The sequence below is a fragment of the Streptomyces typhae genome, assembly GCF_009755605.1.
Classification (GTDB): domain Bacteria; phylum Actinomycetota; class Actinomycetes; order Streptomycetales; family Streptomycetaceae; genus Streptomyces; species Streptomyces typhae.
This window is the reverse complement of record NZ_WPNZ01000025.1, coordinates 1-56,788: the sequence shown is the minus strand read 5'-3', so window position 1 is coordinate 56,788 and position 56,788 is coordinate 1. Positions and strand designations below refer to the sequence as shown.

Sequence of the window (56,788 nt, the reverse complement as noted above, 5' to 3'; positions counted from 1 at the left end):
CCGAGATCCACGGCTTCCTGGACTACTGGGTGGTCCTCGGCCAGCGCGGCCCGACCGCAGTGATGGTCGCGGCCTGGCTGGGCTGGCGCTCCTGGCGGCAGCACACGCTGCGGCCGCTGCTCATGTTCGGCGCGGCCCTGCTCCTGCTCAACGCCACGGTGGGCGCCGCCAAGATCGGCATGGGCCGCCTCGGCCCGCACTACGCCACCGTCATCGGCTCGAACGAGATGGGCCAGGGCGGCGATATATTCCCTTCGGGCCACACCGCCAACGCCGTCGTGACCTGGGGAATCCTGGCCTATCTGGCCTCCACCCCGCGCACCCGCCGCTATCTGTCGGCGCTCTCCGCCGTCGTCTCCCTGAGCGTCGGCCTCACCACCGTCTACCTCGGTACGCACTGGCTGAGCGACGTCCTCCTCGGCTGGGCCGCGGGCCTGCTCGTCCTGCTCGCGCTGCCCTGGGTGGAGCCGCTCATCACCGTCGTCGAGACCTGGATCCTCGGCGCCCGCGACGCCTGGCGCCGCCGCGGCGGCGCGCCCGTCCCGGTGTCCACCGCCCCCGCCACCCTGCTGCCGCAGCGCTCCGCGGCCGGGCCCCGCGACGAGCAGCCGCCCGCACGCGAGCCGGTCGCCGCCGCCCGCTCGCGCACCCCCGCCTACCTCGCCCCGGGCCCGCACACGGCCCGCTGCGAGCGGACACCGGTCACCCCGCAGGGCACCCGCCGCCCGCCGCACCCGGAGAGGGTGCGCGGCACCTCGGCCCGGCCGCTCGCCGGCGGCTGAGCCCCCCTCCAGACCGCGGGAACGGTACGCACAGCCGGCTCCGCACGACGAAGGCCCCGGAACCGTCGAGGTGTCCGGGGCCTTCGGCTGTCGCGGTACCGCGCTCAGCCCTTCCAGCAGCGCTTCACGATGCCGTCCGCGACCTCGAAGTTCAGCCGTCCCGCGAGGAACTCCATCGTGATGAACGTACCCGGCGGCAACGACCTGACGGGGGACCAGCCGCGTTCGCGGGCCCGGCGCTCGGCGGCGTCGGCGGCGAGGCCGACGTAGGAGTCCGGATCGTCCTGCGGTTCCGCGGGGGGTGTCGGTAGGGGTGCCATACCCGCCACGTTAGGCGGCGGGTACGTTCCGGGGAAGCCCGAAGCCGTGCACCATGCGTCACCAGGGCCCCTCCGGTCACGCTTCTGTCACAGGATCATGTTGTGCGTTTCACCCCGGTCTGGTCACACGTACGAGCGGTTCAAGTCCGGTAAGGGGGTAATTCAGAAGGAACTCGGGACGTTCGGAACCCTCGCGAAGCAGAACCGGAAATCCACGGCGGAGTACGCCGGACGGGACGCTCGACCGCCCCCCGAATGCCCCCGCACACTCTTTGCGGGTCCCGCGCATTTCCGATTGCCCGGCGCCCCGGGGGATGTGACAGAGCATAGGGAATTCATGATTCCGCCGGGGTGCGCGCCGCCGGTCCCGTCCTCGCGCACACCCCCTGCCCGCCGCGGTCCGCGCCACGCGCCGCACGCCCCCTGTCGGACCCGGGCCCACCGCGAGCATCATGGCGGGTGCTTCGGGCAAGCCCAGGACGCAGACGGCGAAGGGGCACGCAATGGCGACGCAGACGGAGCAGGCGGCGACGCGGCCGGTACGGCGGCGGACGGGGGGCCGCGTCCTCGTCGACTGGCTGACCACCACCGACCACAAGAAGATCGGCCACCTCTACCTGATCACGTCGTTCGTGTTCTTCCTGATCGCCGGTCTGATGGCCCTGATGATGCGGGCCGAGCTGGCCCGGCCGGGGCTGCAGCTCATGTCCAACGAAGAGTTCAACCAGATGTTCACCATGCACGGCACGATCATGCTGCTGCTCTTCGCGACCCCGACGTTCGCGGGCTTCGCCAACGAGATCATGCCGCTGCAGATCGGCTCGCCCGACGTGGCCTTCCCGCGCCTGAACATGCTCTCCTACTGGCTGTTCCTCTTCGGCGGCCTGATGGTACTCGGCTCCCTGCTCGTGCCGAGCGGGCCCGCGGCCTTCGGCTGGTTCGCGTACGCGCCCCTGAACAGCCTGGAGCGCTCCCCCGGCATCGGCGCCGACCTGTGGATCATGGGCCTCGCGCTCTCCGGGTTCGGCACGATCCTCGGCTCGGTGAACTTCCTGACCACGATCATCGGCATGCGCGCACCCGGGATGACGATGTTCCGGATGCCCATCTTCACCTGGAACGTCCTTTTCACTTCGATCCTGGTGCTGCTCGCGTTCCCGGTGCTCGCGGCGGCGCTGCTCGTCCTGGAGGCCGACCGGCGGTTCCACTCGGTGGTCTTCGACGCCCAGTTCGGAGGTGCGCTGCTGTGGCAGCACCTCTTCTGGTTCTTCGGGCATCCGGAGGTCTACATCATCGCGCTGCCGTTCTTCGGCATCGTCACGGAGATCATCCCGGTGTTCAGCAGGAAGCCGGTGTTCGGCTACATCCCGCTGGTCGGCGCGACGATGGCCATCACCGGTCTGTCGGTCGTCGTGTGGGCGCACCACATGTTCGCGACGGGCGCGGTGCTCCTTCCGTTCTTCTCCTTCATGTCGTTCCTGATCGCGGTGCCGACGGGGGTGAAGTTCTTCAACTGGACCGGGACGATGCTCAAGGGGTCCCTGTCGTTCGAGACGCCGATGCTGTGGTCCATCGGCTTCCTGGTGTCGTTCCTGTTCGGCGGCCTGACGGGCGTCATCCTCGCCTCACCGCCGCTGGACTTCCACGTCACCGACTCCTACTTCGTCGTCGCGCACTTCCACTACGTCGTCTTCGGCACCGTCGTGTTCGCCACCTTCGGCGGGTTCTACTTCTGGTGGCCCAAACTCACCGGCAAGCTGCTCGACGAACGCCTCGGAAAGATCCACTTCTGGACGCTGTTCGTGGGCTTCCACACCACGTTCCTCGTCCAGCACTGGCTGGGCGCGGAGGGCATGCCCCGGCGGTACGCGGACTATCTGGCGGCGGACGGCTTCACGGTCCTCAACACGGTGTCGTCCATCGGCGCCTTCCTGCTCGGCCTGTCGACGCTGCCGTTCCTCTACAACCTCTGGAAGACGGCCAAGTACGGCGAGAAGGTCGAGGTAGACGACCCCTGGGGGTTCGGCCGCTCCCTGGAGTGGGCGACCTCGTGCCCGCCACCGCGGCACAACTTCCTCACGCTGCCCCGTATCCGCTCGGAGTCCCCGGCGTTCGACCTGCACCATCCCGAGTACGCGGCGCTGCGGGCTCCGGACGACCAGACCGATCACCCCGGTCCAGGGCCCGGCTCAGGCGGTCCCTGACCGAGCGCATCTGCTCGCTGAGCTCCACCGGGTCGAGCACCTCGAAGTCGAAGCCCAGGAACATCAGGTGGAAGACCATGAACTCGGCGCTGCCCGCGCCCGTGCGCAGCAGGCAGGTGTCCTCGGTCTCGGCCTCCAGGGTGCCGTCCGAGGGCGTCACCCGCTGCGCCGCCTCGGCCAGCGGGACATGCAGGCGCACGGTGGCCTGCTGGGCCCAGGCGCGCGTGGACACCCCGCGGGAGACGAACGCGGCCAGGTCATCGGCGGGCGGGGTGCGGGGGACGACGCGCGGGCCGTGCGGGGGCCTGGGCGTGACGCGGTCCACGCGGAACGTACGCCAGTCGGCGCGGTCCAGGTCCCAGGCGACGAGGTACCAGCGGCGTTCGGTGCACACCAGGCGGTGCGGCTCCACGACGCGGCGGCTCTCGCTGCCGCCGTGGTCCCGGTAGTCGAAGCGCAGCCGCTCCGAGTCCCGGCAGACGGCGGCCAGTTCGGTGAGCACGGACGGGTCGACGGTGGTGCCACCGCGCGCGGTGTGCAGCATCGGCACGGTGAAGGCGTTGAGCGCGCCGACACGGTGGCGCAGCCGGCCGGGCAGCACCTGTTCGAGCTTGCTCAGGGCCCGTACGGAGCTCTCCCCGATGCCCTCCACACCCTGCCCCGCGGCGGTGCGCAGCCCCACCGCGACGGCGACCGCCTCGTCGTCGTCCAGGAGCAGCGGGGGCAGCTGGGCCCCCGCCCCCAGCTGGTAGCCGCCGCCCGTACCCGGGCTCGCGTTGACCGGGTACCCGAGTTCACGGAGCCGTTCGACGTCACGCCGCACGGTGCGCGGGGTGACGCCGAGCCGCTCGGCGAGAGCGGGACCCGACCACTCCCGGTGTGCCTGGAGCAGGGAAAGCAGCCGAAGCAGCCGTGCGGAGGTCTCCAACATGTCGGCGATTCTTCCCTCACTTGCGGTCAGCTTTGTTCCGCGAGTCTCCCACCCACCCGCCCTTACGGGCGGTCTCAGCCCCAGCACAGGCACATCCCCTACGCGCGCAGCCTCCAGCCCGCGCCCTGCGGCCGGGCGGGCCGGTTTCAGCCCGTCCGGCGTTTGAGGACGAGGCCCGGAGGGCCGATGGGGGAAAGGGGCGCAGCCCCAGGAGAGGCGCGACGTCGCAGGCCGTCGGCGGCTAGGCGGTCACCCGGACCGACAGGTCGTTGTCGACGGTGTAGTAGGGCCCGACCTCGGCGGTACCACCACCCCGCGCGGGCACCCGCTTCACCGGATAAGTGAAGATCGGCTTCTTGTCGGCGACGTCGTCGAGAAGCCGGGCGAGCCGAATGCGGGGCCCCTCCTCCCCGGCGGGCCGCAGCCACAGGTTCCAGAGCCCCGCACCCTCGGCGAGCACCCCGTACCCGAGGTCGAAGCGGAACTCCGAGGAGCCCGCGGTCCCCGCGGTCACGGGGGCGCGCACCACCCGCCCCGCCTCCCCGCGCAGACCGGCCTCCACATACGCGGCACCGGTCAGCGCGGTGCCGTACACCCGCCCGTGCCCGGTGAGCCCCGCCGCCTCGATGGCCAGCTCGCCGACCTCCGCGTGCGGGGCGCGCAGCCAGGCCCGCACCGACAGGTTGCCCTGCTTGGTGGCGTAGGGGATGCGGACGGCGACATGGCCGCGACTGCCGCTGGGCGCGCGGTCGACAAGCGAGCGCAGGTCGTTCACGCCGGGCATCAGACGGCGCGGCTCCCCTCCCGCCACCTCGGCGTACGCGTTCCAGCGGCCCTCGGGCAGCTCGACGCTGCTGGGAAGGGCGGCCCGCAGCCTGCCGTCACCGGCCGGGGTGAGCGGCAGCCGTACCTCGACGGGCGGGTCGGACTCACGCAGCCGGAGCAGCAGATGCGCGGCGCCGCCCTCGCCGGGGTCGGTGACGTCGAAGGTGAGCCCGCCCGCGGAGTCCGCGATGCAGTCGGCGCGCGGCGGCAGCGGCTGCGCCCCGGCGTCCGCGGCCTCCTGCGAGCCGTCCAGCGTGCCCCGTGTGAACACGGCCGTCATGCCAAGCGCCCCTTCGTCGGTACGGATCTTCCGGCGTCCCGCACGGCGTACGCGCCGCCGAGCAGTGCTCCCCGCGCGCGGTGCATCGAGCCGCGCACCCGGCCGCCGAGGGAGCCGCCCCGCGCGAGCCTGCTGTCGAACATGTCCTCGTAGCGTTCGGCGATGCGGGCCGGGTCGAAGCGCTCGGAGTCCTGGAGCGCGGCACCCGCCATGCGCTGCCGCAGCGCGTCGTCGTTGATGAGTTCGAGGAGGCCGCCCGCGATGGCGTCGGCGTTGCCGACCTCGACGAGCCGCCCGTCGACACCGTTGTCGATGATCTCGCCGGGTCCGTGCGGACAGTCGGTGGCCACCACGGGAAGGCCGCAGCGCATGGCCTCCACGATGGTCATGCCGAACGATTCGAGGCTGGAGGTGACGGCCGCGATGGAGCCCTTGGCCCACTCCGGCTCGATGGGGTGCGCGGGGCCCATCAGGAACACGTGGTTGTACAGGCCGAGGTCGTCGATCAGCTTGCGCAGCTTGTCCTTCTGCTTGCCACCGCCGTAGATGCGAAGGCGCCAGTCGGGACGCTCGCGGCGCACCTTGTCGAAGGCCCGTATCAGCAGGTCGTACCGCTTGACGGGGGCGAGCCGCCCGGCCGCGACCACCCACTTGTGGGAGCCGTCGGCGGGCTCGATGCCGGGCGCGGGCACCGGGTTGGGCACCGCCTGGACGTGCACGCCGGGCAGCCGCATCTTCTTGCGATAGGCCGCCGCGTCGGCCTCGGTCGTCGTGGTCAGGACGTCGAGGCGCGGGTAGACGCTGCGCAGTTGCAGCCGCAGGGCCTTGGAGTGGCTGTCGAGCGTGAGGTGCTCCTGGCCGACGCGGAGCACACCGCGCCGGGCCTGGCGGGCGATGTGCACGTTGAGGCCGGGCCGGGTGCCGATGACGACATCGGACCGCAGGGAGGTCAGGTGCGCCGCGATGCGCTCGTCGGTCAGGGCGCTGTACTGGCCGTAGCGGCCCTCCGCGCTCGGGAACACCTTGGCCGGGGTCCGATAGGCCTCGGTGTCGCCCTCGTATCCGGGGCTGTCCTTCCTGATGTCGACGAGATGGCTCAGCCTGATCCGCGCGTCGGGCGTGAAGACCGGCTCGTCCCGGTGCCGCAGCACCGACACGATGTCGACGTCATGGTGCTCGGCGAGTGTGTTCGCCAGGTTGTACGTCGTCCGGATCGTCCCTCCGATCCCGTACGCGTTGTGAATCAGGAAAGAGATATGCATACGTCCCCGTATTCCGCGCTTCCCTGCGGACAGTCCGTCTCGTCCGCCTACCGAGGGGTTAGACGGAAATCTTGGGCCAATGGTTGGGTCGCCTTTCCGTCTTGTTCTGCAACGGATGCGTGATCGATAGCCGGAACCGGGAACTCCGTGACTGGTACACCCATCAGGGCTGGTAGGAGAGCTGCGGTACGTCGAAGCAGGTACGACCCATGTCGCCCTGTGTGACCCAGCCCTCACTGTCCTTCCAGCGGGCCACGGACAGACAGGTCCTCCTGGTCGGCGGCGGCTTCGCCCGCCGCTCGTAGGTGACAGGGAGCAGCAGCCCGTCGGCGTCGTAGGGGGCGCCCCGCGCCAGGTACCGGTCGACGCACGTCCGCGTGACCTCGCCCCCGGACTGCGCGCAGGACCTCGCCGCGTCCGTGAACCACATCGCCGCCGCCCAGCCCTCCAGCTGCCACTGGGAGTGGGCCTTCGCGTCCTTCGTGGCGTCGCGGAAGGCGCGTACCGCGGGGTGGTCGGTGTCCTCGTGATTACGGCTCGATCCGGTCGCCCACAAGGCATTGCGGCAGCGGGGTGCGTCCTTGTAGTCGTCGGCCACCGCGGACGACCAGTTCTGGACGTTGGTGACCTTCGCGGTGACGTCGGCGCCGACGTCGTCCATGGCCTCGCAGAGCCGCGCGTTGCCGTGGGTGTCCAGGGCGTCGAGGACGAGGTCGGCGTCCCGGTCCTTCAGGTCGGCGGCGACCGCGCGGAAGTTGGGCAGCGCGAAGTCCACCTGCTCGGTGACGACGTCGTAGCCCTCGGCCCTGAGGCCGCGCTCCACCAGGCGGGCGTACGCGGCCGACGCGGCCTGGTTGTAGGAGACGACGGCGGCGGTACGGGCGCCGTGCTCGCGCTTGAAGTAGCGGTAGACCTCGGTGCCGCCGTACAGCTTCCCGTCCCAGCCGGGCTCGCCGGCGCGCGGGGCCAGGCTGCCGTAGATGCCGTACAGGTGCGGGTAGGTGTCGTAGGCCGGGCCGACGGGCTGGCCGCCGATGTCGGGGACGCCCGCGTCGGACACGCGCGCGGCGCCCGCGTAGTCGAGGACGGCGGTGGCGACGAGCGCGACGACCTTCTTCTCGTCGAGCAGCTTGTGCACGCACTCGTTGTTGCCGACGCCGCTGCCGCCGTCGTCGCAGGTGTGCACCTCGACGGGGCGGCCCCCGACGCCGCCGCGGTCGTTGAGGCGCGCGAAGTAGGCCTTGGCGCCGTCGCGCGGCCCGGTGAAGGCGGAGCCGCCGACAGGGCTGGTGGCGCTGGCGATGACGCCGACCCGCAGCGGCGGCCCCTGCGGGGTGCCCGGGGCACCGCGGGACGTGGGCGCCCGCGCCTCGAAGTCGCTCTCCGGCAGTCTGCTGCCGCAGGCCGTGCCCGCGAGCAGCGCGGCGACCGCGACGACCGTGCGGGGCCCGTTCCGGTGGAGCGGCACCTCAGCAGCCGGGTCCCGGAGAGGCGTCGCCGCTCATCTTCACCAGCGCGCACAGTGTCTTGACGGACACCTTCCAGGTGTCGTCCTGGTGGACGGCCGTCCCTCCGGCGGTGGGCAGCGCGGTCGCGCCCTTGAGCGTCAGCGCGTACGTCACGTCGGCCTCGGTCACCGAGGTGAACTCGACTTTGCCGACCTTCGCGCGGACCTGCTTGCCGCGCTCGTCCCCGCTGAAGCCCGCCAGGACCGCGCGCATCTCCGCGCCGTTCTCCAGGACCGCTTCCTTGTCCCGCATCGGCGTGGCCGGGTCGAAGAACTTCTCGAAGTTGCTCCGCACCTGCTTCTCCGCCGCGGCCGGGTCGGCGGGCGCGTCCGCGGGCGGCTTCGACGACGTCTCCACGGCCGGTTCCGGCGGCTTCGCCTCGTCGCCTCCGCTGTCGTCACCGCAGGCCACGGCCGCCGATACGAGCAGCAGGGCGACGGCGGCCGCCCGCACCCCGCTCCGCACCCCCGCCCGCCGAAGAACGCCCCCCCGCCTGGGGCTTGTCCAGAGAACCATCTGGCACCACCGGGTGTCGGTCCGGACGCGGGGCGCCCGGTGTTTTCAGGGTCAGCTTCCAGAAGGCATAGTGCAAGCACTTGGCCGGCATGAACAGACCCGGTCGGCCGGGGCGGACTCACGTCGTCTCCCAGGGGGCCTCGATGCGGGCGGCACGGACGGATCAGACCTCTCCTCCCGCGGCTCCCGCGGCCTCCCGGACTCCCGCGGCCTTCCGTGCGGCCCGGCTGCGGGCGGTGCATCCGCTGCTGTGGGCGGCGTACGCGGCCCTCGCCACCGGGGCCGTGCTCTGCGTGATCGGCTGGTACGGCATCTCCGGCGAGCGCTTCGCCGAACGGCAGCTGCCCTATCTCGCCTCGTGCACCGTGCCGGGCGCCGCGCTGATCGTCGCGGGCGCCGTGCTCCTCGCACACGGCCGCGGGGCGCTCGCCGCGGCGCGCGTCGAGGAGCTGTACGGGCTGCTCGTGGCCGTCGACGGCCAGGACCCCGCGACCGCCGAGCGGGCCGCGACCCCGCTCGCCACCGATGACGCCCTCCTGACCGTGCCCGGCGGCGGGCTCGTGCACCGCGCGGACTGCCCCCTGGTGTCCGGCAAGGCGGACGCGGTGCCGCCCGACGCGGACGTCCTGCGCACCGGTGCCGCGGCCCCCTGCCCGATCTGCGCTCCCCCGGACGCCGTGGATCCGACGGGGCCGAAGGACTGACCCGGTGGCCTCCCTGAGCTACGACCTGACGCTGGCCGGGCTCGCCGTCGGCAGCGCCGCCGCCCTGACCGGGACCGGCCTGATCGTCACCTACCGCGCGACGGGCGTGCTCAACTTCGCGCACGGCGCCGTCGCGATGGTGTGCGTCTGTCTGCTGCGCCAGTTCGCCGTCGACTGGGGCTGGCCGCTCTGGCTCGCCGCCGCGGTCACCCTGTTCGTCGTGGCGCCCGCGATCGGCCTCGTCCTGGAACGGGCCGTCTTCCGGCCGCTCGCCGTCCTCGGCGGCGACCCGGCCCAGACCCTGGTCGCGTCGATCGGCGTGTTCGTGCTCCTCGTCGGCGGGGCCGCGCTGCTCTGGGGGCAGGGCGCGCGGGCCGACGTGCCGACGCTGGTCGAGGCGGACCCCTGGGCGCAGCTGGCGACGGCGGTGGCGCTCGCCCTCGCGGTGTGGGCGGTCACCCGGTTCACCCGCTTCGGCGGCGAACTGCGCGCGGTGGTCGACGACCGGCGTCTCGCCGTCCTCACCGGGATCGACGCCGACCGTGTCGCGGCCGCCGGGTGGGCGTTCGGCTCGTTCACCGCGGGCCTCACCGGCGTGCTGCTCGCCCCCTACGTACGCCTCGATCCGTACGGTCTCCCGCTGCTCGTGATGGAGGTCGTGGCCGTCGCCGCGGCCGCCCGGATGCGCCGTCTGACGGTGGCCGTGGTCGTGGCGCTCGGCATCGGCGTGGCGCAGAGCCAGCTGACCCGGCTGCACCCCTCCGGCTGGGGCGAGCCGCTGCTCCAGGCCGTCGGCGCGAACCTGTTCGTGGTGGCGCTGCTCGTCGCCGCGCTCGTGCTGCCGGGCATCGGCACGGGGGACGCGCTGCCGCGCACAGCCACGGCCCGGGTGCGCACACCGGCCGGCGCCTGGATCGTGGCCCTCGTCCTGTTCCTCCTCCCCCTCGGCTTCGCGGGCTCCGACCTCACCACGTCCGTCCAGGTGCCCGCGCTCGGCGTCATCCTGCTCTCCCTGGTGGTGGTCACCGGGCGCGGCGGGCAGATCTCCCTCGGCCAGGCCGCGTACGCGGGGCTCGGCGCGCTGTTCACCGCGCTCCTGGTGAACGGGCGCTTCCCCGGTCTGCCCGACCTGGCCGCGCCGCACGCCCTCGCGGTCGCCATCCTGCTCGTCGCCCCGCTCGGCCTGCTCACCGGCCGGCCCGCGATCAGCCGCCACGGCCTCGCGCTCGCCCTCGCCACCTTCGCCGTCGGCGTCGGCGTCAGCCGCTTCGTGTTCGCCCAGCCGTACGCCGCCTCCGGCCTCACCCTCGGGCGGCCCGCGGGCTTCGGCGGCGACCGCGCGTACTACCTCCTCGAACTGGCCCTGCTCGCCGGGGCGCTGCTGCTCGTCGGGGCGCTGCGGCGGGGGCGCACCGGGCGGGCGCTCGCCGCGATGCGGGACCACGAGGCGGGCGCCGCGGCAGCCGGGGTGCCCGTGCCCGCCCTGAAGCTCACCGCGTTCGTCGTCGGGGCGGGGCTCGCCGCGCTCGGCGGCGGCATGCTCGGCATGGGGGTCGGGGCGTTCGACCCGGGTGCGTACGACCCCGTGCGGGGGTTGCTGTGGTTCGCGGCGGTCGTCGTGCTCGGGGCCGACAGCCTGCTGGGGGCGCTGCTCGCCGCCGCGTTGCTCGTCGGGCTCGACGCGGGCACGCGCGGGGGCGTGGCCGCGGCGGTGATCGGGGTGCTCGCGGTTCTCGTCGGCCGCTTTCCCGGGGGGCCCTACGAGGCTTTGCGGGCCGCTACGCGGGAGGTGCGGAGGCGTCCTGCGTTGACGCCTCTGGGGGTGCGGGCGCGGGGGGTCCTCTACGGCGCGTCGGCTTCCCGGTGTCCCGCTTCGACTGACGTGACGTCAGGAGGCGCCCGGGGTCGGGGGCCGTGCCCACCCGTGCCGCCTTGCGGCACGATTGCCCACAAGGGTCACAGCGGTGACAGCGGTGACAGCGGTGACAGCGGTGACAGCGGTGACAGCGGTGACAGCGGTGACAGCACGGTGCCGTCTGCCGACCGCCCGCGTACCCGTTCCCGCTCCCGCTCCCGCTCCCGACCCGAATCACCGCTCGCCGCGCACCGGCTGCACCTGTCCTACGGGAAGTTCGTCGTCCTGCGGGACGTGTCGCTCGTCGTGCCCCCGGGGCGGGTCACCGCCGTCGTCGGGCCCAACGGGGCCGGGAAGAGCAGTCTGTTCCACTGTCTGGCCGGGACCGCGCGGCCGGGCGGCGGGCGGGTGGGGTTCGGGGGACGGGACATCACGCGGCTCCCGGCGCACGCGCGCACCCGGGCGGGAGTGGCGCGTACGTTCCAGCAGCTCGCGGTGTTTCCGACGCTCACCGTCGCGGAGAACGTCCGGGTGGGCGCCGAGCAGGGGCGGGTGCGCGACCCCGGGGCGGCGGACCGGGCGCTGCGCCTCCTCGACCTCGACGCCGTGCGCGACCGCCCGGCGGCGGACCTGCCCACCGGCACCCTGCGCCGGGTCGAACTGGGCCGGGCCCTGGCGGGCGACCCGCACGTCCTCCTCCTCGACGAGCCCGCGGCGGGCCTGGACACGGCCGAAGTTGCCGCGCTCGCCCGGATCCTGCGCGCCCTCGCCGCGGACGGCACGGCCCTGCTCGTGGTGGAGCACGACCTGGACCTGGTCGCGGGTCTCGCCGACACGGTGTACGTGCTCGCGGCGGGCCGGGTCGTCGCCGAGGGCCCCGCGGACCGGGTCCTCGACGGCGCGCACGAGGGCGGCGGAACGCCATGAGCACCCTGGAACTGCGGGCGGCCCGGGTGCGCTACGGCCCGCTGGAGGCGCTGCACGGGGTGCGGCTCGCCGCGCCCGCGCCCGGCCTGACGGTCCTCCTCGGCCGCAACGGCTCCGGGCGCACCACCGTCCTGCGCGCCCTGGCCGGGACCGTGCCGCTGTCCGCGGGCGCCGTCGTGTGGGACGGCACGGACGTCACCCGGGTGTCCGCGCACGAACGCGCCCGCCGCGGCCTGTGCTTCGTACCGGACCGGCAGGCCGTGTTCGGGTCGCTCACCGTGCGCGAGAACCTCGCGCTCGCCCGGCCCGACGGCGCCTTCGCCCCGGCCCTGGACGCCTACCCCGAACTGGGCCCGCTCCTCGGGCGCGGGGCGGGCACCCTGTCGGGCGGTGAGCAGCGCATGCTGGCGCTCTCCCGTGCGCTGCTCGCGCGGGCGGGCGTGGTGCTCGTGGACGAGCCGACGCAGGGCATGTCCCCGCCGGTCGCCGCCCGTACGTACGGCCTCCTGCGGGGGCTCGACGCGTGTGTGGTCGTCGCCGAGCAACGGCTGCCGCCCGGCCTGCGCGCGCCGGGCGGCCCGGCGGCGACCGTGGTGTACGCGCTGCGCCGCGGCGAGGTGGTGTTCGCGGGCGAGCCCGGGGAACTGCCGGAGGAAGGTCCCGCCGTGACGCCGCCCGTCACGGGATGACCAGCGCCACGGCACGACCAGCGCCACGGCACGACCAGCGCCACGGGACGACCAGCGCCACGGCGCTACGAGCGTCACGGGACGACGAGCACCAAGCCGATGCCGATGCGGTCGGGGCGCGGCCCGACGGTGGTGCGGTTGGCCTGGTAGAGGGCCTGCCAGCCGCCCTCGACCCGGTGCTTGCGCGCGATGGAGCTGAGCGTCTCCCCGCGCTCGACCACATGGGTGATCCGCACGGGCGTGAGCGCGTCCCCGTCGAGACCGGCGGCCAGGACCTTCTTGGAGCACACGGGCCAGGCCTTCCAGCCCTGGGTGACGAGCACCTTCTGGGCGATCTTGATCTGCTGCTCGCGGGTGGCGAGGTCCGCGCGCGGCGCGTACGCGAGCCCGCCGTGCTCCACCCAGGTCGCCGGATGGAACTGCAGGCCGCCGTAGAAGTTGTTCCCGGTGTTGCTGTCCCAGCGGCCGCTGCTCTCGCACTCGGCGAGGCAGGCCCACGGCCCCTCGGCGCGCGAGCACTCGTCCCCGTACCGGGTCGGGGACGCCTCGTACCCGGGAAGCCTCGGGGACGCCCCGGCCGGTGGCGCGAGGAGTGCGAGGGCCGCGGCGGCGAGCAGAGTGACGGACCGAAGACGTGTGTTCGACATCGGGTGCATCGGGTCACGCTAAGCACACCTCCGAGGCGTCCCGGGTCCACCGCGCCGCCGCGGTGCCGCGGCCCCACCCGGTCGGCCGACACGGCCGGGGCGGGGCCGCGGCGGACGTCAGACCGTGAGCCGCTGTCCCGGCACGATCACGTCCGGGTCGCCGCCGATGACCCCTTGGTTGGCCGCGAAGATCCGCTGCCAGCTGGTGCCGTGCGCGGCCGCGATGCGGCTGAGCGTGTCACCGGACCGGACGGTGTAGTTGCCCGCACCGGCGTCCGCGCGGGCCGTGCCGCGCTGGCTGCGGGCCGGGGCGCGGTACTGCGGAGCGGGCTGCTCCGGGGCCGCCTTCGGCGCGGCGGGCGCGGGTGCGGCCTGCTCCGGGGCCGCCTGCCGCGGTGCCGCGGGAGCGGCGGCCGCGCCCGGCGCGTCACCCCGGGCCCCGGCCCGCGCCGAGCAGGACGGCCACGCGCCCCAGCCCTGGGCGCGCTGCACCTTCGCCGCGACGGCGATCTGCTGTGACTTGGACGCCTTGTCGGCGGTCGGCGCGTAGGCCGTGCCGCCGTACGCCCGCCAGGTCCCGGCGGAGAACTGGAGCCCTCCGTGGTAGCCGTTGCCTGTGTTGGTCTGCCAGTTCCCGCCGCTCTCGCAACGGGCGATCCGGTCCCACACTCCGCTGTCCGCGGCGGCCTGGCCGCTCACGGCGAGCAGTGCGAGGGGCGCGAGGACCGCGGCTCCGCCGAGCACTGCCGTTCTGCGAATGCGCTGGGGACGAACGGACATGGATTTCCCTCTCCAAGGACCCGGGCTCCCCCGGGCTCCACGGGCCCCGCGCGCGTCCGGCGCCGGGTGCCCGCCGAGCCCCGCCCGCCCGTGCTGCCGGCGAGGATCGGCCGGCGCGTTCGGCGGGCGTACCCGAGCGGTGCTCGCTGCACACGGCCGTGGAATCTAGAAGCACACTCGCACCGCCATCAACCAGCGCCCTGTCCGGCCAGGCCAGTTGACCGTTACCGGCGGTATCGGCGAATTCAGGACACCCACTTAGTTCTCCGATATCAGCATTTACCATCCCGCCGCGGAATCGATCTGTGACTCACTTCACCGCGTCAACTTCCTTGTACGCAGCCACTGTTGGCGCGGAGTGACGGACCGGTGCCGGTAACTCACGCTCCGCTTCGGATAGTTCAATTCCGTTCCCCCCTGTGCGTGACTTGCACCACTGATCGCCCGTTGTCTCCGTTATGAGCCGGGCACCACCCGGACACCCCACGCATCGATTCCGAGGAGCCACCGTGCCGCGCATGCTCGACCTCAGCGACGAGGTACGCGCCGAGATCGGCGATGAAGAAGCCGACCGCCTGCTCGCCGGAGAGAACGCCCCGGGCGCCTACGACTGCACCTCCTGTCGCACCCCGGGCGACTCGGAGCACGAACGCACCAGCACGGTCCTGTTCGTCGGCGACGAGACCGCCGTGCTCGCCTTCGCCCACGCCACCTGCCTGCCGTCCCAGATCGTCGAGGTCGCCGAGGAGCAGCTCCAGGGCGCCGTCCGTTCGATCACCGGCGACACCGGTGAGGCGGGCGGCGCGGCCCGGACCGTCCCCGACCTCGCCCCCGAGCAGGCCGTGCTCGGCGTCACCAGCGGGCTCGTCCTGATCGAGAACGAGCTCCAGCCGGCCCTGGTCGTGGAGCCGACCGGCCCGATCGCCCGCCCCGGCGCCGCGCCGGGCGGCGGCGACGACTTCCTGCCGCTCCTGATCGAGCAGGGCTTCACGCCGGTGCCGAACCTGAACGGCGTGCCGCCGACCGTGCACGGCTGGTCGGTGCTGCTCGCCATGGGCCAGCTGCACGCCATCCTCCAGCCGGGCACCGGCGGCGGCCCCCAGGTCGCCTGGTGGCAGGCGCACCAGCCGCTCCAGGTCACCGAAGGCTGGCGGTCCGCCGCCAACAAGCTCCAGTCGGTGCTCCTGTTCGCGGCGCCCGCCGGAGCCATCGGCCGCCAGCCCCGCGAGGACCTGCTGCGCGACGCCCTGGACCGGTCGGCGGCGCGCGGCCAACTGGTCGCCTGCGCCATGCCGCTGGCCGGCACGTGAGCGCGGTCCGCGCGCCGGGCGCCCCAGTCGCGTCCGGCGCCCGGACGGCTCCGCTCCCGCTGCCTCCTACCAGGCGAAAGAGGGCGTTCGCCCCGCATCCGTCGGGCGTCGGTGTCGTTGGCCCAGACGTGCACGCATACGACCCCTCAGCCCACCGGCCGTACCAGAGCCCCATCCCGTCCATGCGCACCGCGCAGGACGCCGTGGCAACACCGTCGGCCACACCGATCTACGACGCGTTGTACGCGGAGTACCTGCGGGCGTTCCGCGCCCTGCCCGGTGACAGGACCGGCGAGGAGGACCTGCGGTTCACCGCCTTCGGCCCCGGGCCGTACGCGCAGCACGGCGCGGGCCGTCACGACGCCCGGCACCTCCCCCGGCACGACGGGCGCTACGACGCCCGGCTCGACCCGCGGCACCAGCCGTTCCACGTCGCCCGCTACGGCCATCCGGCCCCGGCCGACCACCACACCGGCTACGGCCAGCTCTTCCCGGCCGCCCTCCCGCCGGGGCCGCGCCGCGGACTCTGACCGCGGGGCACTTCCCGTGGCACGCCGATGCCCGGCCTTCCGCCGTACGGAAGGCCGGGCATCGGCGTGTGCTACTTCTTCTTCTGGTTCTTCTGGTTCTTCTGGCCGCGCTTCTCGCGCACCCGCACCGAGATGTGGATCGGCGTGCCCTCGAATCCGAACTCCTCACGGAGCCTGCGCTCCACGAAGCGGCGGTAGCCGTGCTCGATGAAGCCGGACGCGAACAGCACGAACCGCGGCGGCTTCGTGCCCGCCTGCGTACCGAACAGGATGCGGGGCTGCTTGCCGCCGCGGACCGGATGCGGATGGGCGGCGACCAGCTCGCCGAGGAAGGCGTTCAGACGGCCCGTCGGCACCCGGGTCTCCCAGCCCTCGATGGCCGTCTCGATCGCCGGGACCAGCTTCTCCATGTGACGGCCGGTGCGCGCCGAGACGTTCACCCGGGGGGCCCACGCCACCTGGGCCAGCTCGGTCTCGATCTCCCGCTCCAGGTAGTAGCGGCGCTCCTCGTCGAGGGTGTCCCACTTGTTGTACGCGAGGACGACCGCGCGGCCCGCCTCCACGGCCATGGTGACGATGCGCTGGTCCTGCACGCTGATCGACTCGCTGGCGTCGATCAGGATGACCGCGACCTCGGCCTTCTCGACGGCCGCGGCGGTGCGCAGCGAGGCGTAGTAGTCGGCGCCCTGCTGGAGGTGGACGCGCTTGCGGATGCCCGCGGTGTCCACGAACTTCCAGGTGATGCCGCCGAGCTCGATCAGCTCGTCGACGGGGTCGCGGGTGGTGCCCGCGAGTTCGTTGACGACGACGCGCTCCTCGTTCGCCACCTTGTTGAGGAGGGAGGACTTGCCGACGTTCGGGCGGCCGATGAGCGCGATGCGGCGCGGGCCGCCGACGGCCGTGCCGAAGGTCTGCGCGGGCGCCTCCGGCAGCGCCTCGAGGACGGCGTCCAGCATGTCGCCGGTACCGCGGCCGTGCAGCGCGGACACCGGGTGCGGCTCGCCGAGGCCGAGCGACCACAGCATCGCCGCGTCCGCCTCCGCGGAGGGGCCGTCGACCTTGTTGGCGCACAGCACGACGGGCTTGCCCGCCTTGCGCAGCAGGCGCACGACGGCCTCGTCGGTGTCCGTCGCGCCGACGGTGGCGTCCACCACGAACACGACGGCGTCGGCGGCCTCGATCGCGTACTCCGCCTGCGCGGCGACGGAGGCGTCGATGCCGAGGACGTCCTGCTCCCAGCCGCCGGTGTCGACGACCTTGAAGCGGCGGCCCGCCCACTCGGCCTCGTACGTCACCCGGTCGCGGGTGACGCCCGGCTTGTCCTCGACGACGGCCTCGCGGCGGCCGATGATGCGGTTCACCAGGGTCGACTTGCCGACATTGGGGCGGCCGACGACGGCGAGCACCGGCAGCGGGCCGTGGCCCGCCGCCTCGATGGCGCCCTCGACGTCCTCGATGTCGAAGCCCTCTTCGGCGGCGAGCTCCATGAACTCCGCATACTCGGCGTCGCCAAGCGCCCCGTGCTCGTGCTCGTCCGAGCTCGGCCCGGAGGGGTTCTGGTCGTTCATGAAGTCCGTACCTCGTTCATCGTGGTCATCGGTGGCCCGGCCGGGACGGTCGGGTCCACTACTGAAAGTCTCGCTCAGCGCCCGGTCAGGCGCCTGGCGTTTTCCAGGTGGTCGGTCAGCCGCCCCTGGATCCGCACGGTGGCCTCGTCGAGGGCCTTGCGCGTACGCCGCCCGCTGCCGTCGCCCGCTTCGAACGGGTCGCCGAAGACGACGTCGACGCGGCTGCGCAGCGGCGGCAGCTTCTTTATCAGCCGCCCGCGCCGCTCCGTGCTGCCGAGCACGGCGACCGGCACGACCGGGGCTCCGGTGCGCACCGCGAAGTAGGCGAGCCCGGCCCGCAGCGAGGCGAAGTCGCCCTCACCCCGGGTGCCCTCCGGGAAGATCCCGAGGACGCCGCCCTGGCCGAGCACCGCGAGCGCGTCCGTGACGGCCGTGCGGTCGGCCGTCGTGCGGTCAACCTGGAGCTGGCCGATGCCCCGCAGGAAGGGGCCGAGCGGCCCGACGAACGCTTCCTTCTTGATCAGGAAGTGCGCGGGCCGGGGCGCCACGCCCATCACCATGGGGCCGTCGACGTTGTGCGAGTGGTTCACGGCGAGGATCGCCGGGCCGGTCGCGGGAACCCGCCACGCGCCCAGGACGCGGGGCTTGAACAGCCCGTACATGAGGCCGACACCGATGCGGCGGCCGACGTCGGCGCCGCGCTCGGAGGGCGCCGCACGCCCGGCGGGTACCTCGGTCACTTGCCGGCCCGCTTCTCCTCGACGAGCGTGACGACGCACTCGATGACCTGCTGGAGCGTGAGCTCGGTGGTGTCCACCTCGACGGCGTCGTCCGCCTTGGCGAGCGGCGACGTCTTCCGGCTCGAGTCGGCCGCGTCCCGCTTGACCAGGGCCTCCCGGGTGCTGGCGACGTCGGCGCCCTTCAGCTCGCCGGAGCGGCGGGCGGCGCGGGCCTCCGGGGACGCCGTCAGGAAGATCTTGAGGTCGGCGTCCGGCAGGACCGTGGTGCCGATGTCGCGGCCCTCGACGACGATGCCGTCCTCGGCGCCGCCCGCGATGGAGCGCTGAAGCTCCGTGATGCGGGTGCGCACCTCGGGCACGGCACTGACCGCGCTCACCTTGGAGGTGACGTCGGCCGTGCGGATCGGGCCCGCGACGTCCGTGCCGTCGACGGTGATCGTCGGGGCGGACGGGTCCGTGCCCGAGACGATCTCCGGCTTGCCGGCCACGGCGGCGACGGCGGTGGGGTCCGTGAGGTCGATGCCGTGGTGCACCATCCACCACGTGATCGCCCGGTACTGGGCGCCGGTGTCCAGGTAGCTCAGGCCGAGCTGGGCCGCGACGGCCTTGGAGGTGCTGGACTTCCCCGTGCCGGAGGGACCGTCGATGGCGACGATCACGGGAGCCGGGCCTGCGGCGGCGGTCTTTTCCACGGATTCCACGGGGAGCGGACACCTTTCTCGGTGCGGGGGACGGGGTGGGCCGCCTGCTCGGCGCCCCGCACAAGGTTACTGGCTCCGGGCCGCGGCCCCTCCCGGGTCCCGCGGCAGGAGCTCCCGTGCGCCCCCGCCGGGCCCCGGCCCGGCCTCCCCGCGGACGGCACCGCCGCCCCCGGCGTCACTGCTGCCGCAAGGACCACCCGCGTTCGCGGAGCGCCACCGCGAGCTGCGCCGCCGCCCGCGGTTCGACCATGAGCTGGACGAGGCCCGCCTGCCGTCCGGTGGCGTGCTCGATGCGGACGTCCTCGACGTTGACGCCCGCCCGCTCGGCGTCGGCGAAGATGTGGGCGAGCTGACCGGGCTGGTCGTCGATGAGCACGGCCACGACCTCGTACACCGTCGGCGCGGTGCCGTGCTTGCCCGGCACCCGGGCCTGTCCGGCGTTGCCCCGCCGCAGCATGCTCTCGACGCCCGTCGCGCCGTCGCGCCGCTTGCTCTCGTCGGCCGACTGGAGCTCCCGCAGCGCCGTGACCGCCGACTCCAGGTCGGTGGCGACGTCCGCGAGCAGGTCCGCCACCGGTCCCGGGTTCGCGGAGAGGATGTCGATCCACATCCGCGGGTCGGACGCCGCGATGCGGGTGACGTCCCGTATGCCCTGGCCGCAGAGGCGTACCGCCGTCTCCTCGGCGTTCTCCAGGCGGGCCGCGACCATGCTGGAGACCAGGTGCGGCATGTGCGAGACGAGGGCGACCGCGCGGTCGTGGGCGTCCGCGTCCATGACGACGGGCACGGCCCGGCACTGGGCGACCAGTTCCAGGGCGAGGTTCAGGACGTGGGTGTCGGTGTCCCGCGTCGGCGTCAGGACCCACGGCCTGCCCTCGAAGAGGTCCGCCGAGGCCGCCAGCGGGCCGCTGCGCTCGCGCCCGGACATCGGGTGCGTGCCGATGTACGCGGTCAGGTCGAGGTCGCCCATGGCTTCGAGCTCGCGGTGGGGCCCGCCCTTCACGCTCGCCACGTCCAGGTAGCCGCGCGCGGCGCCGCGGCGCATCGCGTCGGCGAGCGTGGCGGCGACGTAGGTGGGCGGTACGGCGACCACGCACAGGTCGACGGACCCCTCCGGCGGCTCCCCCGTGCCCGCCCCGAGCGCGGCCGCGGTGCGGACCTGCTCCGTGTCGTGGTCGGCCAGGTGCACGGTGACGCCGCGGCGCGCGAGGGCCAGGGCGGCCGACGTGCCGATGAGGCCTGTGCCGATGACTAGGGCCGTCTTCACGTGGTCACGTCCTCACGCGGTGCGCCCGGCGCCGCGACGCGTGCCCCGTTCCGCCCTGTCCGCTCCGCGCGGGCCCACGGCCCGTGCCGCCCCCGTCCGACGGCCCCCCGTACCCCTCGTACCGTCACCGTGCTGCTCCTCGCTCGTGTGCGCCTGCCGTGCCAAGCCGTGCTCCATGACGCTGCCGCGCCCTCCTGACAAAGGGTAGTCAGCCCGGCGCGCGGCCACGTCAAAGGTTGCCCCGCCGAGGTTCTCCCGACGTATCGGCGTCCACCCCCGTTGTATCGCGCGGGCGCGGGGGGCGAGGCCCCATCCGCACCACCCGACGACAGCCTCCGCGCGCCCCTGGACGGCCGGGGACGGGTCGGCTTGCATGGGAAGGGCAGGGCCGTCATGCCGCGCCTCGGGGGGCACACATGAAGCGCTCAGGACCCTTGTACACGCTGCTCGCGGGGCTCGTGCTCGCCCTGTTCATGCTGTCGGTCAACGCGACGTCGGGGACGGGCAGCTCCTCGTACGGGGAATCCGCACCCGGCACGGCGCCCCCGCCCGCCACGAGCGCCCCCGCGAAGAGCCCGGCCCCCGCCCGCACCGCCACGCCCCCGGAGAAGCCCGAGCGGTCCCCGCTGCCGGCCGAGGCGCGGTACACGGGCCGCACGGACGACGACACGGCGTCGGTCGCCGTCACGGTGCGCGGCGGCAAGGCCGTCGCCTATTTCTGCGACGGCCGCTCCACGGAGTCCTGGCTGAAGGGGAACGCCGACGACGACGGCTCGCTGCGCCTGACCGGCAAGCGCGGCGCGAAGCTCGACGGGCGGCTCTCCCGGGACAACGGCGAGGTCCGCGGCACCGTCGTGATCCGCGGCAAGGCGTGGGACTTCACCGCGCCCAGGGCCGGGAAGCCCGCCGGCGTGTACCGCGCGACCGCCGAGGTGCGCGGCGAGGAGACCGACGGCGGCTGGATCGTGCAGCCCGACGGCAGCCAGGTCGGCATTCTCACCCGCGGCGGTGCGACCGCCGCGGCCCCCCGCCTCGACCCGGACACCGGGGCCGTCGTCCTGGACGACGGCGGCACCCTCACCGCACGCCCCGTCGTGCCCTGAGCCCCGCCCCGCGGGCCGCACCCGCACGCGGCCCGCCGTACCGCGTCCACCAGGGAGCCCTCATGAGCGTCGACCCGAACGCACCCACCCAGGGCGGATTCCCCGTGCCGCCGCACGTGAGCGGGGAGCGCCGCCCGCATCCCGCCCGCTATCTGGTGCCCGCCCTGGTGGCGGCCGCCGTGGCGGTGGCCCTCGGCGCGTACGGCAAGGTCCACGACCCGGAGGGCACCGCCTTCAACCTCGTGGGCTTCAGCAGCACCAGCGCCGTCAAGTCCTGGCTCGGCACGACGGCGCTCGGCTTCGCGCTGCTCCAGGTGGTGTCGGCGGCCATGGTGTACGGGAAGCTGCCGGGGCCCTCCTGGTCGGGGGCGCTGCACCGGTGGTCGGGCCGGATCGCGTTCCTGGTGGCGGTGCCCGTCGCGGTGCACTGCCTCTACGCGCTCGGCTACCAGACGTACTCGACGCGTGTCATGTGGCACTCCTTCCTCGGCTGCTTCTTCTTCGGGGCGTTCAGCGCCAAGATGCTGCTGCTGCGCTCCGAGCGGCTGCCGGGCCGGCTGCTCCCGGTGGTGGGCGGGCTCGTCTTCGCGGTGCTCACCGTGGTGTGGCTGACGTCGGCGCTGTGGTTCTTCCGTACGGTCGGAGTGACGACGTGAGCGGCGGGCCGCGGCCGGTGCCGTCCTGGCCGGGGGCAGGGCGGCCCACACGGCGTACGGCGCTGGTGGCGGGCGCGCTGGCCGCCGCGGCCGGGTGCTCGAAGTACGGCGACGAGAGCGCCGACGCGGAACCCCCGCCGAGCCCCACGAAGCCCCCGGCGGCCCCGGGCTCCCCCGGCGCGAGCGCGCCACGGACCCCCGCCGGACCCGAGCTGGCCAAGACCTCCGACATCCCCGTCGGCGGCGGCAAGGTCCTCGGCGACGAGAAGGTCGTCGTCACCCAGCCCGCCGAGGGCGACTTCAAGGCCTTCTCGTCGGTCTGCACCCATCAGGGCTGCACGGTCCGCGACGTCGACGGCGGCACGATCAACTGCCCGTGCCACGGCAGCAGGTTCCGGGTCGCGGACGGGGCGGTCGCGGGCGGACCGGCACCACGCCCGCTGCCGCAGCGCGCCATCGACGTCAGCGGAAATTCGATCCGCCTGGCGTGACGGAACCCGTACGCTGCGCGTCATGCCCACGACCGAGCCGCCCCCGCCGGACACCCACGGGCCGCACGAGCCCCTCAGGCCGCACGACCTCGTCCGCGACCACACCGTGTACGCCTGCGTCATGGGCTCGCGCGCCTTCGGCCTGGCCACCGACGGCAGCGACACCGACCGCCGGGGCGTGTACGTCGCGCCGACGCCGCTGTTCTGGCGCTTCGAGAAGCCGCCGACCCATGTGGAGGGACCGGCCGAGGAACAGTTCGGCCATGAGCTGGAGCGCTTCTGCGAGCTGGCCCTGCGCGCCAACCCGAACATCCTGGAGTGCCTGCACTCGCCGCTCGTCGAGCACGTCGACGACACCGGCAGGGAGCTGCTCGCGCTGCGCGGGGCGTTCCTGTCCCGCCGCGCCCACGAGACGTTCACCGGCTACGCCGTCAGTCAGCGCAAGAAGCTCGACGCGGACGTCCGCCTGCACGGTGCCCCGCGCTGGAAGCACGCCATGCACCTGCTGCGGCTGCTCACGTCCTGCCGCGATCTGCTGCGCACCGGCACCCTCACGGTCGACGTCGGCGCTGAGCGCGAGCCGCTGCTCGCGGTCAAGCGCGGCGAGGTGTCCTGGTCCGAGGTGGAGTCCCGGATGACGCGGCTCGCGGCGGAGGCCGACGCGGCGGCGGACCGCACTCCGCTGCCGCCGGAGCCGGACCACCGCCGCGTGGCGGACTTCCTCTTTCGGGTGCGGCGGGACTCGGCGCTCGGACACTGAGCCCCCGCCCCCGCACCCGCACCCGTGCGTGCTGCCGGGCCGGTGCCCGTGACCGCTACAGGTCGACTTCCTTCATCAGCATGCCGACCTCGGTGTTGGACAGGCGGCGCAGCCAGCCCGACTTCTGGTCGCCGAGCGTGATCGGGCCGAAGGCGACCCGCACCAGCTTGTCGACGGGGAACCCGGCCTCGGCGAGCATGCGGCGCACGATGTGCTTGCGGCCCTCGTGCAGGGTCACCTCGACCAGGTAGTTCTTGCCGGTCTGCTCGACGACGCGGAAGTGGTCCGCGCGGGCGTACCCGTCCTCCAGCTGAATGCCGTCCTTGAGCTGCTTGCCCAGGTCGCGCGGGATCGGACCGACGATGTGCGCGAGGTAGACCTTCTTCACGCCGTACTTGGGGTGCGTCAGGCGGTGCGCCAGCTCACCGTGGTTGGTGAGCAGGATGACGCCCTCGGTCTCGGTGTCGAGCCGCCCCACGTGGAACAGCCGCGTCTCGCGGTTGTTCGTGTAGTCGCCGAGGCACTGGCGCCCTTCGTTGTCCTCCATGGTGGAGACGACACCGGCGGGCTTGTTCAGCGCGAAGAACTGGTACGACTGGGTGGCCACGGTCAGGCCGTCGACCTTGATCTCGTCCTTGTCCGGCTCGACCCTGAGGCCCTGCTCCAGGACGATCTCGCCGTTGACCTCGACGCGGGCCTGCTCGATCAGCTCCTCGCAGGCGCGCCGGGAGCCGTATCCCGCGCGGGCGAGGACCTTCTGCAACCGCTCGCCCTCCTGCTCTGCGCCGGGGAAGGTCTTGGGCGTGCTGACCTTCGGGCGGCCCGCGTAGCGCTCGCGGTTGCGCTCCTCGGCCCGCGTCTCGTACTCGCGCGAGCGCCCGGGGGCGGGGCGGCCGCCGCGCTGGTCCTGGCTGCGCTTGGGGCCGCCCTTGGCGCCGCCGCGCGCGGAGGCGCCGCGGCCCGACTTCGGGCCGTCCTTCGTGGCGCCGGGGCCCACGTCGTAGCGACGCTCCTCGGGGCGGGGCTTGCTGGGGCGGCCCTGCTTGTCGTCACGGTCGTTGCCGGCACCGCGGTGGTTGCCGCGGCCACCGCCGCCGGCCGCACCGCCCCGGTTGCCCGCGCCGCCCCGGGCGCCGCCGGCCCGGCCACCGCTGTTGCCGCGGCCGCCGCTGTTGCCACCACGGCTCCCGCCGTTGTTTCCGCTGCTGTTCCTGCCGCTGCTGCTTCGCATCAAAGTTCCGTCTGGTCGTCTGCGTCTCGTGCGTCCGGCGCATCGGGTGCGTCCGGATCGAACGACGGTAGACCCTCCTGCGTCTCCGCCTCGATCGCGTCCGCCTCGGGGAGGAAGGGCGCGAGCTCGGGGAGCTCGTCCAGGCCGCGCAGGCCCATCCGCTCCAGGAAGTAGTTCGTCGTCCTGTACAGGATCGCACCTGTTTCGGGTTCCGCGCCCGCCTCCTCCACGAGCCCCCGCTGCAACAGGGTCCGCATGACCCCGTCGCAGTTCACCCCGCGCACCGCGGACACCCGGGAGCGGCTGACCGGCTGGCGGTAGGCGACGACGGCGAGCGTCTCGAGGGCCGCCTGGGTGAGCCGGGCGTGCTGCCCGTCGAGGACGAAGCCCTCGACGGCGGGCGCGTACGCCGGGCGGGTGTAGTAGCGCCAGCCGCCCGCCACGAGCCGCAGCTCGAAGCCGCGGCCCTGCGCGGTGTACTCGTCGGCCAGCTCCCGCAGCGCGACGGCGACGGCCCGCCGGGGCCGTTGCAGGATCTTCGCCAGGTGCTCCTCGGTCGCGGGCTCGTCCACGACCATGAGGACGGCCTCCAGGGCGGGCCTGAGGTCGAGCCCGGCGACGGCGGACCGCAGGTCTCCGGCGGGGGCCTGGGCTCCGGCAGGGCCGAGGTCCTCGGCGGGTCCGTCTTGCGCAGGCAGGGCGCTCACTGCTTCCTCTTCTCGTCCGGCTCGGGTGCGCGGTCGAACTCGTCGGTCACGGTCGGTGCCTCGCCCGCGTCGCCGGTCCAGCGCACCAGGAGCTCGCCGAGCGCGGTCTCCTGCTCCAGGGCGACGGCCTTCTCCCGGTACAGCTCCAGAAGCGCGAGGAAGCGGGCGACGACGGTGAGGGTGTCGTCGGGGCCGAGCTCCTCGATCAGCGCCCGGAAGCTGGCCTCGCCGTTCTCCTTGAGCCGCGCCACGACGACCGCGGCCTGTTCCCGCACGCTCACCAGCGGCGCGTGGATGTGGTCGACGTACACCTGCGGCTTCGCCCTCGGCTGCATCGCCTTCACGGCCAGCTTGGCGAACCCCTCGGCGCCGATGCTGATGACGACCTCGGGCAGCAGCTCGGCGTGGTGCGGCTCCAGGCCGACGGTGCGCGGGTAGCGGCGGGCCTCCTCCTCCAGCCTGCCGCTGAAGATGTCGGCGATCTGCTTGTACGCGCGGTACTGGAGCAGACGCGCGAACAGCAGGTCACGCGCTTCGAGCAGCGCGAGGTCGGCCTCGTCCTCGACCTCGGCCGCGGGCAGCAGCCTGGCCGCCTTCAGGTCGAGCAGGGTGGCCGCGACGACGAGGAACTCGGTCGTCTGGTCCAGGTCCCAGTCCGGCCCCATGGCCCGGATGTACGCCATGAACTCGTCGGTCACCTTGGACAGCGCGACCTCGGTGACGTCCAGCTTGTGCCGGGCGATCAGCTGGAGCAGCAGATCGAAGGGCCCTTCGAAGTTGGCGAGCCGAACGGTGAACCGCCCGTCGTCGGGCTCCGGCTCCTTCTCCCGGCTCGGCTCGGGCTGCTCCCGCTCCTGCTCCGCGGGCGCGTCCGGGAGCTCCGCGGGCGGGCCCTGAGGCGCCTCCACCCCCGGCCCCCGCCCCAACGACCGCCGGGAACGGCGTGGCTCGGCGGGGGCGGAGTCGATGTGCATCACGGTCCAAGGAAAAGCGGCGGCGTACTGGCCGGAAGGCTACCGCTAGCGCCCGCGCAGCCGTCGTACGAGGATGCTCGCGTCCCCGCGCGATTCGAGGTCGGCGAGCACCACGGCCACCGCCTCCCGCACGATGCGCCCGCGGTCCACCGCGAGCCCGTGCTCGCCGCGCAGCACGAGGCGCGCGTGCTCGAGGTCCATGAGCTCCTCGGCGGAGACGTACACGGTGATCTTCTCGTCGTGCCGCTCGCGCCCGCTGGGCCGCCGGTTGGCGGCTCGCGCGCGGCGCCGTGCCTGCGCGGGCGTGGTGCCGGAGGCGTTCGCGGACTTGCCCCCGCCGGCGGCCGCGGCAGAACCTTCCTGCGCGGCCCGGCGCGTGGAGCCCTTCTCGTCGGTGCCCGCCCCGCCCCTGGTGCGCGAACCGGCGCCGGACTCCACGTCCGCCGCGGCGTGCTCGCTGCCGCCGGGATGCTCGGCGGTCTCGCCGTCCTCCTGCGGGGCGGCGTGGGACTCCTCGGCTGCCGCCTCGTCGCTCTCGCCCGCCGGTGCGGGCACCCTCGCCTCGCCATTCGCCTGGCGTCGCGGGCTCGACGCCTGCAGCGCCATGCCCCCGGTCGTACGGAACAGTTCGTCGGCCCCCGGCAGACTCACTCGGCGTGACACCGGGCGAGCACCTCCCTGGCGAGCTGGCGATAGGCTGCCGCGCCCACCGAGTTGGAGGCGTACGTGGTGATCGGCTCACCGGCGACCGTGGTCTCCGGGAAGCGCACGGTCCGCCCGATCACCGTGTGGTAGACGTGGTCGTCGAACGCCTCGACCACGCGGGCGAGGACCTCGCGGCTGTGCACCGTGCGCGAGTCGTACATCGTGGCGAGGATGCCGTCGAGCTCCAGGTCGGGGTTGAGCCGCTCTTGGACCTTCTCGATGGTCTCCGTGAGCAGGGCGACGCCGCGCAGCGCGAAGAACTCGCACTCCAGCGGCACGATCACCTTGTGCGCCGCGGTGAGCGCGTTGACCGTGAGCAGGCCGAGCGAGGGCTGGCAGTCGATCACGATGTAGTCGTAGTCGGCCATGAGCGGCTTCAGGGCGCGCTGGAGCGTGGACTCGCGCGCGACCTCGCTGACGAGCTGCACCTCGGCGGCCGACAGGTCGATGTTGCTGGGCAGCAGGTCCATGTTGGGGACCGCGGTCTTCAGCAGGACCTCGTCGGCGGACATGCCCCGCTCCATGAGCAGGTTGTAGACCGTGAGGTCGAGCTCCATCGGGTTCACACCGAGGCCCACCGAGAGCGCGCCCTGGGGGTCGAAGTCGACGAGCAGCACCCGGCGTCCGTACTCCGCGAGCGCCGCGCCCAGGTTGATGGTCGACGTGGTCTTGCCGACGCCGCCCTTCTGGTTGCACATCGCGATGATCTTCGCGGGTCCGTGGTCGGTCAGCGGCCCCGGGATCGGGAAGTACGGCAGCGGGCGTCCCGTGGGGCCGATGCGCTCGCGGCGCTGACGGGCAGCGTCCGGGGCGAGCGTGGCCGCGTATTCGGGATCGGGCTCGTACTCCGCGTCGGGGTCGTAGAAGTGACCCTGGGGCAGTTCCTCGTAGTCGGCGAGGGGGGTGGGGGTGGTGTTCTCGCCACTCCGGTCGCCGGCCATGGCGTTCACGTGATGGCCATCCATGCTCTGGGGTGCTGACTGTGTCGGCTGCGGACTCTGGCGGGCTTCGAAGGTGCGGACAGCGACGGAGCCGACAGCCTGGAGCCCGACGGGGCCCTGGCCTCGTCCAGCCATTCCTGGTTGACCACCCCCGGGAGCAAATGTCGACTCATTCACAAGTCGTCTTACCTCCTTGGTGACCAGGAAATTTCTAGATAGGTCAGCGTGGCACCATGCCGACGATTGGCGACTCTATGGCGTGTCACCGCTCCGCAGCAACACAATCCGCCGGACCCGGCCCGATGTGTCGGCAATGGAACATCCCGATGTCAAGGGCACACCGCAGGTAGTCGCTGCGTTTGCGTGGTGGACGAACCGCCCATTTGTTTACGTTCAAGGCGAGTTGAGCGAGTGTACGCCCAACCGCCCGCGGCCGGACCCCTCACGAGGTCCGGCCGCGGGCGTGAGATTGACGACTTCGCCCGACCGACTCAGCCGAGCAGCGACTCGATCTCGACGTGCTCGAGACCGTGGGCCTCGGCGACCTCCTTGTAAGCGACCTTGCCGTCATGGGTGTTGAGACCCAGGGCGAGCGCCGGGTCGCGGCGCAGGGCCTCGACCCAGCCGCGGTTCGCCAGCTCGACGATGTACGGCATCGTCGCGTTGGTCAGCGCGTACGTGGAGGTGTTGGGCACCGCGCCGGGCATGTTGGCGACGCAGTAGAAGACCGAGTTGTGGACCGGGAAGGTCGGCTCGGCGTGCGTGGTGGCGTGCGAGTCCTCGAAGCAGCCGCCCTGGTCGATCGCGATGTCGACAAGGACACTTCCCGGCTTCATGCGGGAGACGAGCTCGTTGGTGACCAGCTTCGGGGCCTTGGCGCCCGGGATGAGGACGGCACCGATGACGAGGTCGGCCTCCAGGCAGGCCTTCTCCAGCTCGAAGGCGTTGGAGACGACCGTCTGGATCTTCGTGCCGAAGATCTTGTCGGCTTCCTTGAGCTTGTTGATGTCCTTGTCGAGCAGGGTCACGTGGAAGCCCATGCCGATGGCGATCTGCGCGGCGTTCCAGCCCGAGACGCCGCCGCCGATGACGACGGCCTTGCCGGCGGCCACGCCCGGGACGCCGCCCGGCAGCACGCCGCGGCCGCCGTTGGCGGCCATCAGGTGGTAGGCGCCGACCTGCGGGGCCAGGCGGCCCGCGACCTCGGACATCGGGGCGAGCAGCGGCAGTGCGCGGTTGGCCGTCTCCACCGTCTCGTACGCGATGGCGGTGGTGCCGGACTCCAGGAGGGCGTCCGTGCACTCCTTGGAGGCGGCCAGGTGCAGGTAGGTGAAGAGCGTCTGGTCCTTGCGGAGGCGGTGGTACTCCTCCGCGATCGGCTCCTTGACCTTCAGGAGCAGGTCGGCCGCGGCCCACACCTCGTCGGCGGTCTCCAGGATCTGGGCGCCCGCGGCGACGTACTCGTCGTCCGTGATCGAGGAGCCCACACCGGCGTTCCGCTCGATGACGACCTGGTGGCCGTAACGCACCAGCTCGTGCACGCCGGCGGGGGTGATGGCCACCCGGAACTCGTTGTTCTTGACCTCGCGGGGGATACCGACCTTCACGTCGATCACGGTCCTTGGCTCAGGGGGGTTCGGGCAAAGTAGTACATACCGGTACGCAAACGGGCGCATCGGAAGACACCACGGAAGCACGCGGCGGAGCCAGTCTAATGAAGGATTTCTCGGTGTCTAGCCTTCCAAAGCTTTAATCATGACCGAAAGCACTACGGATTTCGTAGGCGGAGGTGGACGCTCCACCAGCGTTCCTGCGATCCATGGCGCACCCTCGGGCACCCTCACCTGCGCTCACGCGTCCTGTCAGTGCACCGCCGCATCCCCCGCGACCTCGGTGAACTCACTTCCCAGCATGCGCTCGGCGGCCGCGCGGTGCAGCCCGGCGGCGGTCGGGTCGCCGAGGCGCTCCAGGGTGTCGGCCAGCCGCACCTGGAGCGCCGCCTGCAGCCGTACGTCCGCCGCCTCCCGCGCCCACTCGGCCGCCTCCCGGCAGGTGCGCAGCGACTCCTCGGGCCGTCCCGCGTACTCCTGGACGCGGGCCATCTCGCTCAGCGCCCGCGCCCGGCCCGCGATGTCGCCGGTCTTGCGCAGCCCGGCCACGGCCGAGCGCCAGTTGCGCAGGGCCTCGCCGTAGCGCCCGGCGTAGGTGTGGGTGGTGGCGATGCGGCCGTGCAGCCGGGCGGCGTCGGCCCGCTCGCCGCGGGCGAGGCGGTGGGCCAGGGCCCTGCCGTACCAGTCGGCGGCCCGCTGCCAGTCCCCGAGCTCCTGATGGGCGCCGCCGACGGACTCCATGGCGCGGCCGATCGCGTACGGGTCCCCGGCGGCCCGGCCGCAGTCGAGCGCGGCGCGGTAGCGGGCCAGGGCGTCGTGCGTGCGTCCCGTCTGCGCGTCCAGGTCCGCGAGGTTCAGCAGCGCCGCGGCCTGCTCGCGCGGCAGGTCGCGGCGCTCGGCGACGTCGAGGACGAGCCGGTGGATGCCGTAGAGATCGGGGGCGGCGGCCTGGGTGCCGTGGTGCGCGACCAGGGCGCGGGCGAGGGCGGACATCAGGCGGCGCGCCAGGGTGTCGAGCTCGCCGTCGGCGACCGCGAGCCGGGCCGCCGCGAGCAGCGCCGGCCGCCGGATCCGCAGCCACTCGGCGGCGGCGCGCGGGTGGGGGAAGCGCAGTGCGCGCGGCAGACCCGCGAGCTTCTTGCGCGCGGGCGAGCCCTCGGGTTCGGTGACGGCCCGGCAGGACTGGAGCAGGCGAACGGTCCGCTCCAGCATCCGGGCGCGGGCCAACTGCACCTCCCCCGGCTTGTCGTGAGTACGCGTCAACTCCTTGAGCAGCGGCACGAGGCAGCCCGGGACCTCGTACTGCGGCAGGTCCGACGCGACCGGCCGCAGCAGTCCGAGCACGACGAAGTCGTCGAGGGCGTCGCGTGCGGCGGACACCGAACTGCCCGCGAGCGCGGAGGCCGTGTGCGGGTCGACGTGGCCGGCGGGGGCCAGGGAGAGCAGGCGCAGCATCCGTGCGAGGGGGGTGGGCAGGGCGGCGTAGGTGTGCTGGAAGACCCGGGTGAGCCCGGAGCCCACAGCGTCCGCGGCGCCTCCGGCGCCTTCGTCGGAGCGGTCGCGGACCTGCTTGGCCAGGTCGGCGACGGCTGCCTTGGGGCGGGCGGCGAGCCAGCCCCCGGCGAGGACCAGGGCGGCGGGGTTGCCGCCGCAGCCCTCGACCAGGCTCTCCGCCGAGCGCGGGTCGACGGTGATGCGCACCGACCCCGCGCTGCGGGCGAGGAGGTCGAGCGCGGCCTTGGTGTCCAGGCCGCCGAGGGTGCAGGGGCGGACGTCGGGGATGCCGGTGAGCGGTCCCGACGACACGGCCACGACCAGGCAGTCCGGGTTGTCCGGGAGCAGCGGGTCGACCTGGGCGGCGCCCTCCCCCTCGCCGTCGCCGTTCGCCACGTCGTCCAGGAGCAGCAGGGCGCGGCGGCCGTCGAGCGCGGTGCGCAGGGCGGCGGAGAGGTCGTCCTCGTCGGCTCCCGCGGGCGCGGACTCGCCGAGCGCGTCGAGGAGTTCGCGGGCGGTGCGCTCGGTGGGCACGGGTGCGCCGTCGGGGTCGGTGAGGCGGGCGCGCAGCACGCCGTCGGGGTAGTCGCCGGTGAGCTGCCCGGCGAGTTCCTCGGCGAGCGCGGTGCGGCCGGAGCCGGGGCGCCCCACGACGAGCAGCACCCGTGCGCGCGGCGCCTTCCGGCCGGTGAGCGTGTCGAGCCCCGTCCGTCCGATGTCGGCCCGCAGCTCCTTCAGCTCCCGGTGCCGCCCGACGAACCAGCTGCCGCCACCGCCGCCACGGGCCCCGGCGCCCGCCGAGCCGCTGCCCGGCTCCGGCTCGGCCGCGGTGCGAGCGGCGGAACGCGTGCCCGCCGGCCCCTCGACGGTCGCCCCGCGGGCCGTCGAGGATGCCGCCGGACAGGCGGCGGCAGCCGCACCTGTGGCCTTCGAGCCGGAATCCGCATCCGCCGCACCGGCGGCAGCCGACCTCGTGCCCATCAGGCCGGCTCCTGTCGCACCCGCGGGTTCCGGGTCGGTGACCGCCGAGCCGGAACCCGCGGCGTCCAAGGCCCCCGCGCCAGAAGGGGCCCCCGCGCCAGAAACCGTCGAACCGTCCGTGTCGACCGCCTGATCCGTCACGGGTAACGCTCCCGTCCGCCTGCGCACGAACCCGCCGGGACTCCGGGCGGGACGCTTTCAGAGCCTAGTTCAGGCGCTGCGCCGTTCCGGGACGTACGGCGCCCGGAAGTCGCCCGATCGGATCAAGGGATCGTCGGACCGCCCGCCGCCGAACGGGGGGTGCCGGAGGGGAGCCCGGCGCTCAGGCCTCGAACGGCCGTGCGGGCCAGGGCGCGTCGGCCGGGCGCAGGGAGTCCACGCCGTCGCCACGGAGCGCCGCGGTGAGCGAAAGGACGCCCACGACCAGGCAGTTGTTGTGCAGCTCACCGGCGAGCACACCGCGTACGAGGTCGGCGAGGGGCACCCGGGCCAGCTCCATGTCGGACTCCTCCTCGGCGACCTCGAAGCGCTCGCCCTCGGCCTCGGAGAGGTCACGGGCGAGGAACACGCGCACGGCCTCGTCGCAGCCGCCGGGCGTGGTGTACACGTCGGTGAGCACCCGCCAGTCCTCGGCCTTGACGTGCGCCTCCTCGTACAGCTCGCGCTGGGCGGCGCCCAGCGGGTTCTCGCCGGGGACGTCGAGCAGACCGGCGGGGATCTCCCAGAGCTTGTGGCGCACGGGGTGGCGGTACTGACGCAGGACCAGGACGCGGTTCTCGTCGTCGAGGGCGAGCACGGCCACCGAGCCGGGGTGGACCTGGTAGTCGCGGCGGGCCACCGACCCGTCGGGCATGACGACGTCGTCGGTGCGCACCGAGGTCTTGTTGCCGACGAACGGGGTCTCGCTCGCCGTGACCTGCCACTCCTCGGCGGTGTCCTTGATCGTCATGTCGTGCTGTCCTCCCACTGCGAGCAACCGTGCGTGCACCGGCGTGCAGCCACGTGTGCGAACAAACAGAAACCGGGGCGCGCGCCCCGCAGGGCGCGTACCCCGGCAACCGTATCCCGGTGTTACTTCCCGGCGGCCTGCTGCCGTTCGACGGCGGCCTTCACCAGGCCGGCGAAGAGCGGGTGCGGGCGGGTCGGCCGGGAGCGCAGCTCCGGGTGGGCCTGCGTGGCGACCAGGTAGGGGTGCACCTCGCGCGGGTACTCGACGTACTCGACGAGCTTGCCGTCGGGCGACGTGCCGGAGAAGAGGATGCCGGCCTTCTTCTCCAGGTCGGCGCGGTAGGCGTTGTTCACCTCGTAACGGTGGCGGTGGCGCTCCTCCACGTACTCCTTGCCGTCGTACACCTCGCGCACGATGGAGCCCTCGGCGAGCTTGGCCGGGTACATGCCGAGCCGCATGGTGCCGCCCATGTCGCCCTCGCCCGCGACGATGTCGAGCTGCTCGGCCATGGTGGAGATGACCGGGTGCGAGGTGGCGGAGTCGAACTCGGTGGAGTTGGCGTCCGGGATGTCCGCGAGGTTGCGGGCCGCCTCGATCACGATGCACTGCAGGCCGAGACAGAGGCCGAGCAGCGGCACCTTGTTCTCGCGGGCGTACTGGATCGCGCCGACCTTGCCGGACACGCCGCGGTCGCCGAAGCCGCCGGGGATGCAGATCGCGTCCACGTCGGCGAGCTGCTTGGCCGCGCCCGCCGGGGTCTTGCAGTCGTCGGACGTGACCCACTTGATCTTGACGCGGGCCTTGTTGGCGAAGCCGCCCGCGCGCAGCGCCTCGGTCACCGACAGATAGGCGTCGGGCAGGTCGATGTACTTGCCGACCAGGGCCATCGTGATCTCGTGGTCGGGGTTGTGGACCCGGTCGAGCAGGTCCTCCCACTGCGTCCAGTTCACGTCGCGGAACGGCAGGTCGAGCTTGCGCACGACGTAGGCGTCCAGGCCCTCGGTGTGCAGCACCTTCGGGATGTCGTAGATCGACTTGGCGTCGATGGCGGCCACCACCGCGGCCTCGTCCACGTCGCACATCAGCGAGATCTTGCGCTTGATGGCGATCGGCACGTCACGGTCGGCGCGCAGCACGATCGCATCCGGCTGAATACCGATGTTGCGCAGGGCGGCGACCGAGTGCTGGGTCGGCTTGGTCTTCAGCTCGCCGGAGGGGCCGATGTAGGGCAGCAGCGAGATGTGCACCACGAAGACGTTGTCGCGGCCGACCTCGTGCCGCACCTGGCGCACGGTCTCCAGGAACGGGAGGGACTCGATGTCGCCCACGGTGCCGCCGACCTCGGTGATGACGACGTCCACGTCATCGGTCGCCATACGCCGGATGCGGTGCTTGATCTCGTTGGTGATGTGCGGAATGACCTGCACGGTGTCGCCCAGGTACTCGCCGCGCCGCTCCTTGGCGATGACCTGCGAGTACACCTGGCCTGTAGTGACATTGGCGGAGCCGTCCAAGTCGACATCGAGGAACCGCTCGTAATGTCCGATGTCGAGGTCGGTCTCGGCGCCGTCGTTGGTGACGAACACCTCGCCGTGCTGGAAGGGGTTCATGGTGCCGGGGTCGACGTTCAGGTACGGGTCGAGCTTCTGCATCGTGACCCTGAGGCCCCGGGCCTTGAGGAGCGCACCCAGGCTGGAGGCCGTGAGGCCCTTGCCGAGGGAGGAGGCGACACCCCCGGTGACGAAGATGTGCTTGGTCGTCGTGGATGTGGGTGGCATGGCCAAGGGGGGACTCCCGTGCGTCGCGGTCTGAAGGTGCGTGGCGGTCCGCTCCGGGTGCGGAGGGGGGTGCCGTCGCTGCGGTTCGGGGGTTCGATGACCACCGGCTCACGGGCTACCAGGGTATCAGCGACCGGGAGGGGCTGCTTCCGGCCACGTCTTGACACGCGCCCCCCCATCAATTACATGATCTTCATTGTGCGGGCACCGGACGGTACCGGATCGGCACCGTCCGCATCCGGAACACGTTCGGCGTACTCACGTTGCCGGGACGAGCGGGCAGATTTCCGGGGCGTCGATGTATGTTGCTCGGACACTCTCTGCCGAGCCGTGTGCGCGGGCGGAACCACCGCCGTCAGCACTTCCGGAAGACCAAGGGAAACATCCGGGGCCGGCAGTTCGTTTTACAGCGAACCCTTGACCGTAGAACGAGCGCCCCGTGAGCGGGCGAACGTGGCCGTTTGAATGGGGATGCACGTGGCCGGGCGCATCGAGGATTACGCACTCATCGGAGACATGCAGACAGCGGCGCTGGTCTGCCGGGACGGCACGGTCGACTGGCTGTGTCTGCCCCGCTTCGACTCCCACGCCGTCTTCGCGGGCCTCCTCGGCACGGAGGAGCACGGCTTCTGGCGGCTCGGCCCGGCCCATGCGCCGGGCGGGCCGCCCCCGGCGGCGGCCCGCCGGTCGTACCGCGGGGACTCCCTGATCCTGGAGTCGGAGTGGGACACCCCGCGCGGCACGGTGCGGGTCACGGACTTCATGCCGCCGCGCGGGTCCGACAACCCGCAGCTGGTGCGGATCGTGGAGGGCGTCAGCGGCCGGGTGCCGATGCGCTCGGCACTGCGGATGCGCTTCAGCTACGGCCGCGTGGTGCCGTGGGTGCACAAGGTCGACGGGCGCACGGTGGCCGTCGCCGGACCGGACTCGGTGTGGCTCGACACCACCGCCGAGACCTTCGGCAAGGACCTGACGACGTACTCCGACTTCACCGTCGCCCCCGGCGACCGAGTCGCCTTCACCATCTCCTGGCTGCCCTCGCACAAGGGCCAGCCCGCCCATCCGGAGCCGGAGGCCTCCCTCACGGCCACGGAGGAGTTCTGGCGCGAGTGGGTCGAGCAGTGCACGTACCACGGGCCCTACCGCGAGGCCGTGGTCCGCTCCCTGATCACCCTGAAGGCCCTGACGTACGCCCCCACGGGCGGCATCGTGGCCGCGCCCACCACCTCCCTGCCGGAGGACATCGGCGGCTCCAGGAACTGGGACTACCGCTTCACCTGGCTGCGCGACGCCGCCATCACGCTCTCCTCGCTGCTGCGCACCGGCTACCGCGAGGAGGCCCGCGCCTGGCGCGAGTGGCTGCTCCGCGCGGTCGCGGGCGACCCGGAGAACCTCCAGATCATGTACGGCATCGCGGGCGAGCGCGAGCTCGGCGAGGCGGAGCTCGACTGGCTTCCGGGGTACGAGGACTCGGCACCGGTCCGCGTGGGCAACGGCGCCGCCCACCAGCTCCAGCTCGACGTGTACGGCGAGGTCACCGAGGCCCTGCACCTGGCCCATATGACCGGCCTCGCCCGCAACGACTACGCCTCGCTGCTCCAGCTCAAGCTGATCCGCTATCTGGAGACGCACTGGGACCAGCCCGACGAGGGCATCTGGGAGGTGCGCGGGCCGCGCCGCCACTTCGTGCACTCCAAGGTGATGGCCTGGGTCGCCGTGGACCGCACCATCAAGCTCATCGAGTCCGGCGACGCGGACGGCCCCCTGGAGAAGTGGCGCGATCTGCGCGACGACATCCACCGGGACGTCTGCGAGCGGGGCTACGACAAGGAGCGCAACACCTTCACCCAGTCGTACGGCTCCAAGGAGCTGGACGCCTCCCTGCTGCTCATCCCGCAGGTCGGCTTCCTGCCGCCGGACGACAAGCGGGTCATCGGCACGATCGAGGCCATCCAGCGCGAGCTGTCCACGCCGGACGGCTTCATCCTGCGCTACCCGACCTCCGGTGACGACGAGGGCGTGGACGGCCTGGAGGGCGACGAGGGCGCGTTCCTCGCCTGCTCCTTCTGGATGGCCGACGACCTGGCGATGATCGGCCGCGTGGACGAGGCCCGCAAGCTCTTCGAGCGCCTCCTCTCCCTGCGCAACGACCTCGGTCTGCTCGCCGAGGAGTGGGACCCGCGCCTGCAGCGCCAGGTCGGCAACTTCCCGCAGGCGTTCAGTCACGTGCCGCTCATCGACACGGCCCTGCGGCTCACGGCCTCCGGAGCGTACGGGGGCTAGCGCCCGAGCGGCGGACTTCGGCGCGGGCGACCGCGCCGAAGTCCCGGCGGCCAGGACACGCGGGGCGCCCCGGACCCCGCCGCTCCGGGCGCCCGCCGACGCTCATGTCCAGGTCAGGTAGCGTCCGCCCCATGGAAAGTCAGGACACCCAGGGCGGCATCACCGTACAGCGGGCGCTGGAGCTCCCGGGGCTGCGCGGCGGGCTCCCCGAGGTCGTGGCGGGCGCCGACCGGCTCCAGCGGACGGTGCGCTGGGTGCACGCCGGGGAGGTCCCGAACATGGCCTCGCTCCTCAAGGGCGGCGAGCTCCTGCTGACCACCGGGCTCGGGCTCGGCACCCGCCCCGCGGAGCAGCGCGCCTTCGTCCGCGACCTCGCCGAGCGCGGCATCGCCGCCCTGGTCGTCGAGCTGGGGCCGCGCTTCGCCCGGCTCCCCGCCGCCCTCGTGGACACGGCGCGCGCGGCGGGACTGCCCTTGGTCCAACTGCACCGCGAGGTGCCCTTCGTGACGGTCACCGAAGAGGTGCACACGGAGATCGTCAACGGCCACTACACGCTCCTGCGCCGCGCCGAGGAGGTGCACCGGCGCTGCACCGAGGCGCTGCTCTCGGGCGGCGGCGTCCCCCAAGTCCTCACCGTCCTCGCGGAGTTCAGCGGCAACGCGGTGTTCCTGGAGACGGCGGACGGCCAGCTCCTGTACGCCGCGGGGGCGGGCAGCGCCTGCGCGGACCCGCTCCAGGTCTGGGAGGGGCTGCGCGGGCGCCCCGAGGACCGGGCCGAGCCGCCCGCGGGGGCGGTGCTCGTGGACGTGCCGGGCGGCGGTCCCGGGGCGGGCTCGGTGCGGGCCCGCCTGGTCCTGCTCGCCGTGGAGTCGGCGCTGCTCCCCGTCCACCGGATCGCGGCGGAGCGGGCCGCGGGCAGCCTCGCGGTCGTCCTGATGCAGGCGCGGCAGGAGGAGGAACTGGCGGCCCGCGGCCGTGGCGACTTCCTCACCGACCTCGCCGAGGGCCGGATCACCGCCGACGACGCGCCCGCGCAGGCCCGGGTGCTCGGTTTCAAGCCGGGTTCGAGCCCGCTCCTGCCCATGGTCATGCGCGTCCCCGACGGGCTGCCGGCCGGGGCCGCCCTCGCGGTGCTCGCCCGCGCCGTCGGCGAGGAGCTCGCGGCCGTGGGGGTGCCGGTCCTGCTCGGCGTACGCCCGGTGGAAGGAAGGGTTCCGCTTCTTCTCGGGCTGCGGACCGAGGCCGAGCGGGGTACCGTCGCCGACCGCGTGGCCGCGGCGCTGCGGGCGGGGGTGGAACGGGCGGGCACGCGGCGGGCGGGGGCGCAGCCACCGGTCGTGGTGGTGGGTGTGGCGGGCGGCTGGGCGGCGGCGGCCTCGGGCCTGCGGCACGCGGCGGAGACGGCGACGGCGGCGCAGGGGCTGCCGGACAGACCCTGGCACGACGCCCGCCGGCTGGACATCGACCTGCTCCTGTGGCGCCTGCACCAGCACGACCCCACCGCGCTCGCCGCGTTCGTGGACCGCGCGATCGGCCCGCTGCGCGCACACGACCACCGCTCCAAGCCGCCCCTGCTGCCCACCCTCCAGACCTATCTGGCACACGCGGGCCGCAAGGCGGAGACCGCCCGCGAGCTGCACCTCAACCGCCAGACTCTGTACAACCGCCTGGCCCGGATCGGCGAGTTGCTCGGCACGGACCTGGACGACCCGCAGACGGTCCTCGCCCTGAGCCTGGCCCTGCGGGCCCGGCGGCACCTCGCGTGAGGACCCCGCGGAGGATCTAGTACGAGGTGAGAGGCTGGGTCAACTCGTCGTAGACGCTGAGGACCTGCGCGACCGTCTCGTCCTCGGTCGGCCAGGTCGCGGCCTGGGCGGTCCCGAGGTCCTTCAGCTCCTGCCTGCGTACGTCGTCCGCGAGCAGCCGTACGACGGCTTCGGCGAGGGCGGGCGCGTCGCCGTACGGAACGAGTTCCGCGGCGTCGCCGATGAGTTCGGGGATCCCGCCGACGGCGGTGGCGACGAGCGGCACGCGCGCGTGCAGGGCCTCCTGGGCGAGCAGGGACCGCGACTCCCACTGGCTCGGCAGCACCACGAGGTCGGCGGCGGCCAGGAGTTCGGGAATGTCCTCGCGCCGCCCGACGAGGCACGCGGGCAGCCCTTCCGCCTCGATGCGTGCCTGTAGGGCGGCCCGTTCGGCCCCCTCCCCCGCGACGACGAGCAGCGGCTGCGGGTCGAGGCCGCACCACGCGTGCGCGGCGTCGAGGAGGACGTCGTAGCCGCGGTGGGCGTCCAGCGATCCGACGGCGAGCAGCAGCGGGCGGTCCACGGCGCCGAGGTCGGCGCGGGCCTTGTGGCGCGGCCCGGCGGGCTCGGCGTCCGCGTCGTGGTCGGGGTCGTGGCGCTGCGCGGGCAGCGCGACGGGGGCGAGGCGCGCGTCGCGGGCGCCCCGGCCGCGGGCGCGGTCCACGAGGTCGGACGAGGTGCCGAGGACGACGGTGGCGGCCCGCGCCACCCGCCGCTCCAGGGCCCGCAGCACATGGGCGCGGGTGCCGGTGGCGTGGGCGCGGGTGTGCCAGGTGACGACGAGCGGGACGCGGCGCCCCGTGAGGGCGAGCGCGGCACGCAGCGCGGCGTGCAGTCCGTGCGCGTGCACCAGGTCGGCGTCCGCGCAGGCCGCCCGCAGGGCCGCGAGGGACGCCGGGTCGCCGCGGCGCGGCACGGGGACGTGGTGGGCGCCGGTGCCCGCGAAGTCGTACGCCTCGTCCGCCTCGTAGGGGGCGCACACGGTGACACGCACGCCCCGTGCGGCGAGCCCTGTCGCCAGGGACCTGACGTGCGCGCTGCTGCCCGCGCTGCCACCGCCGAGCACCTGCACGGTGTGCAGACGCGGCCTGGACTGCGGGACGGGGGTGCTCACGTGGCTCACGTGGCCGGGGCTCCTGGGTCGGGTCGGCGGCTGGGCGGCGCACCGGGGGGTGGGTGGGGCGCCGGCGGTGCGGGCTGTGCCTTGTGTGCGGGCTGTGCGTGCGGGACGTGTTCGCGTGCGGGACGTGCTCGCACTGCGCCAAGAATGCCAGTACGCCCGCCCGTTCCGGCACCGCTGAAAGGTCCCTTCAGCTTCGGGCCGGACAACTCCGCGCACCGGATCACCCACTCGGGCGAGCGCACGCCCTTCCACGCACTCCGTCTGCCCGCGATTCTCGCCGGTACGGCGGATTTCCGGCGCGCGGCGAAGTTCTTTCAGCCCGTCCGGCGAAGCTTCAGGCCGTCTGGTGAAGTTTCAGCCCGTCCGGCGTTTGAGGACGAGGCGCGAAGCGCCGACAAGAGCTGGGGTCCAGGGGGCGCAGCGCCCCTGGTTTCGGAGAAGGGGCGGGAGCGGGGCGCCCCGCGAGGGCAACGCGCCTAGGGCCTGTCGTCCCCCCGGGCCGCGGCCAGCAACTCCTCCGCGTGCGCCCGAGCGGTCTCGGAGTCCTCCTGCCCGGCGAGCATGCGCGAGAGCTCCCGCACCCGGTCCTCCCCTTCGAGCACCTGCACCCCGGACCGCGTCACCGACCCGTCGTTCGTCTTCTCGACGAGCAACTGCCGATCGGCGAACGCGGCCACCTGCGGAAGGTGGGTGACGACGACGACCTGCGCGGACTTGGCGAGCCGCGCGAGCCGCCGCCCGATCTCCACCGCGGCCTTGCCGCCGACCCCGGCGTCGACCTCGTCGAAGAGGTACGTGGGCACGGGGTCCGTACCGGCGAAGACGACCTCCACGGCGAGCATGACCCGGGACAGCTCGCCTCCGGAGGCGCCCTTGGCGATGGGCCGCGGCGGTGCCCCCGGGTGGGGGGCGAGGAGCAGCTCGACCTCGTCGACCCCGGCGGACCCGTACGCGACCGTGCGGCCGTCGATCTCGACGCCGTCGGGGTCGTCGTTCTGCCGGACGTCGATGGTCACGCGCGCGTGCGGCATGGCGAGCGAGGCCAGTTCCTCGGTGACGGCGGCGGCGAACCGCGTGGCGGCCTCGACGCGCGCCTCGGTCAGGGCGTGGGCGAGCCCGGAGAGCTCGGCGCGCAGCGCGTCCCGCTCGGCGGTGAGCTCGGCCAGACGGTCGTCGTCGCCCTCGAGTTCGGTGAGCCGGGTGGCGCCGTCCTCGGCCCAGGCGAGCACGGCACCGATGTCCTCGCCGTACTTGCGGGTGAGCTGGGTGAGCGCGGCCCGGCGCTCCTCCACGGCGGCGAGCCGCAGCGGATCGGCGTCGAGGTCGTCGGCGTACCCGGCGAGCTCGCCCGCGACGTCCGACAGGAGGATGCCGATCTCGCCGATGCGGTCGGCGAGGCCGGAGAGGGCGGCGTCGTGGGAGCGGACGGCCTCCAGGGCCCGGTGGGCGCCCGCGACCAGCGTCGTGGCGTCCACGCCCTCGGGGTCCTCGGGATTGCCGGCGAGGGCCGCGTGCGCGACGGTCGCGGCGGAGGCGAGGGCTTCGGCGTGGCCGAGGCGCTCGGCCTCGGCGGCCAGTTCGGTGTCCTCGCCCGCGCGCGGTTCGACAGCGGCGATCTCCTCCAGGCCGAAGCGCAGCATGTCGGCTTCCTGGGCGCGCTCGCGGGCGCGCGTGGTGATCTCGTCGAGCTCGGTGGTGACGGCGCGCAGCCTGCGGTACGCGGCCCGGTACTTGTCGAGGGGCCCGGCGACGGCCTCGCCCGCGTACCGGTCGAGCGCGCCGCGCTGCCGGGCGGGCTTCAGCAGGCCCTGCTGGTCGGTCTGGCCGTGCACGGCGACGAGTTCGTCGGCCAGCTCGGCGAGGACGCCGACGGGCACGGAGCGCCCGCCGAGGTGGGCCCGGGAGCGGCCCTCGGCCGAGACGGTGCGGCTGACGAGGAGCGCCCCGTCGTCGAGTTCGGCCCCGGCCTCCTCGGCGCGCACGGCCGCGGCGGCGCCCGCGGGCACGGTGATCCGCCCCTCGACGACCGCCGACTTGGCACCGATCCGCACCAGGGCGGGGTCGGCTCTCCCGCCGAGCAACAGGCCGAGGCTCGTGACGACCATGGTCTTGCCCGCGCCGGTCTCACCGGTGACGGCGGTGAAGCCGGGCGACAGCTCGACCACCGCGTCGTCGATGACTCCGAGCGACCGTATCCGCATCTCCTCCAACACGGACAAGACCATACGAGGTCAGGGGGCCGCCGTGCGACGTGCCCCGGTCTCCGCGCCGGAACGCGCAGGTGGCGGGGCGCCCGGAAACTCCCTGTTCACCCGCCGGGGTGGGGTTTTCCACAGGGAAACCCTGAGGACGCCACCATGGTGACGGGCCGACCCCGCGCCGGATCATGAACGGTATGAACACAGGCACGTCCCGGCGGGGTACGGGACACAGGCGAGGCGCGGGGCTCCGACGAGGCACAGGACTGGCGCGGGCCGCCCTGCGCTCCCACCGCCCGGCGTTCGTCGGCACGGCCGTCGCGGCGCTCTTCGCGGCGACCGTGGTGAGCGCGTCGACGACGATGCTGTGGACCACGAGCGCGGACGGCCTCTCGGCGCACGCCCGGCACCGGCTCACCGAGAACGGCGTGGGCGACACGGCAACCGTCCTCCTGATCGGTTCTGTCTACATGTCGATTTTCGTGGTCGCGTCCACCATGGGCACCGCCGTGGTCCAGCAGCACCGCGAGCTCGCCCTGGTCCGCTCCATCGGCGCCAGACCCCGGCAGGTCCGCCGGGCCGTGGCCGTCCAGGCGCTCGCCGCGTCCGTACCGGCGGCGCTCGCCGGCTTCGCGCTCGGCGGTGTCCTGGCCCGGTTCTGGTTCCGCGGGATGGTCGGCCACGGCCTCGTCCCGGCCGAGGTGCCCTTCCGCTTCAGCTGGCTTGCGCTGCCCGTCTGCCTGGCCGTGGCGGTGGTCACCTCCGCACTCGCCGCGGTTCTCTCCTCGCTCCGGTTCTCCCTGCTGCGCCCGGCGCGCGCCCTGGACGAGGCAGCGGCGGGGCGACGCGGGCTCGGCCTGCTGCGGGCGCCCCTCGGCCTGCTCGCGGTCGCGGGCGGCGCCACGCTGTCGATGCTGCTCTCCCGGCAGCCCGCGGACGAGGCGGGCGAGGGCGCGTTCCTCGTCCTGATCCTGTTCTGCGTGGGCGCGGGGCTGCTCGGGCCGCGCGTCGTCGGGCCCGCGGCCCGGCTGGTCTCCGCGGTCGTGGGCAGGCTCGGCGGCGGCGCGGCGCGCCTGGCGATGCTGAACGTCCGCTCCCAGCCCCGCCGCTTCTCCGCGGCGGTGGTGCCGCTGCTCCTGGTCGTCGGCTTCGGCCTCACGAAGATCGCCATACACACGACGGCACAGCACCACACCGGCTCGGCGGGCAGCACCGGCGAGGTCTGGATGGACTACACGGGCACGTCGCTGTACGCCGGCTTCGCCGCGATCGCCTCGGCGAACACCCTCGCCATGATCTCCTTCGAGCGCCGCCGCGACCTGGCCCTGCTGCGGGTCGTCGGCTCCCAGCGCCGCCAGGTGCGGGCCATGGCCGCCTGGGAGGCGGTGGTCGTCGCCGGTACGGCACTGCTCCTTGGCGCCGCGATCTCCCTCGCCACGCTCGCCCCGATGCTGAGCACCGCCTTCGGCTCGGCCGTACCGCACCTGCCGTGGACGGTCCCGACCGCCATCGCGGCAGGCACACTGCTCCTGACCCTCGGCGCCACGGGCCTGCCGGTGGCGGCGGCACTGCGCCGCCGCGCGATAACGGTGATAGCCGCGACCTGACCCCACGGACGCCCCGCAAGGGCACGGGGAACCCTGCGGCACGGACGCCCCGCAAGGGGCACGGGAAACCCTGCGGTACGGTCACCCCGGCAGGGGCGCGGGGAACTGCGCGCCCAGCCCCCACCGGCCCGCAGGCCGAGCGACCCGCCAGCCCGCGGCAGACGCCCCGCCAGCCCGAAGGGCGAGCCCCCACCGCCCCGCGGAACGAACCCCCCGCCCGACCGGCAAGGTCACCCCGCACATCCAGCAAAGCGCAAAGCGCTGAGCGCCAGGCCCTAGTGAGGAGCCCCCCGCCACCCCGAAACCGGCAGCGCGAACTTCGCCACGAGCCGGTCCGTGAACGAGGCATGGTGCAGCCGGGCGAGCCGCACGGGCACGGCACCCCGGCGCACCTCGACGCGCGCCCCGTCGGGCAGCTCCAGGGTCCGCCGTCCGTCGCACCACAGCACCCCGTGCGGGGTGTGCGGCTGGACCTCGACGGCGAGGACGGAGTTCGGCGAGGTCACCAGGGGCTTGGCGAAGAGGGCGTGCGCGCTGATGGGCACCATCAGGAGGGCTTCGACCTCGGGCCACACCACGGGCCCTCCGGCCGAGAACGCGTACGCCGTCGACCCGGTCGGGGTGGCGCACACGATGCCGTCGCAGCCGAAGCCGGTGACCGGGCGGCCGTCGATCTCCAGGACGACCTCCAGGATCCGCTCGGCCGACATCTTCTGCACGGCGGCCTCGTTGAGGGCCCAGTCCCGGTGTACGACGTCGCCGTTGCTGTGCACGACGACGTCGACGGTCATGCGCTCCTCGACCTCGTACGCCTTGGTGACGACGCGGTCGACGACCTTGTCCAGGTCGTCCCGCTCGGCCTCGGCGAGGAAGCCGACCCGGCCCAGGTTCACCCCGAGCATCGGCACCCCGGAGGCGCGGGCGAACTCGGCGCCGCGCAGCAGCGTCCCGTCACCGCCGAGCACGATGAGGAGTTCGCAGCCGTCCAGGCAGGCGGGTGTCGCCTCCTTGACCAGCTGCACCGACGGTGGCAGCGGCAGGTCCGCGGCCTCCGCCTCCAGGACCCGCACGCCGATGCCGCTGCGCAGCAACCCCTGAACGACGAGTTCGGCGCTGCGGACGGCCGCGGGCCTGCCGGTGTGCGCCAGGAGAAAAACAGTACGAGCTCGGGTCTGACTCAACGGGGCCCCTCCGCCACGGCACGGTCGACGTCCGCCGGGTCGAGTTCCGGCGCCCCGGCGCGCAGCCACAGAAAGTACTCGACATTCCCCGAGGGTCCGGGCAGCGGGCTCGCGGTCACCCCGCGCACGCCGAGGCCGAGCCCCCACGCCTGCCGTGCCACCGTCCGCACGGCCTCCGCCCGCAGCTCCGCGCTGCGCACCACGCCGCCGCTGCCCAGGCGCTCCTTGCCGACCTCGAACTGCGGCTTGACCATGAGGACGAGGTCCGCGTCGGGTGCGGCGCAGCGTGCGAGGGCGGGCAGCACGAGCCCCAGCGGAATGAAGGAGAGATCGCCGACGACCAGGTCGACGGGCACGTCGTCGATGAGGTCGAGCGTCAACTCGCGTACGTTCGTACGGTCCTTGACGGTGACCCGGTCGTCACTCTGCAGCGACCAGGCGAGCTGGCCGTAGCCGACGTCGACGGCGACGACGTGCGCGACGCCCGCGCGCAGCAGCACATCGGTGAAGCCGCCGGTGGAGGCGCCCGCGTCCAGGGCGCGCCGCCCCTCGACGGCGAGCCCCTCGGGCACGAAGGCCTTCAGGGCGCCCGCGAGCTTGTGGCCGCCGCGCGAGACGTAGTCGGGGTCGCCGTCGTCCTGGGTGACGACGATCGCGGCGGCCGTCTCCACCTGCGTGGCCGGCTTGGTCGCGAGGGTCTTGCCGACGCTCACCCGGCCGGCGGCGATCAGCTGGCTTGCGTGCTCGCGCGAGCGCGCGAGCTTCCGGCGCACCAGCTCGGCGTCGAGGCGGCGGCGTGCCACTCCTGCCACGTTCGGTTCAGCTCCTGTCGTACGAGGGTCCGGGCGTGCCCGACGGCGCGGGCGGCCCGGGGCGTGCGTCCAGCGCGGTGAGCGCGTCGCGCAGGCCCCGGTGGACATCCTCGTACACCTCGATGTGGCCGTCCGTGGCGAGGTGGTCGGCGTCGGCGAGACGCCCGAGCCACGCGTCGACCTCGGCGTTGCCCGTAGGGGTGCGGACCACTTCCAGGGGGGCGGGCCCGGCAGGGGCGGAGTCCGCCTCCGCGGCGGCGTCCCGCGCCGCCGGAAGCACGGGCTCCACCTCTCTGAGCTCGGGCTCGGGGCCCGGCGTCCAGTCGCTCATGGCACGACGCTACATCGAAGCCCTGCGGTACCGTCGATCACGATGGCGACCATGGCGGAGTGCCGCAGCGCACTCGACAGACTCTCGGACAACCTGGCGGGCGCCGACGGCGACGTACGCAGTGCGGCGGCCCTCGACCGCACCTTGAGCTGCCACATCACCGATCTGGACGGCACGTTCACCGGCCGCCTGGAGAACGGCCGGATCGATGTCCTCGACCAGCATGCGGGGCCGCCCCGGGTGAAGGCCCAGATCCGCCTCGCCATGACCGCCCCCGACCTGCTCGCCCTCGTCGACGGCGAGCTGAACTTCACCAAGGCGTGGGCCGGTGGCCGCGTCAGACTGGAGGCGGGCCTGCGGGATCTGCTGCGCCTGCGCTCGCTGCTCTGACTCCGGCGCGGGCGCTGTTCCCGGAGCCGCTGTTCACCAGGGCACCCTCTACGTTCACCGAGGCACCCGCTACGAGGCCACGCGGGCCTTGCGCGCCGCGGGCACGACCAGCGGCGTCCCCGTCTCCGGGTCGTCGATGATCCGGCACTTGATCCCGAACGCCTCCGCCACCAGCTCCGCGGTGACGATCTCCATCGGCGGGCCCTCGGCCAGCACCTTCCCGTCGCGCAGCGCGATGAGGTGGGTGGCGTAGCGGGCGGCGTGGTTCAGGTCGTGCAGGACGGCGACCAGCGTGCGCCCCTGCTCCTCGTGCAGATCGGCGCAGAGGTCGAGGACGTCGATCTGGTGCTGGATGTCGAGGAACGTGGTCGGCTCGTCGAGCAGCAGCAGCGGCGTCTGCTGGGCGAGGGCCATGGCGATCCAGACGCGCTGGCGCTGGCCGCCGGACAGCTCGTCGACGTACCGGTCCGCCAGCTCGGCGACGCCGGTGGACTCCATGGACTCGCGCACGATCCGCTCGTCGTCGCCCGACCACTGCCGCAGCAGTCCCTGATGCGGGTAGCGGCCGCGGGCCACCAGGTCGCCGACCGTGATGCCGTCCGGGGCGATGGAGGACTGCGGGAGCAGACCGAGGGTCCTCGCGACCTTCTTCGCGGGCAGCGAGTGGATGGTCTGCCCGTCGAGGAGCACCCGTCCGGCTGACGGCTTGAGCATGCGGGACAGGGCGCGGAGCAGCGTCGACTTGCCGCAGGCGTTGGGGCCGACGATCACCGTGAAGGAGTTGTCGGGTATCTCGACGGACAGCTTCTCCGCGATGACGCGCTGGTCGTAGCCGAGGGTGACGTCGTCGGCGATGAGCCGGTTCACAGGGCACGCTCCTGGTCGTGAGTGTCTTCGTACGCGGACGAGGGCCTCGGCCCCGCGGAGGTCGGCCGCACGGGCGCGGGCGGCACGGGTGTCGGACTCATATGCGCCCCGCCTTGCGCTCGGTGACGAGCAGCCACAGCAGATACACGCCGCCGAGGACGCCGGTGACGACGCCGACGGGCAGCTGGTCGGCGCCGAAGACCCGCTGCGAGGCCCAGTCGGCGACGACGAGGAGGGTGGCGCCCATGCACATGGCGGGCAGCAGGTTCGGGCCCGGCGAGCGGGTCAGGCGGCGGGCCAGCTGGGGCGCGGTGAGGGCGACGAAGCTGACGGGTCCTGCGGCCGCGGTCGCCGCCGCCGTGAGCAGCACAGCGGCGGTCATCAGGACGACGCGGGTGCGCTCGACGGGCACCCCGAGCGCGTACGCGATGTCGTCACCCATCTCCAGCATCCGCAGCGGACGGGCGTGCGCGACGATCAGTGGCAGGAGCACGGCGCACAGCGCGAGCAGCGGCCACACCTGCTCCCAGTCGCGGCCGTTGAGGGAGCCCGTCATCCACACGACCGCCCGCGCCGCGTCGACGAGGTCGGCCTTGGTCAGCAGATAGCCGTTCATGGCGACGGCGAAGGCGTTCACGCCGATGCCGACGAGGACGAGCCGGTAGCCGTGGACGCCCTGCTTCCAGGCGAGGAGGTACATCGCGACGCCGGTGACAAGGCCGCCGACGAGCGCGCCGCCCGCGACCTCGTTGGCACTGCCCTGGAAGATCACGATCATCAGGAGGGCGCCCGCGGTGGAGCCCTGTCCGATGCCGAGGACGTCCGGGCTGCCCAGCGGATTGCGGGCGATGGACTGGAAGAGCGCACCGCCGAGACCGAGCGAGGCACCCACCAGGAGGGCGACGACGACCCGCGGCAGCCGCAGGTCGTTGATGATGAACTCCTGGCCGGGGTCGCCGTTGCCGAGCAGGGTGCGGATGACGTCGGCGGCCGGGATGTCGAAGTCGCCGGTGCCGATGAGCACGACGCTCGCGGCGAGCGCGGCGAGAACGAGCGCCACCACGACGACGGCCGCGCGGACGTCGAAGCGGACGGACACTCCGCCGCGGCCGCGCAGCGCGCGGGTGCGCAGCGCCGGGGCACGGGTGGCGCTGGTACGCCGGTTGCGTAGGGCCTTCACAGCTGCGCCGTCCTCCGCCGTCGTACGAGCATGATGAACACCGGGGCGCCGATGGCCGCGGTGACGATGCCGACCTGGAGTTCGGCGGGCCGCGAGACCACCCGGCCGAGCACGTCGGCACCGAGCAGCAGGACGGGCGAGAGGACGGCGGCGAAGGGGAAGATCCAGCGCATGTCCGGGCCGGTGAAGGAGCGCACGATGTGCGGCACCATGAGGCCGACGAACATGATGGGCCCGCACGCGGCGGTCGCGGCGCCGCACAGCAGCGTCGCGGAGACCATCGACAGCGCGCGGGTGCGGGTCAGATGGGCGCCGAGCGCGCGGGCGGTGTCGTCCCCCATCGCCACGGCGTTCAAGGGCCGGGCGAGGCCGAGGGCGAGCAGGGTGCCCACGGCGAGGAACGGCGCGACCTGCTGGATCGTCTCCATCTTGGCGGAGGCCAGCGAGCCGACCGTCCAGAAGCGCATCTTGTCGAGCGCGGCGTTGTCCGTGATCATCACGGCCTGGAGATAGCCGGAGAGGGCCGCGGTCAGCGCCGTACCGGCGAGGGCGAGCCGTACCGGAGTGGCGCTGCGGGTGCCGCCGAGCGCGTACACGAGGGCGCCGACGACCGCGGCGCCGACGAAGGCGAACCACACATAGCCGCTCAGCGAGGTGACGCCGAAGAAGCTGATGGCGGTGACGACGGCGGCGGACGCGCCCATGTTGATGCCGAGCAGTCCGGGGTCGGCCAGCGGATTGCGGGTCAGCGCCTGCAGGACGGCGCCGGACAGGCCGAGCGCCATGCCCGCGAGGAGACCGAGCAGCGTCCGGGACACCCGCTCGCCGACGACGATGTCGGCGTACGTCCCCGAGTCGTGGAAGAGGCCGTGCCAGACCTGCTCCATGGAGAGCGGTTTGGCGCCCACGGCGATGCTGAGGAACACCAGGGCGAGCAGCACCACGACGGAGAGCAGGAGCCCGGCGCCGCGTATCGCGCGGCGGCCGGGTGGCGCGGGAGCGGTCTCCGCGCTGGGTTCGGGGGGACTGTCGACCAACACCCGGTTAGGTTAGCCTACCCTCCCAACGCTCTTCGACGAGAGAAGCACCACGAATGCCCCGGTCACGCCCCGCGTCCGCGTCCTCCCTCACCCGCCGCGGGCTGCTCGCGGGCGGCGCCGCCCTGGGCCTGAGCGCCCTCCTCACCGCGTGCGGTGACGACGACGGCGACAAGTCCGGCGCGGGCTCCGGCGACGGCAGGGCCTGGAGCTTCAAGGACGACCGCGGCAGGACCGCCCGGACCGACGCGATGCCGAAGAACATCGTCGCCTACGTCAGCACGGCCGCGGCCCTGCACGACTACGGCGTCGAGTGCACCGCGATCTTCGGCCCCTCCAAGCCGGTCGACGGCAAGCCCAACTCGCAGGCCGGCGATCTCGATGTCGACAAACTGACCAGCCTCGGCGAGACCTGGGGCCAGTTCAACATCGAGAAGTACGCGTCCCTGAAGCCCGACCTGCTGATCAGCAACATGTTCCCGCCCCCGGGCCTCTGGTTCGTCCCCGAGGAGAGCAGCAAGAAGATCGCCGCCCTCGCTCCGACGGTCGGCATCAACGGCGCCCGCGCCTCCCTCCTGGAACCGCTGAAGCGCTACACCGAGCTGGCCACCGCCCTCGGCGGCGACCTGGACACGGAGAAGGTACGGGCCGCCAGGTCCCGCTTCCAGAAGGCCGAGCAGACCGTGCGCAAGGCCGCGAAGGCCAACGGCGGCCTCAAGGTCATGGCGATGACGGGCGACGACGACCAGATGTACGTGGCCGTGCCCGACGCCTACTGCGACCTCAACTACTTCAAGGATCTCGGCGTCGAGTTCGTCGAGGGCAAGAAGAGCGACGAGTGGGGCTTCTGGGAGTTCCTGAGCTGGGAGAACGCCAACAAGTACCACGCCGATCTCATCCTGATCGACAACCGTTCCACCTCGTTCTCGGCGCAGCAGCTCGCGAAGAAGCCGACCTGGAACGAACTCCCCGCCGTCAAGGCCGGACAGACCGCCCCCTGGTCGATGGAGGAGCGCTACAGCTACGCCGGCTACGCCCCCGTACTCGAACAGCTCGCGGCCGCCATCGAGAAGTCGAAGAAGCTCAAGCGATAACGCACGGGTCCGGACCGGACCCTGCCGCACGGGGTCCGGCCCGGACCCTGCCGCTCAGGAATCGGATCCAGCCGCTCAGGAAAGAGGCTCACGCCATGTCCGACGCCCCCTTCCAGTTCTTCGACGCCGAGGTCCTGCGCACCGAACGCCTGACGCCGTCCATGGTCCGCGTGGCCTTCGGCGGCTCCGGCATGGCACGGATGGCGTCGGGCGGCAGGGACCAGCGCTTCAAGGTGTTCCTGCCGCAGCCGGGCCAGAGCGCCCCGGTCATGCCGGACACCGAGTCCGCCGACTGGTACGCCGCCTGGCGCTCCCTCGACCCCGGTGTCCGCGGCATCATGCGGACGTACACCATCCGCGAGCTGCGCCGCGACCCGACCGAGTTGATCGTCGACTTCGCCGTGCACCCGCCCGCCCCCGACGCACCGGCGAGCACCGAGGGCCCGGCCTCACGCTGGGCCCGTACGGCGCGCCCCGGCACCCGGGTCGGTGTGCTCGCCCCGGTCGAGGAGGAGAACGCCGCGTACGACTTCCGGCCGCCGGAGGACACCGACTGGATCCTGCTGACCGGCGACGAGTCGGCGCTGCCCGCCGTCGCCGGCATCCTGGAGGCACTGCCGCCGTCGGCACGGGTCCTCGCCTGGCTCGAACTCCACGACCCGGCCGACCGCCAGCAACTCCTCACCAAGGCCGAGGCCGACATCGTCTGGCTCACGGGCGAGGGAACGACCACCGACGCCATCCGCACCGCCCGCCTGCCCACGGGCACCCCCTACGCCTGGATCGCCGGCGAGTCCGCCACGGTCAGGGCGGTCCGCCGCCACCTGGTCTCCGACCGGGGCTTCGACCGCAAACGCGTGAAGTTCACGGGTTACTGGCGCAAGGGGGCGACGGAGGACCAGTTGCTGGAGGGCGGCGAGAACGCGTAGCCCCCGGCGAGATCTTCCAGCCCGTCCGGCGTTTGAGGACGAGGCGCGAAGCGCCGATAAGGGCGGGGGTCCAGGGGGCGCAGCGCCCCTGGTCTCGGGAAGGGGCGGGATTGGGGAAAAACCCCTACAACCCCAGCCGCCCCAACACCTTCCCCCCGTCGAGCCCACACACCCCATCCCCCGCCTGCCCCCAGGCAACCGCACACAACGCCCGCAACCCATCCAAGGCACTCCCCTCCCCCTCAAGGGCAAACGCATCCCCCCGCAGGAAAGCGGTGAACCCCCCACACCGGAACCCCTCCCCCTCCGCCACCACATCGGGCTGCCCGCCAAGAAGCCCCCGCAGGTCCGCGTCCACATAGGTGGGCCGATGCTCGGGCCGAGCAGCAAGCAGCCGCGCCCCGTCGGTGACCCCGGTCAGCACGAGCAACGAGTCGACGCCCCCGGCGAAGGCCCCCTCGATGTCGGTGTCGAGCCGATCCCCGACGACGAGCGGCCGCACCGCCCCCGTCCGCAGAATCGTCTCCCGGTGCATGGGAGGCAGCGGCTTCCCCGCCACCTGCGGCTCCGCACCCGTCGCGATCCGCACGACCTCCACGGCCGCGCCGTTGCCGGGCGCGATGCCCCGCCCGCTCGGGATGGTCAGGTCGGTGTTGGACGCGAACCACGGCACCCCGCGCGCTACGGCGTAACTGGCCTCGGCAAACCGCGACCAGGCGAGATCGGGCCCGCCGTACCCCTGCACCACGGCCACCGGATCGTCGTCGGCGGATTCCACCGGCTCGAGACCGCGCTCACGCAACGCGACCCGCAGCCCCTCACCCCCGATGACAAGGACCCGCGCCCCGGCGGGCACTTGCTCACTGACGAGCCGCGCCACGGCCTGCGCCGAGGTGATCACGTCGGACGCGGCGGCCGGGATGCCGAGCTCCGTCAGATGGTCGGCGACGGCGTCCGGCGTACGCAGCGCGTTGTTCGTCACGTACGCGAGGTGCATGCCCCCGGACCGGGCGGTGTCCAGCGACTCGACGGCGTGCGCGATGGCCTCGCCACCCGCGTACACCACGCCGTCGAGGTCGAGCAGCGCCGTGTCGTAGCCGGCGTTCAAGGCCTGCGCACTGCCCTCGGGGCGGGTCCTCACGGGCACGCTGCCCGTCCGGTTGCCGGTCTGGCTCATTACGTATAGCTCCTCACTATGTGCACTGCCCCGATCATCTCCCACGCCGGAGGGACACTTACGATGCACTAATGAACACAGCGGGTCACAACGACGTCCGAGGCCTCGATCTTGTTCCGTTCCGAGGAGTGCGCTACGACCCGGAGAGAGTGGGTTCCCTCGCCGCCGTGACGTCACCGCCGTACGACGTGGTGGTGCGGCCCGACGGCCTCCTCGAACTGGAGTCGGCCGACCCGCACAACATCGTCCGTCTGATCCTGCCGCAGGCGACCACGCCCGCCGCCCGCAACCGCCAGGCCGCCGACACCCTCCACGAGTGGCTCGGCGAGGGCGTCCTCGCCCCCGACCCGGTACCCGGCCTGTACGTGTACGAACAGCGGGACGGCGACATGCTGCAGCGCGGCGTCATCGGTGCCCTGCGCCTGTCCGAGCCCGCCGCCGGCGTCGTCCTGCCGCACGAGGACGTCATGCCGCACGTCGTGGAGGACCGCGCGGCCCTGATGCGCGCGACTGCCGCCAACCTGGAACCGCTGCTGCTCACCTACCGCGGCGACGACCCGACGAGCGGCACGGCCGCCGTCATAGAGCGGGCCATACAGCACAAGCCGCTGCTGTCCACGACGACGGAGGACGGCTACAGCCACCGTCTGTGGGCGGTGACCGAACCGGCGGAGATCTCCGAGATCCGGTCGGACCTGGCGCACCACCAGGCTCTCATCGCCGACGGACACCACCGCTGGGCCACGAATCTGCGCCTGCGCGCCGAGCACCCCTCGCCGGGCCCCTGGGACTTCGGCCTGGTCCTGCTCGTGGACACGGCCCGCTATCCGCTGCGGGTCCGCGCCATCCACCGGTACCTGCACGGCCTCCCGGTCGCGGAGGCCCTGGCCGCCCTCGAAGGCTCCTTCCGGGTACGTACCCTGCGGGGCTCCCTGCCCGATGCACAGGCGGCCCTCGCGGGGGCGGCGGCGGACGGCAACGCGTTCCTGCTGGTGGGCGACGGCGCGTACCACCTCGTGGACCGCCCCTCCCCCGATCTCCTGGCCCGTACGATCCCGAGCGGCCGCCCGGAGGCCTGGCGCACCCTCGACGCGACCGTCCTGCACTCGGCGATACTCGACCACCTCTGGCGCGTCCCGGACGCCCCGGAGCACATCGCGTACATCCATCACACGGAGGCCACCGTCGAGAAGGCCGAGCGTGAGGGCGGCACGGCGGTGCTGATGCACCCGGTGCGCGAGGAGGTCGTGCGCGAGCTGGCGCAGCAGGGGGTCACGATGCCCCGCAAGTCGACGTCGTTCGGCCCGAAGCCGGCGACGGGCCTGGTCCTGCGAGACCTGGCGTTCTGACCCCCGTCCACGACGGACCCCGCACACGACGGACTCCGCACACGACGAAGGGGTGGACCTCCGGTCGGAGGTCCACCCCTTCGTTCATTCACTCACTCGCTCACTGCCGTCAGTCGTCGTCGCGCTCGACGACGACGGCGTCCTCGACGGATTCGACGGATTCGACGGACTCGATGGAGTCGATGGGCTCCACGGCCTCGGCGGCCGGACGGACCGCGGGGTCTTCGCCCGACTCGACGGTACGGGCCGACCGGGCGTCGCGGACCGACTCGGGCTCGGACTCCCGCACCGACTGGGGCTCGGACTCGCGGACCGGCTCGGCTTCGTGGTCCGGCTCCGCCTCGTCGCCCTGGTCGCCCTCGTCGCCGTTGAAGGCGTCGACGAACTCGACTCCGTCCAGCTCGGCGAGGCGGTCGGACGCGTCGGTGCTGCCGTCCTTGTCGGCCTCGACGGCCTTGGCGAACCACTCGCGCGCCTCGTCCTCGCGCTCGGCGGCGAGCAGGGCGTCGGCGTAGGCGTACCGCAGACGGGCCGTCCAGGGCTGCACCGAGTGGGACGCGAGCTCGGGGCTCTGCAGCGTGACGATGGCGGCGTCGACCTGCCCCATGTCGCGTCGGGCACCGGCGGCGACGAGCCGCATCTCGACCTGTCCGGCCTTGTCGAGCTTGTGCACCTCGGGTGCCCCGGCCATGTCGAGCGTCTTCTCGGGCCGTCCGAGCCCGCGCTCGCAGTCGGCCATGACGGGCCACAGCTCCACGCTGCCGGTCATGCGCCGCGCGGCCCGGAACTCGGCGAGGGCCTCGCTGTACTTCTGGTTGGCGTACGCGGCGAAGCCCGCGGCCTCACGGACCGCGGCGACGCGCGAGGCGAGCCGCAGCGCGACCCGCGAGTACCCGTAGGCGCCCTCAGGGTCCTCGTCGATGAGCTTGGCGACCATCACCAGGTTCCTCGCGACGTCCTCCGCGAGGCCCTTCGGGAGGCTCTGCAGCTCCTGCCGTACGTCCTGGTCGATCTCGTCGCCCGTGACGTCGTCCGGGATCGGCAGCCGCTTGATCGGCTCACGGTCCCGCTCGCGGTCGTCACGCCGGAAGCCACCGCGGTCGCCGCGGTCACCCCGGTCGTCACGGCCGCGGAAGCCACCGGGGCGGCCTCGGCTGTCGTCACGACGCGGCCCGCGGCCTCGGTCGTCGCGGCCACGGAACCCGCCGCCACCGCGGTTGTCGTCCCGACGGAACCCACCGCGGTCACCGCGGTCGCGGTCGTCACGCCTGTCGTCCCTGCGATCGTCCCGACGGAAGCCGCCGCGATCGCCGCGATCGCGGTCGTCACGCCTGTCGTCCCTGCGGTCGTCGCGGCGGAAGCCGCCACGGTCACCGCCCCGATCGTCACGACGGTCGTCACGGCGGAAGGGCGGCCGACTGTCATCGCGCCGGAAGCCGCCACGGTCGTTGTCACGCCGGTCGTCCCTGCGGTCGTCACGGCGGAAGCCACTACGGTCACCACCGCGATCGTCACGCCGGTCGTCGCGCCGGTCATCTCGACGGTCGTCACGGCGGAACGGCGGCCGACTGTCGTCACGCCGGAACCCACCACGGTCGTTGTCACGCCGGTCATCACGGCGGAACGGCGGCCGGTCACCGTCGCGCCGGAAGCCCCCGCGGTCGCCACGGTCGCGGTCGTCACGTCGATCGTCGCGACGGTCGTCACGGCGGAAGCCACCACGGTCACCGCCCCGATCGTCCCGCCGGTCGTCACGCCGGTCGTCACGCCGGTCATCTCGACGGAACGGCGGCCGACTGTCGTCACGCCGGAACCCACCACGGTCGTTGTCACGCCGATCATCACGGCGGAAGCTGGGGCGGTCTCCTTCGCGGCGGTCGTCGCGTCGGAACGAGGGCCGTCCGCTGTCGCGGTCGTCACGGCCTCGGTAGCCGCCACCACCGCCACCGCCACGATTGTCGTCACGGCGGAACCCGCCGCGGTCACCGCGGTCACGGTCGTCACGGCGGTCGTCGCGTCGGAAGCCACCGCGGTCTCCGCGATCGCGGTCGTCACGCCGGAAGCCGCCACGGTCTCCACTGCGGTCGTTGTCACGCCGGTCGTCGCGACGGAAGCCGCCACGGTCGTTGTCGCGTCGTGGCCCACCGCGGTATCCGCCCCGGTCGCCACCATCCCGGCGGCGCTGGTCGCGCTCCGGTCGCTCGTCGGGAGAGTTGGTGGACATCGGTGACTCCTAGTCTTCGGTACCGCAGTCAGTCTGACGCAGCCGGGTAACCGGCGCTTCTCGAGCAAAACAAAAAGGACCCCTGGTCCCAGCGTGAACGCTGGGACCAGGGGTCCTCCAAAGATTGTTCGGCGGCGTCCTACTCTCCCACAGGGTCCCCCCTGCAGTACCATCGGCGCTGTGAGGCTTAGCTTCCGGGTTCGGAATGTAACCGGGCGTTTCCCTCACGCTATGACCACCGAAACCCTATGAAATATTCCGCAGAAAGCGGAATCTCAAACAGGGCAGCGAACAAGCACACTTTTCAATTAAGTAAGTGGAACTGTTCAGCCGACACAACTGTTCGTTGTTTCAGAACCAACACAGTGGACGCGAGCAACTGAGGACAAGCCCTCGGCCTATTAGTACCAGTCAACTCCACCCCTCACAGGGCTTCCATATCTGGCCTATCAACCCAGTCGTCTACTGGGAGCCT

49 protein-coding genes, 2 rRNA genes and 1 pseudogene (1 of these 52 cut by a window edge) are annotated in these 56,788 nt (G+C 73.0%); 18 read left to right on the top strand and 34 right to left on the bottom strand.

Going from position 1 to position 56,788, the window contains the following annotated elements; translation table 11 throughout:
• Nucleotides 1-782, top strand: partial view of a phosphatase PAP2 family protein gene (locus tag GPA10_RS33745; protein ID WP_343041620.1) — the 3' portion only. The gene continues 229 nt to the left of window position 1, outside the view; only the last 782 of its 1,011 coding nucleotides appear in the window; its start codon lies beyond the left edge, outside the window; the stop codon is at nucleotides 780-782.
• A 104-nt stretch (nucleotides 783-886) separates the two neighbouring features.
• Here the strand turns inward: GPA10_RS33745 and GPA10_RS33740 are convergent, their stop codons facing one another.
• The gene (locus GPA10_RS33740; protein ID WP_058852254.1) at nucleotides 887-1,102 is read right to left on the bottom strand and encodes an I78 family peptidase inhibitor; all 216 of its coding nucleotides are present in this window, start codon (nucleotides 1,100-1,102) and stop codon (nucleotides 887-889) included.
• A gap of 503 nt (nucleotides 1,103-1,605) precedes the next feature.
• Here GPA10_RS33740 and ctaD point away from each other — a divergent pair.
• Nucleotides 1,606-3,288: pseudogene (ctaD, locus tag GPA10_RS33735) on the top strand (aa3-type cytochrome oxidase subunit I); the annotation flags it as partial.
• Here ctaD and GPA10_RS33730 read toward each other — a convergent pair.
• The 5 genes from GPA10_RS33730 to GPA10_RS33710 form a co-directional block, all read right to left on the bottom strand.
• Nucleotides 3,179-4,237: a helix-turn-helix transcriptional regulator gene (locus GPA10_RS33730; protein ID WP_079087048.1), complete on the bottom strand. Its 1,059-nt coding sequence runs from the start codon at nucleotides 4,235-4,237 to the stop codon at nucleotides 3,179-3,181. The pseudogene ctaD and the gene GPA10_RS33730 overlap by 110 nt on opposite strands.
• A gap of 241 nt (nucleotides 4,238-4,478) precedes the next feature.
• Nucleotides 4,479-5,342 carry a hypothetical protein gene (locus tag GPA10_RS33725; protein ID WP_157168778.1) on the bottom strand — a complete coding sequence of 288 codons (864 nt, stop codon included), beginning with the start codon at nucleotides 5,340-5,342 and terminating at the stop codon, nucleotides 4,479-4,481.
• Nucleotides 5,339-6,604: a glycosyltransferase family 4 protein gene (locus tag GPA10_RS33720; protein ID WP_157168777.1), complete on the bottom strand. Its 1,266-nt coding sequence runs from the start codon at nucleotides 6,602-6,604 to the stop codon at nucleotides 5,339-5,341. The genes GPA10_RS33725 and GPA10_RS33720 overlap by 4 nt, the downstream gene beginning before the upstream one ends.
• A gap of 163 nt (nucleotides 6,605-6,767) precedes the next feature.
• The gene (locus tag GPA10_RS33715; RefSeq protein WP_343041619.1) at nucleotides 6,768-8,072 is read right to left on the bottom strand and encodes an ABC transporter substrate-binding protein; all 1,305 of its coding nucleotides are present in this window, start codon (nucleotides 8,070-8,072) and stop codon (nucleotides 6,768-6,770) included.
• 1 nt (nucleotide 8,073) lies between these two features.
• On the bottom strand, nucleotides 8,074-8,628 hold the full coding sequence (locus GPA10_RS33710) for an MTB12 C-terminal domain-containing protein (RefSeq protein ID WP_198351783.1): 555 nt from the start codon (nucleotides 8,626-8,628) through the stop codon (nucleotides 8,074-8,076).
• 143 nt (nucleotides 8,629-8,771) lie between these two features.
• Between GPA10_RS33710 and GPA10_RS33705 the strand changes: the two genes are divergently transcribed.
• The 3 genes from GPA10_RS33705 to GPA10_RS33695 are packed head-to-tail and all read left to right on the top strand — an operon-like array spanning nucleotide 8,772 to nucleotide 12,803.
• Entirely contained in the window at nucleotides 8,772-9,332 is a 561-nt protein-coding gene (locus GPA10_RS33705) for a hypothetical protein (RefSeq protein ID WP_246260281.1), read from the top strand.
• Between the two features lie 4 nt (nucleotides 9,333-9,336).
• Nucleotides 9,337-12,114 carry an ABC transporter permease subunit gene (locus tag GPA10_RS33700; protein WP_343041618.1) on the top strand — a complete coding sequence of 926 codons (2,778 nt, stop codon included), beginning with the start codon at nucleotides 9,337-9,339 and terminating at the stop codon, nucleotides 12,112-12,114.
• Entirely contained in the window at nucleotides 12,111-12,803 is a 693-nt protein-coding gene (locus tag GPA10_RS33695; RefSeq protein WP_157168776.1) for an ATP-binding cassette domain-containing protein, read from the top strand. The genes GPA10_RS33700 and GPA10_RS33695 overlap by 4 nt, the downstream gene beginning before the upstream one ends.
• A 74-nt stretch (nucleotides 12,804-12,877) precedes the next feature.
• Here the strand turns inward: GPA10_RS33695 and GPA10_RS33690 are convergent, their stop codons facing one another.
• Together GPA10_RS33690 and GPA10_RS33685 are read right to left on the bottom strand one after the other, a co-directional pair.
• Nucleotides 12,878-13,450, bottom strand: a complete 573-nt coding sequence (locus GPA10_RS33690; protein ID WP_157168775.1) for a LysM peptidoglycan-binding domain-containing protein — start codon at nucleotides 13,448-13,450, stop codon at nucleotides 12,878-12,880.
• 117 nt (nucleotides 13,451-13,567) lie between these two features.
• A complete protein-coding gene (locus GPA10_RS33685; protein ID WP_157168774.1) occupies nucleotides 13,568-14,230 on the bottom strand; it encodes a LysM peptidoglycan-binding domain-containing protein in 663 nt (220 codons plus the stop codon).
• A 509-nt stretch (nucleotides 14,231-14,739) separates the two neighbouring features.
• Between GPA10_RS33685 and GPA10_RS33680 the strand changes: the two genes are divergently transcribed.
• Together GPA10_RS33680 and GPA10_RS33675 are read left to right on the top strand one after the other, a co-directional pair.
• On the top strand, nucleotides 14,740-15,540 hold the full coding sequence (locus tag GPA10_RS33680; RefSeq protein ID WP_058852245.1) for a hypothetical protein: 801 nt from the start codon (nucleotides 14,740-14,742) through the stop codon (nucleotides 15,538-15,540).
• A 182-nt stretch (nucleotides 15,541-15,722) separates the two neighbouring features.
• Complete coding sequence (locus tag GPA10_RS33675) at nucleotides 15,723-16,070, top strand: hypothetical protein (protein WP_058852244.1); 348 nt, start codon at nucleotides 15,723-15,725, stop codon at nucleotides 16,068-16,070.
• 71 nt (nucleotides 16,071-16,141) lie between these two features.
• On the opposite strand, the gene der is transcribed toward GPA10_RS33675, so the two are convergent.
• From der to GPA10_RS33655, 4 genes are all read right to left on the bottom strand, one after another.
• Nucleotides 16,142-17,638, bottom strand: coding sequence for a ribosome biogenesis GTPase Der (gene der / locus GPA10_RS33670; protein WP_058852243.1), 1,497 nt, complete (start codon nucleotides 17,636-17,638; stop codon nucleotides 16,142-16,144).
• Nucleotides 17,639-17,712: 74 nt separating this feature from the next.
• Nucleotides 17,713-18,417: a lysophospholipid acyltransferase family protein gene (locus GPA10_RS33665; protein WP_241845615.1), complete on the bottom strand. Its 705-nt coding sequence runs from the start codon at nucleotides 18,415-18,417 to the stop codon at nucleotides 17,713-17,715.
• Entirely contained in the window at nucleotides 18,375-19,079 is a 705-nt protein-coding gene (gene cmk, locus GPA10_RS33660; RefSeq protein ID WP_198550473.1) for a (d)CMP kinase, read from the bottom strand. The genes GPA10_RS33665 and cmk overlap by 43 nt, the downstream gene beginning before the upstream one ends.
• A 175-nt stretch (nucleotides 19,080-19,254) precedes the next feature.
• Complete coding sequence (locus GPA10_RS33655; protein WP_343041617.1) at nucleotides 19,255-20,346, bottom strand: prephenate dehydrogenase; 1,092 nt, start codon at nucleotides 20,344-20,346, stop codon at nucleotides 19,255-19,257.
• 416 nt (nucleotides 20,347-20,762) lie between these two features.
• On the opposite strand from GPA10_RS33655, the gene GPA10_RS33650 reads away from it, so the two are divergent.
• The 4 genes from GPA10_RS33650 (at nucleotide 20,763) to GPA10_RS33635 (ending at nucleotide 23,356) form a co-directional block, all read left to right on the top strand.
• Nucleotides 20,763-21,449 carry a hypothetical protein gene (locus tag GPA10_RS33650; protein ID WP_157168772.1) on the top strand — a complete coding sequence of 229 codons (687 nt, stop codon included), beginning with the start codon at nucleotides 20,763-20,765 and terminating at the stop codon, nucleotides 21,447-21,449.
• Nucleotides 21,450-21,511: 62 nt separating this feature from the next.
• The gene (locus GPA10_RS33645; RefSeq protein ID WP_157168771.1) at nucleotides 21,512-22,105 is read left to right on the top strand and encodes a DUF6529 family protein; all 594 of its coding nucleotides are present in this window, start codon (nucleotides 21,512-21,514) and stop codon (nucleotides 22,103-22,105) included.
• Complete coding sequence (locus tag GPA10_RS33640; protein ID WP_343041616.1) at nucleotides 22,102-22,596, top strand: Rieske (2Fe-2S) protein; 495 nt, start codon at nucleotides 22,102-22,104, stop codon at nucleotides 22,594-22,596. Before GPA10_RS33645 ends, GPA10_RS33640 begins: the two co-directional genes overlap by 4 nt.
• 22 nt (nucleotides 22,597-22,618) lie before the next feature.
• A complete protein-coding gene (locus GPA10_RS33635; protein ID WP_157168770.1) occupies nucleotides 22,619-23,356 on the top strand; it encodes a nucleotidyltransferase domain-containing protein in 738 nt (245 codons plus the stop codon).
• 55 nt (nucleotides 23,357-23,411) lie between these two features.
• Here the strand turns inward: GPA10_RS33635 and GPA10_RS33630 are convergent, their stop codons facing one another.
• The 9 genes from GPA10_RS33630 to pyrG form a co-directional block, all read right to left on the bottom strand.
• Complete coding sequence (locus tag GPA10_RS33630) at nucleotides 23,412-24,587, bottom strand: pseudouridine synthase (protein ID WP_058852238.1); 1,176 nt, start codon at nucleotides 24,585-24,587, stop codon at nucleotides 23,412-23,414.
• Complete coding sequence (gene scpB, locus GPA10_RS33625) at nucleotides 24,587-25,219, bottom strand: SMC-Scp complex subunit ScpB (RefSeq protein WP_058852336.1); 633 nt, start codon at nucleotides 25,217-25,219, stop codon at nucleotides 24,587-24,589. The genes GPA10_RS33630 and scpB overlap by 1 nt, the downstream gene beginning before the upstream one ends.
• A gap of 71 nt (nucleotides 25,220-25,290) precedes the next feature.
• A complete protein-coding gene (locus GPA10_RS33620; RefSeq protein ID WP_157168833.1) occupies nucleotides 25,291-26,268 on the bottom strand; it encodes a segregation/condensation protein A in 978 nt (325 codons plus the stop codon).
• A 45-nt stretch (nucleotides 26,269-26,313) separates the two neighbouring features.
• Nucleotides 26,314-26,931, bottom strand: coding sequence for a hypothetical protein (locus tag GPA10_RS33615; RefSeq protein WP_079087047.1), 618 nt, complete (start codon nucleotides 26,929-26,931; stop codon nucleotides 26,314-26,316).
• Nucleotides 26,916-28,049 carry a ParA family protein gene (locus GPA10_RS33610; protein ID WP_157168769.1) on the bottom strand — a complete coding sequence of 378 codons (1,134 nt, stop codon included), beginning with the start codon at nucleotides 28,047-28,049 and terminating at the stop codon, nucleotides 26,916-26,918. The genes GPA10_RS33615 and GPA10_RS33610 overlap by 16 nt, the downstream gene beginning before the upstream one ends.
• A gap of 356 nt (nucleotides 28,050-28,405) precedes the next feature.
• Nucleotides 28,406-29,521, bottom strand: coding sequence for an alanine dehydrogenase (gene ald / locus GPA10_RS33605; protein WP_343041615.1), 1,116 nt, complete (start codon nucleotides 29,519-29,521; stop codon nucleotides 28,406-28,408).
• Nucleotides 29,522-29,776: 255 nt separating this feature from the next.
• A complete protein-coding gene (locus GPA10_RS33600; protein ID WP_157168831.1) occupies nucleotides 29,777-31,756 on the bottom strand; it encodes a tetratricopeptide repeat protein in 1,980 nt (659 codons plus the stop codon).
• Nucleotides 31,757-32,321: 565 nt separating this feature from the next.
• The gene (locus tag GPA10_RS33595; RefSeq protein ID WP_058852235.1) at nucleotides 32,322-32,948 is read right to left on the bottom strand and encodes an NUDIX domain-containing protein; all 627 of its coding nucleotides are present in this window, start codon (nucleotides 32,946-32,948) and stop codon (nucleotides 32,322-32,324) included.
• 122 nt (nucleotides 32,949-33,070) lie between these two features.
• Nucleotides 33,071-34,726: a CTP synthase gene (gene pyrG, locus GPA10_RS33590; RefSeq protein WP_157168767.1), complete on the bottom strand. Its 1,656-nt coding sequence runs from the start codon at nucleotides 34,724-34,726 to the stop codon at nucleotides 33,071-33,073.
• 471 nt (nucleotides 34,727-35,197) lie between these two features.
• On the opposite strand from pyrG, the gene GPA10_RS33585 reads away from it, so the two are divergent.
• Nucleotides 35,198-37,009: a glycoside hydrolase family 15 protein gene (locus GPA10_RS33585; RefSeq protein ID WP_058852333.1), complete on the top strand. Its 1,812-nt coding sequence runs from the start codon at nucleotides 35,198-35,200 to the stop codon at nucleotides 37,007-37,009.
• A gap of 131 nt (nucleotides 37,010-37,140) precedes the next feature.
• Nucleotides 37,141-38,775 (top strand): PucR family transcriptional regulator, encoded by a 1,635-nt coding sequence (locus GPA10_RS33580; protein ID WP_157168766.1) that lies wholly within the window; start codon nucleotides 37,141-37,143, stop codon nucleotides 38,773-38,775.
• A gap of 16 nt (nucleotides 38,776-38,791) precedes the next feature.
• Here GPA10_RS33580 and GPA10_RS33575 read toward each other — a convergent pair whose 3' ends face one another.
• Nucleotides 38,792-39,937: a glycosyltransferase family 4 protein gene (locus tag GPA10_RS33575; protein ID WP_343041614.1), complete on the bottom strand. Its 1,146-nt coding sequence runs from the start codon at nucleotides 39,935-39,937 to the stop codon at nucleotides 38,792-38,794.
• Nucleotides 39,938-40,413: 476 nt separating this feature from the next.
• Entirely contained in the window at nucleotides 40,414-42,162 is a 1,749-nt protein-coding gene (gene recN / locus GPA10_RS33570) for a DNA repair protein RecN (protein ID WP_157168765.1), read from the bottom strand.
• 170 nt (nucleotides 42,163-42,332) lie between these two features.
• Between recN and GPA10_RS33565 the strand changes: the two genes are divergently transcribed.
• Nucleotides 42,333-43,742, top strand: a complete 1,410-nt coding sequence (locus GPA10_RS33565) for an FtsX-like permease family protein (RefSeq protein ID WP_157168764.1) — start codon at nucleotides 42,333-42,335, stop codon at nucleotides 43,740-43,742.
• A 275-nt stretch (nucleotides 43,743-44,017) separates the two neighbouring features.
• Here the strand turns inward: GPA10_RS33565 and GPA10_RS33560 are convergent, their stop codons facing one another.
• From GPA10_RS33560 to GPA10_RS33550, 3 genes are read right to left on the bottom strand one after another with little or no spacing between them, the layout of a single operon-like run.
• Entirely contained in the window at nucleotides 44,018-44,923 is a 906-nt protein-coding gene (locus GPA10_RS33560) for an NAD kinase (protein WP_058852230.1), read from the bottom strand.
• Entirely contained in the window at nucleotides 44,920-45,735 is an 816-nt protein-coding gene (locus GPA10_RS33555) for a TlyA family RNA methyltransferase (RefSeq protein WP_058852229.1), read from the bottom strand. Before GPA10_RS33555 ends, GPA10_RS33560 begins: the two co-directional genes overlap by 4 nt.
• A 7-nt stretch (nucleotides 45,736-45,742) precedes the next feature.
• Nucleotides 45,743-46,066 carry a hypothetical protein gene (locus tag GPA10_RS33550; protein ID WP_079087045.1) on the bottom strand — a complete coding sequence of 108 codons (324 nt, stop codon included), beginning with the start codon at nucleotides 46,064-46,066 and terminating at the stop codon, nucleotides 45,743-45,745.
• 42 nt (nucleotides 46,067-46,108) lie between these two features.
• Here GPA10_RS33550 and GPA10_RS33545 point away from each other — a divergent pair, with 42 nt between their 5' ends.
• A complete protein-coding gene (locus tag GPA10_RS33545; RefSeq protein ID WP_058852228.1) occupies nucleotides 46,109-46,456 on the top strand; it encodes an SCP2 sterol-binding domain-containing protein in 348 nt (115 codons plus the stop codon).
• Between the two features lie 69 nt (nucleotides 46,457-46,525).
• Here GPA10_RS33545 and GPA10_RS33540 read toward each other — a convergent pair whose 3' ends face one another.
• The 3 genes from GPA10_RS33540 to GPA10_RS33530 form a co-directional block, all read right to left on the bottom strand.
• Nucleotides 46,526-47,323 (bottom strand): ABC transporter ATP-binding protein, encoded by a 798-nt coding sequence (locus GPA10_RS33540; RefSeq protein WP_058852227.1) that lies wholly within the window; start codon nucleotides 47,321-47,323, stop codon nucleotides 46,526-46,528.
• A gap of 97 nt (nucleotides 47,324-47,420) precedes the next feature.
• On the bottom strand, nucleotides 47,421-48,503 hold the full coding sequence (locus tag GPA10_RS33535) for a FecCD family ABC transporter permease (RefSeq protein WP_425505859.1): 1,083 nt from the start codon (nucleotides 48,501-48,503) through the stop codon (nucleotides 47,421-47,423).
• A complete protein-coding gene (locus tag GPA10_RS33530) occupies nucleotides 48,500-49,543 on the bottom strand; it encodes a FecCD family ABC transporter permease (protein ID WP_343041613.1) in 1,044 nt (347 codons plus the stop codon). The genes GPA10_RS33535 and GPA10_RS33530 overlap by 4 nt, the downstream gene beginning before the upstream one ends.
• Nucleotides 49,544-49,596: 53 nt before the next feature.
• On the opposite strand from GPA10_RS33530, the gene GPA10_RS33525 reads away from it, so the two are divergent.
• Together GPA10_RS33525 and GPA10_RS33520 are read left to right on the top strand one after the other, a co-directional pair.
• Nucleotides 49,597-50,634 (top strand): ABC transporter substrate-binding protein, encoded by a 1,038-nt coding sequence (locus GPA10_RS33525; protein WP_157168763.1) that lies wholly within the window; start codon nucleotides 49,597-49,599, stop codon nucleotides 50,632-50,634.
• Nucleotides 50,635-50,729: 95 nt separating this feature from the next.
• On the top strand, nucleotides 50,730-51,563 hold the full coding sequence (locus GPA10_RS33520) for a siderophore-interacting protein (protein ID WP_157168762.1): 834 nt from the start codon (nucleotides 50,730-50,732) through the stop codon (nucleotides 51,561-51,563).
• Between the two features lie 124 nt (nucleotides 51,564-51,687).
• On the opposite strand, the gene GPA10_RS33515 is transcribed toward GPA10_RS33520, so the two are convergent.
• Nucleotides 51,688-52,740: an HAD-IIA family hydrolase gene (locus GPA10_RS33515; protein ID WP_157168761.1), complete on the bottom strand. Its 1,053-nt coding sequence runs from the start codon at nucleotides 52,738-52,740 to the stop codon at nucleotides 51,688-51,690.
• Between the two features lie 71 nt (nucleotides 52,741-52,811).
• Here GPA10_RS33515 and GPA10_RS33510 point away from each other — a divergent pair, with 71 nt between their 5' ends.
• A complete protein-coding gene (locus GPA10_RS33510) occupies nucleotides 52,812-54,089 on the top strand; it encodes a DUF1015 family protein (protein WP_058852222.1) in 1,278 nt (425 codons plus the stop codon).
• A gap of 109 nt (nucleotides 54,090-54,198) precedes the next feature.
• Here the strand turns inward: GPA10_RS33510 and GPA10_RS33505 are convergent, their stop codons facing one another.
• The 4 genes from GPA10_RS33505 to GPA10_RS33490 all read right to left on the bottom strand — a co-directional run.
• Nucleotides 54,199-55,134, bottom strand: a complete 936-nt coding sequence (locus GPA10_RS33505; protein ID WP_246260290.1) for a tetratricopeptide repeat protein — start codon at nucleotides 55,132-55,134, stop codon at nucleotides 54,199-54,201.
• Nucleotides 55,026-56,183: a hypothetical protein gene (locus GPA10_RS33500; protein WP_343041634.1), complete on the bottom strand. Its 1,158-nt coding sequence runs from the start codon at nucleotides 56,181-56,183 to the stop codon at nucleotides 55,026-55,028. The genes GPA10_RS33505 and GPA10_RS33500 overlap by 109 nt, the downstream gene beginning before the upstream one ends.
• A gap of 256 nt (nucleotides 56,184-56,439) precedes the next feature.
• Nucleotides 56,440-56,556: ribosomal RNA gene (rrf, locus tag GPA10_RS33495) — 5S ribosomal RNA — on the bottom strand.
• A gap of 138 nt (nucleotides 56,557-56,694) precedes the next feature.
• Nucleotides 56,695-56,788, bottom strand: a 23S ribosomal RNA gene (locus GPA10_RS33490); the annotation flags it as partial.

Bases quoted from the DNA above. Each gene is read 5' to 3' on its own strand.
- GPA10_RS33740 (WP_058852254.1), bottom strand. From the start codon at position 1,102: ATGGCACCCCTACCGACACCCCCCGCGGAACCGCAGGACGATCCGGAC.
- GPA10_RS33730 (WP_079087048.1), bottom strand. From the start codon at position 4,237: ATGTTGGAGACCTCCGCACGGCTGCTTCGGCTGCTTTCCCTGCTCCAG.
- GPA10_RS33725 (WP_157168778.1), bottom strand. From the start codon at position 5,342: ATGACGGCCGTGTTCACACGGGGCACGCTGGACGGCTCGCAGGAGGCC.
- GPA10_RS33720 (WP_157168777.1), bottom strand. From the start codon at position 6,604: ATGCATATCTCTTTCCTGATTCACAACGCGTACGGGATCGGAGGGACG.
- GPA10_RS33710 (WP_198351783.1), bottom strand. From the start codon at position 8,628: ATGGTTCTCTGGACAAGCCCCAGGCGGGGGGGCGTTCTTCGGCGGGCG.
- GPA10_RS33705 (WP_246260281.1), top strand. From the start codon at position 8,772: ATGCGGGCGGCACGGACGGATCAGACCTCTCCTCCCGCGGCTCCCGCG.
- GPA10_RS33695 (WP_157168776.1), top strand. From the start codon at position 12,111: ATGAGCACCCTGGAACTGCGGGCGGCCCGGGTGCGCTACGGCCCGCTG.
- GPA10_RS33690 (WP_157168775.1), bottom strand. From the start codon at position 13,450: ATGTCGAACACACGTCTTCGGTCCGTCACTCTGCTCGCCGCCGCGGCC.
- GPA10_RS33685 (WP_157168774.1), bottom strand. From the start codon at position 14,230: ATGTCCGTTCGTCCCCAGCGCATTCGCAGAACGGCAGTGCTCGGCGGA.
- GPA10_RS33675 (WP_058852244.1), top strand. From the start codon at position 15,723: ATGCGCACCGCGCAGGACGCCGTGGCAACACCGTCGGCCACACCGATC.
- der (WP_058852243.1), bottom strand. From the start codon at position 17,638: ATGAACGACCAGAACCCCTCCGGGCCGAGCTCGGACGAGCACGAGCAC.
- GPA10_RS33650 (WP_157168772.1), top strand. From the start codon at position 20,763: ATGAAGCGCTCAGGACCCTTGTACACGCTGCTCGCGGGGCTCGTGCTC.
- GPA10_RS33645 (WP_157168771.1), top strand. From the start codon at position 21,512: ATGAGCGTCGACCCGAACGCACCCACCCAGGGCGGATTCCCCGTGCCG.
- GPA10_RS33635 (WP_157168770.1), top strand. From the start codon at position 22,619: ATGCCCACGACCGAGCCGCCCCCGCCGGACACCCACGGGCCGCACGAG.
- GPA10_RS33630 (WP_058852238.1), bottom strand. From the start codon at position 24,587: ATGCGAAGCAGCAGCGGCAGGAACAGCAGCGGAAACAACGGCGGGAGC.
- GPA10_RS33620 (WP_157168833.1), bottom strand. From the start codon at position 26,268: ATGCACATCGACTCCGCCCCCGCCGAGCCACGCCGTTCCCGGCGGTCG.
- GPA10_RS33610 (WP_157168769.1), bottom strand. From the start codon at position 28,049: ATGGCTGGACGAGGCCAGGGCCCCGTCGGGCTCCAGGCTGTCGGCTCC.
- GPA10_RS33595 (WP_058852235.1), bottom strand. From the start codon at position 32,948: ATGACGATCAAGGACACCGCCGAGGAGTGGCAGGTCACGGCGAGCGAG.
- pyrG (WP_157168767.1), bottom strand. From the start codon at position 34,726: ATGCCACCCACATCCACGACGACCAAGCACATCTTCGTCACCGGGGGT.
- GPA10_RS33585 (WP_058852333.1), top strand. From the start codon at position 35,198: ATGCACGTGGCCGGGCGCATCGAGGATTACGCACTCATCGGAGACATG.
- GPA10_RS33580 (WP_157168766.1), top strand. From the start codon at position 37,141: ATGGAAAGTCAGGACACCCAGGGCGGCATCACCGTACAGCGGGCGCTG.
- recN (WP_157168765.1), bottom strand. From the start codon at position 42,162: ATGGTCTTGTCCGTGTTGGAGGAGATGCGGATACGGTCGCTCGGAGTC.
- GPA10_RS33565 (WP_157168764.1), top strand. From the start codon at position 42,333: ATGAACACAGGCACGTCCCGGCGGGGTACGGGACACAGGCGAGGCGCG.
- GPA10_RS33550 (WP_079087045.1), bottom strand. From the start codon at position 46,066: ATGAGCGACTGGACGCCGGGCCCCGAGCCCGAGCTCAGAGAGGTGGAG.
- GPA10_RS33545 (WP_058852228.1), top strand. From the start codon at position 46,109: ATGGCGACCATGGCGGAGTGCCGCAGCGCACTCGACAGACTCTCGGAC.
- GPA10_RS33525 (WP_157168763.1), top strand. From the start codon at position 49,597: ATGCCCCGGTCACGCCCCGCGTCCGCGTCCTCCCTCACCCGCCGCGGG.
- GPA10_RS33520 (WP_157168762.1), top strand. From the start codon at position 50,730: ATGTCCGACGCCCCCTTCCAGTTCTTCGACGCCGAGGTCCTGCGCACC.
- GPA10_RS33515 (WP_157168761.1), bottom strand. From the start codon at position 52,740: ATGAGCCAGACCGGCAACCGGACGGGCAGCGTGCCCGTGAGGACCCGC.
- GPA10_RS33510 (WP_058852222.1), top strand. From the start codon at position 52,812: ATGAACACAGCGGGTCACAACGACGTCCGAGGCCTCGATCTTGTTCCG.